At 63.5% G+C, this 56558-nt stretch carries 54 protein-coding genes (1 of these 54 running past the window's edge); 38 read left to right on the forward strand and 16 right to left on the reverse strand.

Annotated features, from left to right (window positions below; translation table 11 throughout):
* The 16 genes from tsf to ACIPHN_RS00080 form a co-directional block, all read left to right on the forward strand.
* A partial coding sequence (gene tsf, locus ACIPHN_RS00005; RefSeq protein WP_400430917.1) for a translation elongation factor Ts occupies positions 1-325 on the forward strand: 325 nt, incomplete at its 5' end.
* Positions 326-622: 297 nt separating this feature from the next.
* Positions 623-1339, forward strand: a complete 717-nt coding sequence (gene pyrH, locus ACIPHN_RS00010; protein ID WP_400430920.1) for a UMP kinase — start codon at positions 623-625, stop codon at positions 1337-1339.
* A gap of 115 nt (positions 1340-1454) precedes the next feature.
* Positions 1455-2015, forward strand: a complete 561-nt coding sequence (frr, locus tag ACIPHN_RS00015) for a ribosome recycling factor (protein WP_400430923.1) — start codon at positions 1455-1457, stop codon at positions 2013-2015.
* A 223-nt stretch (positions 2016-2238) separates the two neighbouring features.
* Positions 2239-2997 (forward strand): polyprenyl diphosphate synthase, encoded by a 759-nt coding sequence (gene uppS / locus ACIPHN_RS00020; RefSeq protein ID WP_400430926.1) that lies wholly within the window; start codon positions 2239-2241, stop codon positions 2995-2997.
* On the forward strand, positions 2997-3824 hold the full coding sequence (locus ACIPHN_RS00025) for a phosphatidate cytidylyltransferase (RefSeq protein ID WP_400430929.1): 828 nt from the start codon (positions 2997-2999) through the stop codon (positions 3822-3824). Before uppS ends, ACIPHN_RS00025 begins: the two co-directional genes overlap by 1 nt.
* 26 nt (positions 3825-3850) lie before the next feature.
* Complete coding sequence (ispC, locus tag ACIPHN_RS00030; RefSeq protein WP_400430932.1) at positions 3851-5023, forward strand: 1-deoxy-D-xylulose-5-phosphate reductoisomerase; 1173 nt, start codon at positions 3851-3853, stop codon at positions 5021-5023.
* Positions 5020-6399 carry an RIP metalloprotease RseP gene (rseP, locus tag ACIPHN_RS00035; protein WP_400430935.1) on the forward strand — a complete coding sequence of 460 codons (1380 nt, stop codon included), beginning with the start codon at positions 5020-5022 and terminating at the stop codon, positions 6397-6399. The genes ispC and rseP overlap by 4 nt, the downstream gene beginning before the upstream one ends.
* A gap of 189 nt (positions 6400-6588) precedes the next feature.
* On the forward strand, positions 6589-8970 hold the full coding sequence (gene bamA, locus ACIPHN_RS00040) for an outer membrane protein assembly factor BamA (RefSeq protein WP_400430938.1): 2382 nt from the start codon (positions 6589-6591) through the stop codon (positions 8968-8970).
* 45 nt (positions 8971-9015) lie between these two features.
* Positions 9016-9525, forward strand: coding sequence for an OmpH family outer membrane protein (locus tag ACIPHN_RS00045; protein WP_400430941.1), 510 nt, complete (start codon positions 9016-9018; stop codon positions 9523-9525).
* Between the two features lie 134 nt (positions 9526-9659).
* Complete coding sequence (gene lpxD / locus ACIPHN_RS00050) at positions 9660-10748, forward strand: UDP-3-O-(3-hydroxymyristoyl)glucosamine N-acyltransferase (RefSeq protein ID WP_400430944.1); 1089 nt, start codon at positions 9660-9662, stop codon at positions 10746-10748.
* The gene (gene fabZ / locus ACIPHN_RS00055; RefSeq protein WP_198982114.1) at positions 10741-11205 is read left to right on the forward strand and encodes a 3-hydroxyacyl-ACP dehydratase FabZ; all 465 of its coding nucleotides are present in this window, start codon (positions 10741-10743) and stop codon (positions 11203-11205) included. Before lpxD ends, fabZ begins: the two co-directional genes overlap by 8 nt.
* Positions 11206-11337: 132 nt before the next feature.
* Entirely contained in the window at positions 11338-12126 is a 789-nt protein-coding gene (lpxA, locus tag ACIPHN_RS00060) for an acyl-ACP--UDP-N-acetylglucosamine O-acyltransferase (protein ID WP_400430948.1), read from the forward strand.
* The gene (lpxB, locus tag ACIPHN_RS00065; protein WP_400430951.1) at positions 12110-13285 is read left to right on the forward strand and encodes a lipid-A-disaccharide synthase; all 1176 of its coding nucleotides are present in this window, start codon (positions 12110-12112) and stop codon (positions 13283-13285) included. Before lpxA ends, lpxB begins: the two co-directional genes overlap by 17 nt.
* Positions 13286-13334: 49 nt before the next feature.
* A complete protein-coding gene (gene rnhB, locus ACIPHN_RS00070) occupies positions 13335-13967 on the forward strand; it encodes a ribonuclease HII (RefSeq protein ID WP_400430954.1) in 633 nt (210 codons plus the stop codon).
* A 16-nt stretch (positions 13968-13983) separates the two neighbouring features.
* Positions 13984-14775 carry a TrmH family RNA methyltransferase gene (locus ACIPHN_RS00075; protein ID WP_400430958.1) on the forward strand — a complete coding sequence of 264 codons (792 nt, stop codon included), beginning with the start codon at positions 13984-13986 and terminating at the stop codon, positions 14773-14775.
* 9 nt (positions 14776-14784) lie between these two features.
* Positions 14785-15291: a DUF6314 family protein gene (locus tag ACIPHN_RS00080; protein WP_400430961.1), complete on the forward strand. Its 507-nt coding sequence runs from the start codon at positions 14785-14787 to the stop codon at positions 15289-15291.
* On the opposite strand, the gene ACIPHN_RS00085 is transcribed toward ACIPHN_RS00080, so the two are convergent.
* The gene (locus ACIPHN_RS00085) at positions 15272-16126 is read right to left on the reverse strand and encodes a pyruvate, water dikinase regulatory protein (protein WP_198982120.1); all 855 of its coding nucleotides are present in this window, start codon (positions 16124-16126) and stop codon (positions 15272-15274) included. The two genes, ACIPHN_RS00080 and ACIPHN_RS00085, sit on opposite strands and share 20 nt — an antisense overlap.
* Positions 16127-16490: 364 nt before the next feature.
* On the opposite strand from ACIPHN_RS00085, the gene ppsA reads away from it, so the two are divergent.
* The 4 genes from ppsA to ACIPHN_RS00105 all read left to right on the forward strand — a co-directional run bounded on the left by ppsA (position 16491) and on the right by ACIPHN_RS00105 (position 21699).
* A complete protein-coding gene (gene ppsA, locus ACIPHN_RS00090) occupies positions 16491-18845 on the forward strand; it encodes a phosphoenolpyruvate synthase (RefSeq protein WP_400430965.1) in 2355 nt (784 codons plus the stop codon).
* A gap of 161 nt (positions 18846-19006) precedes the next feature.
* Positions 19007-19441 carry an NfeD family protein gene (locus tag ACIPHN_RS00095; RefSeq protein ID WP_400430968.1) on the forward strand — a complete coding sequence of 145 codons (435 nt, stop codon included), beginning with the start codon at positions 19007-19009 and terminating at the stop codon, positions 19439-19441.
* 50 nt (positions 19442-19491) lie between these two features.
* Positions 19492-20403, forward strand: coding sequence for an SPFH domain-containing protein (locus ACIPHN_RS00100; protein WP_198982123.1), 912 nt, complete (start codon positions 19492-19494; stop codon positions 20401-20403).
* A gap of 9 nt (positions 20404-20412) precedes the next feature.
* Positions 20413-21699 carry a serine hydrolase domain-containing protein gene (locus ACIPHN_RS00105; RefSeq protein ID WP_400430972.1) on the forward strand — a complete coding sequence of 429 codons (1287 nt, stop codon included), beginning with the start codon at positions 20413-20415 and terminating at the stop codon, positions 21697-21699.
* A 123-nt stretch (positions 21700-21822) separates the two neighbouring features.
* On the opposite strand, the gene ACIPHN_RS00110 is transcribed toward ACIPHN_RS00105, so the two are convergent.
* Entirely contained in the window at positions 21823-23250 is a 1428-nt protein-coding gene (locus ACIPHN_RS00110; RefSeq protein WP_400430975.1) for an ATP-binding protein, read from the reverse strand.
* A 1-nt stretch (position 23251) separates the two neighbouring features.
* Positions 23252-23941, reverse strand: coding sequence for a response regulator (locus ACIPHN_RS00115; protein WP_400430978.1), 690 nt, complete (start codon positions 23939-23941; stop codon positions 23252-23254).
* Positions 23942-24306: 365 nt separating this feature from the next.
* Between ACIPHN_RS00115 and ACIPHN_RS00120 the strand changes: the two genes are divergently transcribed.
* Together ACIPHN_RS00120 and ACIPHN_RS00125 are read left to right on the forward strand one after the other, a co-directional pair.
* Complete coding sequence (locus ACIPHN_RS00120) at positions 24307-25056, forward strand: hypothetical protein (protein WP_400430981.1); 750 nt, start codon at positions 24307-24309, stop codon at positions 25054-25056.
* Positions 25057-25118: 62 nt separating this feature from the next.
* On the forward strand, positions 25119-26708 hold the full coding sequence (locus ACIPHN_RS00125) for a tetratricopeptide repeat protein (RefSeq protein ID WP_400430984.1): 1590 nt from the start codon (positions 25119-25121) through the stop codon (positions 26706-26708).
* A gap of 51 nt (positions 26709-26759) precedes the next feature.
* Here ACIPHN_RS00125 and smpB read toward each other — a convergent pair whose 3' ends face one another.
* Positions 26760-27209: an SsrA-binding protein SmpB gene (gene smpB, locus ACIPHN_RS00130; RefSeq protein WP_400430987.1), complete on the reverse strand. Its 450-nt coding sequence runs from the start codon at positions 27207-27209 to the stop codon at positions 26760-26762.
* 67 nt (positions 27210-27276) lie between these two features.
* Between smpB and ACIPHN_RS00135 the strand changes: the two genes are divergently transcribed.
* The 4 genes from ACIPHN_RS00135 to guaA all read left to right on the forward strand — a co-directional run bounded on the left by ACIPHN_RS00135 (position 27277) and on the right by guaA (position 31301).
* A complete protein-coding gene (locus tag ACIPHN_RS00135; RefSeq protein ID WP_400430990.1) occupies positions 27277-27708 on the forward strand; it encodes a type II toxin-antitoxin system RatA family toxin in 432 nt (143 codons plus the stop codon).
* The gene (locus tag ACIPHN_RS00140; RefSeq protein ID WP_400430993.1) at positions 27701-28003 is read left to right on the forward strand and encodes an RnfH family protein; all 303 of its coding nucleotides are present in this window, start codon (positions 27701-27703) and stop codon (positions 28001-28003) included. The genes ACIPHN_RS00135 and ACIPHN_RS00140 overlap by 8 nt, the downstream gene beginning before the upstream one ends.
* 130 nt (positions 28004-28133) lie before the next feature.
* Complete coding sequence (gene guaB, locus ACIPHN_RS00145) at positions 28134-29603, forward strand: IMP dehydrogenase (RefSeq protein ID WP_400430996.1); 1470 nt, start codon at positions 28134-28136, stop codon at positions 29601-29603.
* Between the two features lie 105 nt (positions 29604-29708).
* Positions 29709-31301, forward strand: coding sequence for a glutamine-hydrolyzing GMP synthase (guaA, locus tag ACIPHN_RS00150; RefSeq protein WP_400430999.1), 1593 nt, complete (start codon positions 29709-29711; stop codon positions 31299-31301).
* 110 nt (positions 31302-31411) lie between these two features.
* On the opposite strand, the gene ACIPHN_RS00155 is transcribed toward guaA, so the two are convergent.
* A complete protein-coding gene (locus tag ACIPHN_RS00155; RefSeq protein ID WP_400431002.1) occupies positions 31412-32764 on the reverse strand; it encodes a hypothetical protein in 1353 nt (450 codons plus the stop codon).
* Positions 32765-32998: 234 nt separating this feature from the next.
* On the opposite strand from ACIPHN_RS00155, the gene ACIPHN_RS00160 reads away from it, so the two are divergent.
* Positions 32999-33706: a hypothetical protein gene (locus ACIPHN_RS00160; protein ID WP_400431005.1), complete on the forward strand. Its 708-nt coding sequence runs from the start codon at positions 32999-33001 to the stop codon at positions 33704-33706.
* A 17-nt stretch (positions 33707-33723) separates the two neighbouring features.
* On the opposite strand, the gene ACIPHN_RS00165 is transcribed toward ACIPHN_RS00160, so the two are convergent.
* Positions 33724-34548, reverse strand: coding sequence for a tetratricopeptide repeat protein (locus tag ACIPHN_RS00165; RefSeq protein ID WP_400431008.1), 825 nt, complete (start codon positions 34546-34548; stop codon positions 33724-33726).
* 160 nt (positions 34549-34708) lie between these two features.
* Between ACIPHN_RS00165 and ACIPHN_RS00170 the strand changes: the two genes are divergently transcribed.
* Positions 34709-36496 (forward strand): oleate hydratase, encoded by a 1788-nt coding sequence (locus ACIPHN_RS00170; RefSeq protein WP_400431011.1) that lies wholly within the window; start codon positions 34709-34711, stop codon positions 36494-36496.
* A 2-nt stretch (positions 36497-36498) separates the two neighbouring features.
* Here the strand turns inward: ACIPHN_RS00170 and ACIPHN_RS00175 are convergent, their stop codons facing one another.
* The 3 genes from ACIPHN_RS00175 to ACIPHN_RS00185 all read right to left on the reverse strand — a co-directional run bounded on the left by ACIPHN_RS00175 (position 36499) and on the right by ACIPHN_RS00185 (position 38960).
* Entirely contained in the window at positions 36499-36864 is a 366-nt protein-coding gene (locus ACIPHN_RS00175) for a cupin domain-containing protein (protein ID WP_400431014.1), read from the reverse strand.
* A gap of 121 nt (positions 36865-36985) precedes the next feature.
* Positions 36986-38209, reverse strand: coding sequence for an MFS transporter (locus ACIPHN_RS00180; protein WP_400431017.1), 1224 nt, complete (start codon positions 38207-38209; stop codon positions 36986-36988).
* A 175-nt stretch (positions 38210-38384) separates the two neighbouring features.
* The gene (locus ACIPHN_RS00185) at positions 38385-38960 is read right to left on the reverse strand and encodes a TetR family transcriptional regulator C-terminal domain-containing protein (protein WP_400431020.1); all 576 of its coding nucleotides are present in this window, start codon (positions 38958-38960) and stop codon (positions 38385-38387) included.
* A gap of 11 nt (positions 38961-38971) precedes the next feature.
* Here ACIPHN_RS00185 and ACIPHN_RS00190 point away from each other — a divergent pair, with 11 nt between their 5' ends.
* From ACIPHN_RS00190 to ldcA, 5 genes are all read left to right on the forward strand, one after another.
* Entirely contained in the window at positions 38972-39181 is a 210-nt protein-coding gene (locus ACIPHN_RS00190; RefSeq protein ID WP_400431023.1) for a hypothetical protein, read from the forward strand.
* Positions 39182-39236: 55 nt separating this feature from the next.
* The gene (gene queE, locus ACIPHN_RS00195; RefSeq protein ID WP_400431026.1) at positions 39237-39872 is read left to right on the forward strand and encodes a 7-carboxy-7-deazaguanine synthase; all 636 of its coding nucleotides are present in this window, start codon (positions 39237-39239) and stop codon (positions 39870-39872) included.
* Positions 39873-39978: 106 nt separating this feature from the next.
* Entirely contained in the window at positions 39979-40425 is a 447-nt protein-coding gene (queD, locus tag ACIPHN_RS00200; RefSeq protein ID WP_198980665.1) for a 6-carboxytetrahydropterin synthase QueD, read from the forward strand.
* An 11-nt stretch (positions 40426-40436) separates the two neighbouring features.
* Positions 40437-41009 (forward strand): tRNA adenosine(34) deaminase TadA, encoded by a 573-nt coding sequence (gene tadA, locus ACIPHN_RS00205; RefSeq protein ID WP_400431029.1) that lies wholly within the window; start codon positions 40437-40439, stop codon positions 41007-41009.
* Positions 41006-42010, forward strand: coding sequence for a muramoyltetrapeptide carboxypeptidase (ldcA, locus tag ACIPHN_RS00210; protein WP_400431032.1), 1005 nt, complete (start codon positions 41006-41008; stop codon positions 42008-42010). The genes tadA and ldcA overlap by 4 nt, the downstream gene beginning before the upstream one ends.
* A 16-nt stretch (positions 42011-42026) precedes the next feature.
* On the opposite strand, the gene ACIPHN_RS00215 is transcribed toward ldcA, so the two are convergent.
* Complete coding sequence (locus tag ACIPHN_RS00215) at positions 42027-42629, reverse strand: DUF1439 domain-containing protein (protein ID WP_400431035.1); 603 nt, start codon at positions 42627-42629, stop codon at positions 42027-42029.
* A gap of 252 nt (positions 42630-42881) precedes the next feature.
* Between ACIPHN_RS00215 and ACIPHN_RS00220 the strand changes: the two genes are divergently transcribed.
* The 4 genes from ACIPHN_RS00220 (at position 42882) to ACIPHN_RS00235 (ending at position 47925) form a co-directional block, all read left to right on the forward strand.
* The gene (locus ACIPHN_RS00220; RefSeq protein ID WP_400431037.1) at positions 42882-44480 is read left to right on the forward strand and encodes an ABC-F family ATPase; all 1599 of its coding nucleotides are present in this window, start codon (positions 42882-42884) and stop codon (positions 44478-44480) included.
* A gap of 28 nt (positions 44481-44508) precedes the next feature.
* On the forward strand, positions 44509-45648 hold the full coding sequence (gene nadA / locus ACIPHN_RS00225) for a quinolinate synthase NadA (RefSeq protein WP_400431039.1): 1140 nt from the start codon (positions 44509-44511) through the stop codon (positions 45646-45648).
* On the forward strand, positions 45645-46550 hold the full coding sequence (gene nadC / locus ACIPHN_RS00230; protein ID WP_400431042.1) for a carboxylating nicotinate-nucleotide diphosphorylase: 906 nt from the start codon (positions 45645-45647) through the stop codon (positions 46548-46550). The genes nadA and nadC overlap by 4 nt, the downstream gene beginning before the upstream one ends.
* A 124-nt stretch (positions 46551-46674) precedes the next feature.
* The gene (locus ACIPHN_RS00235; RefSeq protein ID WP_400431045.1) at positions 46675-47925 is read left to right on the forward strand and encodes an MASE1 domain-containing protein; all 1251 of its coding nucleotides are present in this window, start codon (positions 46675-46677) and stop codon (positions 47923-47925) included.
* 12 nt (positions 47926-47937) lie between these two features.
* On the opposite strand, the gene ACIPHN_RS00240 is transcribed toward ACIPHN_RS00235, so the two are convergent.
* From ACIPHN_RS00240 to purT, 3 genes are all read right to left on the reverse strand, one after another.
* Positions 47938-50181: a patatin-like phospholipase family protein gene (locus ACIPHN_RS00240; RefSeq protein ID WP_400433106.1), complete on the reverse strand. Its 2244-nt coding sequence runs from the start codon at positions 50179-50181 to the stop codon at positions 47938-47940.
* Between the two features lie 76 nt (positions 50182-50257).
* Entirely contained in the window at positions 50258-51862 is a 1605-nt protein-coding gene (gene nadB / locus ACIPHN_RS00245; protein ID WP_400431048.1) for an L-aspartate oxidase, read from the reverse strand.
* Positions 51863-52043: 181 nt separating this feature from the next.
* The gene (gene purT, locus ACIPHN_RS00250) at positions 52044-53255 is read right to left on the reverse strand and encodes a formate-dependent phosphoribosylglycinamide formyltransferase (RefSeq protein WP_400431051.1); all 1212 of its coding nucleotides are present in this window, start codon (positions 53253-53255) and stop codon (positions 52044-52046) included.
* Between the two features lie 316 nt (positions 53256-53571).
* On the opposite strand from purT, the gene ACIPHN_RS00255 reads away from it, so the two are divergent.
* The gene (locus ACIPHN_RS00255) at positions 53572-53835 is read left to right on the forward strand and encodes a hypothetical protein (RefSeq protein ID WP_400431054.1); all 264 of its coding nucleotides are present in this window, start codon (positions 53572-53574) and stop codon (positions 53833-53835) included.
* Positions 53836-53844: 9 nt separating this feature from the next.
* Here the strand turns inward: ACIPHN_RS00255 and ACIPHN_RS00260 are convergent, their stop codons facing one another.
* The 3 genes in view from ACIPHN_RS00260 to ACIPHN_RS00270 are tightly spaced (at most 43 nt apart) and all read right to left on the reverse strand, a layout consistent with a single transcriptional unit that may run on beyond the window.
* Positions 53845-54150: a hypothetical protein gene (locus ACIPHN_RS00260; protein ID WP_400431056.1), complete on the reverse strand. Its 306-nt coding sequence runs from the start codon at positions 54148-54150 to the stop codon at positions 53845-53847.
* A 1-nt stretch (position 54151) separates the two neighbouring features.
* Positions 54152-55513, reverse strand: coding sequence for an acyclic terpene utilization AtuA family protein (locus ACIPHN_RS00265; protein ID WP_400431059.1), 1362 nt, complete (start codon positions 55511-55513; stop codon positions 54152-54154).
* A gap of 43 nt (positions 55514-55556) precedes the next feature.
* On the reverse strand, positions 55557-56558 hold the 3' portion of the coding sequence (locus ACIPHN_RS00270) for a CitMHS family transporter (RefSeq protein WP_400431062.1). 300 nt of this gene lie beyond the right edge of the window; the window shows 1002 of its 1302 coding nt (coding positions 301-1302); the start codon falls outside the window, past its right edge; the stop codon is at positions 55557-55559.

Genomic DNA, 56558 nt, shown 5'->3' on the forward strand with positions numbered 1-56558 from the left:
CCTGTCGTCCGAGCAAGTGCCGGCCGACCTGATCGAGAAGGAACGCTCGGTCGCCTCCCTGAAGGCTGCTGAATCCGGCAAGCCGGCTGACATCGTCGCCAAGATGGTGGACGGTTCGGTGCAGAAGTACCTGAAGGAAGTCTCCCTGTTCAACCAGGCTTTCGTGAAGAACGACAAGCAAAGCGTCGAACAGATGCTCAAGGCTGCCAACAGCACCGTCAAGTCGTTCGCCATGTACGTGGTGGGCGAGGGCATCGAGAAGAAGCAGGACGACTTCGCCGCCGAAGTGGCAGCGCAAGTGGCTGCAGCGAAACAAGCTCAGTAAGCGTTGTAAGAAAAAACGGGCCGAGAGGCCCGTTTTTTTAAGCTGGTCCCGGAACTTTCGGGGTTGGTCGCATCTACAGTCATGGTCTTGCTTCGCAGAGGCGGATCAAGGCGAGGCGTGCCGGGATGCGGTCGCGGCAGGATGGCACGATCAGCAGCAACAGCAAGGCGCAGCAGTACCCCATTTCAGTGTCCAGGCATCACCCTCGCGACGAAAGCGCGCCGTTTCGTCAGGGCGGGAGCGAGTGCGGACACGCCAACACGTAATTCAATATCGGAAAGAACACGGAGCCCTGCAATGACAACACCTGCTTATAAGCGCGTACTCCTCAAACTCTCCGGCGAAGCACTGATGGGCGATGACGCCTACGGTATCAATCGCGCGACCATCGAACGCATGGTCGCGGATGTAGCAGAAATCAGCAAACTGGGCGTGGAACTGGCCATCGTCATCGGCGGTGGCAACATCTTCCGCGGCGTGGCGCCGGGCGCCCAGGGCATGGATCGTGCGACCGCCGACTACATGGGCATGCTGGCCACCGTCATGAACTCGCTGGCCCTGGCCGACGCCATGCGCCAGGCTGGCCTGACCGCCCGCGTGATGTCGGCCATCGGCATCGAACAGGTGGTGGAACCCTATGTCCGCCCCAAGGCTCTGCAATACCTGGAAGAAGGCAAGATCGTCGTCTTCGCCGCCGGTACCGGCAATCCCTTCTTCACCACCGATACCGCCGCCGCCCTGCGCGGCTCGGAAATCGGCGCCGAGATCGTGCTCAAGGCCACCAAGGTGGACGGCGTCTATACTGCGGATCCCAAGAAGGATCCGGCGGCCACCCGTTATGCCTCGATTTCCTTCGATGAAGCCATCGCCAAGCACCTGCAGGTGATGGACGCCACCGCCTTTGCGCTGTGTCGTGATCAGAAGCTGCCGATCAAGGTGTTTTCCATCGTCAAGCCGGGCGCGCTGAAGAGCGTGGTCATGGGCGCTGACGAAGGTACCCTGGTCCACGTCTGAGGATAATTGCGGCGCAGAAACCGGCCGCTGGCCGGGATTCCCGCGTACAATGCCCCTCTTTCAGGCATTTGCCACCAAGACAAGTCAAGTAATTGCACCAAGTTAGGAGAGCAGCATGAGTGTCGCTGACGTCAAGAAGAACAGTGAACAAAAGATGGTCAAGTCCATCGAGACCCTGAAGGCCAATCTGGCCAAGGTTCGTACCGGCCGTGCCCACACGGGCTTGCTGGACCAGGTCATGGTCGATTACTACGGTTCGCCGACCGGCCTGTCGCAGGTCGCCAACCTGACCCTGATCGATGCCCGCACCATCGGTGTGCAGCCCTACGAGAAGAAGATGGTTGCCGTGATCGAAAAGGCCATCCGTGAAGCCGATCTGGGCCTCAATCCCGCTACCCACGGCGAACTGATCCGCGTGCCGATGCCGCCGCTGACCGAAGAGCGCCGCAAGGAAATGGTCAAGCTGGTCAAGGGCGAAGCCGAAGATGCGAAGATTGCCGTGCGCAACATCCGTCGCGACGGCAACGAAGGCCTCAAGAAGCTGGTCAAGGACAAGGTCGCCTCGGAAGACGACGAGCGTCGCGGCCAGGATGACATCCAGAAGCTGACCGACAAGTTCGTCGCTGAAATCGACAAGCTGGTCGGCGACAAGGAAAAGGAAGTGATGACGGTGTGACCCGTCTGTAGCAATACCAGCAACACTCGCGCGCGGCGGCCATGGCCACCGCGCGGCACAAACAAGGCAACAACAAGAAAACGTGCGGCGAGGGGGCGAGGGCGTGATGTCAGGGAGGGGCTGTTGGCGCGGGCGGTTTGCCAATGTTTGTCAAAGCCGGCCCAGGCAGCTACCATGTGCCGGCCCGGTTCCTCAATGCACTGAAATGCATTAAATTATTTTCATGAAGCATCAAAGCTCAACTCTGGCGGTTCCGGATATTTCCGCGGTTCCGCGTCATGTTGCCATCATCATGGACGGCAACGGTCGTTGGGCGACCAAGCGCTTCCTGCCCCGCGTGGCAGGGCATGCCAAGGGCGTGGATGCCGTGCGCTCCATCGTCGAGGCCTGCGCCGAGCGCGGTATCGAATTCCTGACCCTGTTTGCCTTCAGTTCCGAGAACTGGCGTCGCCCGGCCGATGAGGTCTCGGTGCTGATGCGCCTGTTCATGACGGTGCTGGAGCGCGAAGTGGGCAAGATGGCCAACAATGGCATCCGCCTGAAGATCGTCGGCGACATGAGTCGCTTCGATCCCAAATTGCAAGAGATGGCCGCCAAGGCCGAAGCCCAGACTGCGGCCAACAGCCGCCTGACGCTGACCGTCTGCGCCAACTACGGCGGGCGCTGGGATGTCATGCAGGCCGTCTCGAAGATGGTCAAGGACAAGCCGGGCGCCACCGACTACACCGAAGAGGAACTGGCCCCTTACCTGGCCATGGCCTACGCGCCCGAGCCCGACCTGTTCATCCGCACCGGCGGCGAGCAGCGCATCTCCAATTTCCTGTTGTGGCAGCTGGCATATAGCGAACTGTATTTCACCGAGACCTTCTGGCCCGATTTCGACGGCAAGGCGCTCGATACAGCCATTGCTTCCTACCAACAACGCGAGCGCCGTTTCGGGCGCACCAGTGCTCAGGTGCTGGACCAGAAAAAGGCTTCCTGATGCTCAAGACGCGTGTCATCACGGCGTTGATCCTGCTGGCAATCCTGTTGCCCATCCTGTATTTCGATTACTTCCCGGCCTTTGCCATGGCGGCACTGGTGTTCTTCGCCGCTGGTGCCTGGGAATGCTTCCGTCTCTTCAAGAGCCCGCGTCCGACGCTGTGGGCGGTGCTGTGGACGCTGGTCTTCAGCGTGATCCTGTTCTTCAGCGGCCTGCCCAGTGTGCGCCCCCTGTACGTGCTGTGCGTGCTGCTCTGGGTGGTGCGCTTCGTGCCGGCCCTGGGCCTGGGCCTGCCCAAGCTGGAAGCCTTCAGCAACCGCCTGCTCAATGCCACCTACATGCTGGCCATCCTGGGCTGCTTCGTGGCCATCGTCGACTTGTTCCAGCGTGCTCCGCTGTACCTGCTGTCGGTCATGGCCGTGGTCTGGGTGGCCGATATCGGCGCCTATTTTGCCGGCAAGGGTTTTGGCCGCCACAAGCTGGCGCCGACGATTTCGCCGGGCAAGTCCTGGGAAGGCGCCATCGGCGGCTGGCTGGCAGTGCTGGTGATTTCTGCGGCGGTGGTCATGTCCATCGGCATTGGCGAGACCTTCGAGTTCCGGCTCTACAGCCGTTGGGGCTGGGCCGGTTTCGTGGGCGTCCTCAGCGTGATGGTGGTGGCCAGTGTCGTGGGTGACCTGTTCGAGTCGCAACTCAAGCGTCGCGCCGGCATGAAGGACAGCAGCAACCTGCTGCCAGGCCATGGCGGCGTGCTCGACCGCATCGATGCGCTCATTCCCGTGCTGCCGCTGGCAGCGCTGGTCGATCTGTGGCTGGCGGCTGCCTGAGCCGCCACTTTCCTCCTGGAAATTCCATGCAGTCCATCAGTATCCTCGGTTCCACCGGTTCCATCGGCGTATCCACGCTCGATGTGGTGGCCCGCCATCCCGATCGTTACCGTGTCTACGCCCTGAGCGCCCATTCCCGGGTGGCGGAGCTGGCGCAGCAGTGCGCGCGCTTCCGTCCGCAGGTGGCCGTGGTCGGCTCGGCCGAAGCCGCCGCCGAGTTGCAGGCCTTGCTGCGGGAGGGCGATATCGGCACGGCAGTGGCCTACGGCCCGCAAGCCCTGTGCGACATCGCCGCCGCCGACGGCTGCGACATGGTCATGGCGGCCATCGTCGGCGCCGCCGGCCTGGCCTCGACGCTGGCGGCTGCGCGTGCCGGCAAGAAGATCCTGCTGGCCAACAAGGAAGCACTGGTCATCTCCGGTCAGCTGCTCATGGATACGGTGGCCGCCCATGGCGCCAGCCTGCTGCCCATCGACAGCGAGCACAACGCCATCTTCCAGTGCCTGCCAGCCGCTTATAGCCGGTCGATGGCGGCCCATGGCGTCGAAAAGATTCTCCTGACCGCTTCCGGCGGTCCCTTCCTGACCCGCGACGTCAGCACCCTGGACCGCGTCACGGTCGAGGAGGCGGTGGCACATCCCAAGTGGGTCATGGGACGCAAGATCTCGGTGGATTCGGCCACCATGATGAACAAGGGACTGGAAGTGATCGAGGCGCATTGGCTCTTCGGTGCGCCGGCCGACAAGATCGAGGTGGTGATCCATCCGCAGAGCGTGATCCACTCCATGGTTTCCTATGCCGACGGCTCGGTGCTGGCGCAGCTGGGCAACCCCGACATGCGCACGCCCATCGCCAATGCACTGGCCTATCCCGAGCGCATCGCCTCGGGCGTGGCGCCACTGGACCTGGCGCAGATCGCCCAGTTGTCCTTCAGCCAGCCGGACTACCAGCGCTTTCCCTGCCTGAAACTGGCGTATGATGCCTTGCGTGCCGGTGGCACGCTGGCGGCCATCCTCAACGCCGCCAATGAAGTCGCCGTGCAAGCCTTCCTGGACCGCCGGATCGGGTTTGGAAGGATCGCTCCCCTGATTGACCAGGTCATGTCTGCCATCCCCAACCGCCAAGCCGACGATATCGACGCGCTGCTGGAGCAGGACAGGCAAGCCCGGGCCTGCGCCGAGACCCTGATTTCACCATGACGCTGCTGCATACCCTTCTCGCATTCTTCGTTGCACTCGGCACCCTGGTCGTGGTGCACGAGCTGGGCCACTACCTGGTGGCGCGTTGGTGCGGGGTCAAGGTATTGCGCTTTTCGGTGGGCATGGGCCGGGTGATCTGGTCGCGCCGCTTCGGTCGCGACCAGACCGAGTGGGCCCTGTCGATCTTGCCGCTGGGCGGCTATGTGAAGATGCTGGATGCGCGCGAACAGCCCGTGGAGGATATCCCGGCCGCCGATCTTGCACGCGAATTCACCCGCCAGTCGGTGTGGCGCCGCATCGCCATCGTGGCGGCCGGCCCGATCGCCAATTTCCTGCTGGCCATTCTGCTGTTTGCCGGACTGTACATGCACGGTGTGCCTGAGCCGGTGCCTCTGCTGCGCGCCGGCGCAGAGCAGAGCGCCGCCTATCAGGCCGGCCTGCGTGCGGGTGACCGCGTCACTGCGGTCAATGGTGCGCCGGTGCAGGTGTGGTCAGAGCTGCGCTGGAAGCTGATGCAGCTGGTCCTGGAAAAGGCCGATGCGCGCCTGGACGTGGAGCGCCCCAATCCCAATGGCAGCGGCAAGCTGCTCAATACCGTGACGCTGCGCCTGGCCGGCATCGACGGCAATGACCTGGAAGGCGATTTCCTGGGCAAGCTGGGTCTGGCGCTGGCGCGTCCGCCCGCCGTGCTGGGTCGTATCATGGAGGGGCCTGCCAAGGCGGCCGGCCTGCAGACCGGGGACCGCATCCTGGCCATCGATGGTCAGCCGGTGCAGGATGGCCTGGCCTTTGTGGAAAAGGTCCGTGAATCGGCCGGTCGTGCGCTGACGCTGCAGGTTGCGCGTGGTGCGACTGGCTTCGATGTGCGCGTCACCCCGGAAGTGGTGGATGAAGGGCAGGGCGAGGGCGCCAAGCGTATCGGTCGCATCAAGGTCGAAGTGCCGCTGGCACCGGAGATGGCCACCGTCAGCGACGCGCCGCTGGAGGCCTTGGCCAAGGGTGCGCAGCGTACCTGGGATACCAGCGCGATGACCATCAAGATGATCGGCCGCATGATCATCGGCCAGGTCTCCCTGAAGAACATCACCGGCCCCATCACCATCGCCGACTATGCCGGACAGACCGCCCGGGTAGGCCTGGTCAGCTATCTGAGCTTCATGGCCTTCATCAGTATCAGCCTTGGTGTGATGAATCTATTGCCTATCCCGGTGTTAGATGGCGGTCATTTGTTGTATTATGCGCTGGAGATTTTGACAGGGCGGCCCGTTTCCGAGCGGTTTGGGGAAATCGCGCAGCGCGCCGGCCTGGGAATACTGATGGCGCTGATGCTCGTTGCGGCTTTCAACGATATCGTGCGACTGATGTTCCAAGGATGAATCCGGCCTGATGCCGTCGCCGTCGATGAAAATCGGCGGTACGGCGAGAAAGACCGGATTTTTTACATTTGCCGGCCAACCCCGATGGCAGTTGTTAAGCAATTGGCAATGGATCGCGGATCCGTTTTCAATTCCTTACCATCCTCTTGTCAGGCAGTGCTGCGGCGAAAAACTGTTGATGAACGATAGATGAAATTACACCCTGCGCAACATCCCATCCCGACATTCTCCCGTCGCCTGATCGCCGCAGCCGCCTTTGCCCTGTGCTCCAGCCAGGCCATGGCGGTCACGCCCTTCGTGGTCAAGGATATCCGCGTCGAAGGCATCCAGCGTACCGAAGCCGGTACGGTCTTCAGCTACCTGCCGGTGCGCGTGGGCGATACCTTCAACGATGAAAAGGGCACCGCCGCCATCAAGGCCCTGTATGCCACCGGTTTCTTCCGCGATGTGCGCATCGAGACCGAAGGCGACGTGCTGGTGGTGCAGGTGGTCGAGCGTCCGGCCATTGCCAGCGTCGACTTCTCCGGCATCAAGGAATTCGACAAGGAACAGCTGGGCAAGGCGCTGAAGGAAATCGGCGTGGCCGAATCGCGCATCTTCGACCGTTCCCAGGTCGATCGTGCCGAGCAGGAATTGAAGCGCCAGTACCTCTCGCGCGGCCTGTATGGCGCCAAGGTGTCCACCACGGTGACGCCGGTCGAGCGCAACCGTGTGGCCATTACCTTCTCCGTGGATGAAGGTGACGTCTCGCGCATCAAGCAGATCAACTTCGTGGGCAACAAGGTGTTCTCCGACAGCACCCTGCGTGACCAGATCAAGCTGACCACGCCGGGCTGGTTCACCTGGTACACCAAGGCCGACCAGTATTCCAAGGAAAAGCTGCAGGGCGACATCGAGACCCTGCGCTCCTACTATCTGGATCGCGGCTATCTGGAAATGCAGGTCGAATCGACCCAGGTGTCGATCACGCCCGACAAGAAGGACATCTACATCACCGTCAACATCAAGGAAGGCGAGAAGTACACCGTCTCCGACATCAAGCTGGAAGGCGAGATGTTTGGCATGGAGCCGGAACTGGCCAAGCTGGTGCAGTTGAAGAAGGGTGATGTCTATTCCGGTTCCAAGCTCACCGACAGCACCAAGAAGATCGGCGAGCGCCTGGGCAACTTCGGTTACGCCTTCGCCAACGTGAACGCCAACCCGAACGTGGACCGCGAGAAGAAGGAAGTCGCCTTCACCATCATGGTCGACCCGGGCAAGCGCGTCTATGTGCGTCATGTGAACATCGCCGGCAATACCAAGACCCGCGATGAAGTCATCCGTCGCGAATTCCGCCAGTTCGAGGATTCCTGGTACGACGGCGAGAAGATCAAGCTCTCGCGCGACCGCGTGGACCGCCTGGGCTACTTCAAGGAAGTCACCATCGATACGCCGGAAGTGGCCGGCAGCAGCGACCAGGTCGACGTGAACATGAAGGTCGAGGAAAAGCCGACCGGCAACATCATGATCGGTGCCGGCTTCTCGCAATCCGACAAGCTCAGCCTGACCGGCTCGATCTCGCAGGAAAACGCCTTCGGCAGCGGCAACACCGTGAGCCTGGACGTCAACACCAGCTCGCGCTATCGCACCATCTCGCTGTCGACCACCAATCCGTACTTCACGGATGACGGCATCAGCCGTACCTACGAAATCTACCTGCGTACCCTGCGTCCGTCGGTCTATGCCACCGGTGACTACAAGGTCAAGACGCTGGGCGGCAGCATCAAGTTCGGCGTGCCGTTCTCGGAACTGGATCGCGTCTTCTTCGGCGTCGGTATCGAAAACACCAACGTCACCACCGACTCCACCAGCCCTTCGCTGTATCGTCAGTATGTGCGTGACTTCGGTGGCGCCGGCGCGGCAGGTTGCGATGTGACCGATACCACTTCCGGTACGAATTGCGGTGTGGGCAGCGCCCGTACCACCAGCTTCCCGCTGACGGTGGCCTGGCAGCGCGACGGTCGCGACAGCGCCCTGGTGCCGACGATGGGCCGCTACCAGCGCGCCAACCTGGAAGTCTCGGCCGTCGGTACGCTGCAGTACTACCGCGCCAGCTACCAGCACCAGTACTTCCAGCCCTTCTTCAGCAAGGCCGTGACCCTGGCCCTGAACGGCGAGCTGGACTACGGTCGTGGCATCGGCAGCAAGCCTTACCCGGTGTTCAAGAACTACTACGCCGGTGGTATCGGTACCGTGCGTGGCTATGAAGCGTCCTCGCTGGGTAGCCTGAAGGACCAGTATGGCGATTCCATGGGTGGCGCCTCTCGTTTCTATGCCAACGCGGAGTTACAATTCCCGTTCCCGGGTTCGGGCCAGGATCGTACGCTGCGCTGGTTCACCTTCTTCGACGGCGGCAACGTCTTCGCCGATGGCCAGAACATCAAGTTCAACGACCTGCGCTATTCCACCGGTGTGGGTATCAGCTGGGTGTCGCCGATCGGTCCTCTGAAGCTCAGCTTCGGCAAGCCGTTGAACCTCAAGGACGGCGACAAGTCTCAATCCTTCCAGTTCCAACTGGGTACCGGCTTCTAAAGCGGGCATCATTGATTAGTAATACGGAGAGTAATCTTGAAGTTCATGACCAAATCGTTCCTGTCCCTGCAGACCGTCGTGATGGCTGCCTGCCTGATGAGCTTTGCCCCTGCCCACGCGCAGGAAAGCTCCAAAATCGCATTCGTCAGCACCGAGCGCATCTTCCGCGAAGCGGCGCCGGCCAAGGCTGCGCAATCGAAGCTGGAAGCCGAGTTCGCCAAGCGCGATCGCGACCTGCAGGACATGGCTGCACGCCTGAAGGCCCAGTCCGAAAAGCTGGACAAGGATTCGGCCGTGCTGTCCGACTCCGACCGTGCCAAGCGCCAGCGCGACCTGTCCGATCTGGACAAGGAATTCCAGCGCAAGCAGCGTGAATTCCGCGAAGACCTGAACCAGCGCCGCAACGAGGAACTGGCTGTGGTTCTGGAGCGCACCAACAAGGTGATCCGCCAGATCGCCGAAGCTGAAAAGTACGACATCGTCTTCCAGGAGGCCGTGTACGCCAGCAAGCGCATCGACATTACCGACAAGGTCCTGAAGGAACTGGCGAAGTAATCCCTTCCTGACCGTGCGGGCGCGGGGCGCAAGCCCTTGGCGCCCGCATGTCGCTTCAGGGGCCGCCACATCGCCCGGACGGGTGGTGAGCGGCCCCGGTATCCTACGCAACGCATATCATTCGGAAAGCCAAGATGAGTATTCGGCTGGAGCAATTGGTCGAGCGCTTGGGCGGGCAGTTGAAGGGTGATGCGAACATCGCAGTCCAGGGCATCGCGCCGCTGGATGCCGCAGGTTCCACCCAGATCACCTTCCTCTCCAATCCCAAATTCCGCGCGCAAGCCGACCAGACACAGGCAGCAGCGCTGATCCTGTCCGAGGCGGATGATGCCCAGGTGCAGGCCTATGGCGGCGCCCGTATCGTCACGCGCAATCCCTACGCCTATTTCGCCCGCGCCGCGCAACTGTTCCAGGCCATGGCCGAGGTGGTGCCGGCCGCCGGCATCCACGCCAGCGCCGTGGTCGATCCATCGGCCAGCGTGGCGGCAGATGCCGTCATCGGCCCGCAGGTGGTGATCGAAGCCGGTGCCGTCATTGGTGCCCGGGCCCGTATCGATGCCGGCAGTTTCATCGGCCGCAATGCCCGCGTGGGCGAGGATACCCGTTTCCACGCCCGCGTGACCCTGCATCACGCCTGCGAGATCGGCGCGCGCGGTATCGTCCACTCCGGTGCGGTGATTGGCGCGGATGGCTTCGGATTCGCCAACGAGGCAGGGCAGTGGATCAAGATCCCGCAAGTTGGACGCGTGATGATCGGTGATGACGTGGAGATCGGTGCCAATACCACCATTGACCGTGGTGCGCTGGCCGACACCGTGATCGAGGAGGGCGTCAAGCTCGACAACCAGATCCAGATCGCCCACAACTGCCACATCGGCGCGCATACTGCGATCGCAGCCTGCGCCGGCATTGCCGGCAGCGCCAGGATCGGCAAGTATTGCTCCATCGGTGGCGCGGCCATGATCCATGGCCACATCACCATCGTGGACAAGGTGCACGTCTCGGCCGGCACGCTGGCCTTGCGTTCCATCCTGGAACCCGGGCAGTACACCGGCTTCTATCCGATCACGGAACACCGCGATTGGGAAAAATCCGCTGCATTGGTGCGCAATCTGGGCACGATGCGTGAGAAAATCCGGGCGTTGGAAAAAACGCTCAAAACGTTGACACAAGAACAAGCGGGCCAAGCACCGCATTCAGAGAATCAAGAAGAGAATGAATAGCCTCGACATCAATCAAATCAAACAGTACCTGCCGCACCGTTACCCGCTGCTGCTGGTGGACCGCGTGCTGGACTGGGAGAGCGGCAAGACCATCACCGCGATCAAGAACGTGACCGTCAATGAAGAATTCTTCAACGGCCACTTCCCGCACAAGCCGGTCATGCCCGGCGTGCTGATGATCGAGGCGCTGGCCCAGACGGCCGCACTGCTGTCCTTCCTGACCGAAGGCCGCAAGCCCGACGAGAACACCGTGGTCTACTTCGTGGGGATCGACAACGCCCGCTTCAAGCGTCCGGTGGAACCGGGCGACCAGCTGAAGATGGAAGTCGAGATCACCCGCCGTGCGCGCGGCATCTGGAAGTATCGTGCGGTCGCGACCGTGGATGGCCAGGTGGCGGTGGAAGCCGACCTGATGTGCACCATGCGCAGCGCGGCCGACGCCAGCCAGAGCGCCTGATCCCCGGATCCGGCGACCCACAGGCTGCAAGGCAGGCCCGGCAGGCGATCGGCAAGATCGGGCCGGGCCTGATTCTTTGAATGATTGCCTTGTTGCAATTGATTCAAGTGAACCTCAATCGAAGCACAGGATATGTCCAAGATCCATCCAAGCGCAGTGATTGCCCCCGGCGCGCAGATCGACGAGAGCGTCGAGGTCGGCGCCTATGCCGTCATCGGCCCTGACGTGCGCATCGCGGCCGGCACCCGCATCGGCCCCCATGTGGTCATCGAAGGCCACACCACGATCGGGCGCGACAACGAGATTTTCCAGTTCGCCTCCATCGGTGCGGCGCCGCAGGACAAGAAATACGCCGGCGAGCCCACCACCGTGGAAATCGGTGACCGCAACACCATCCGCGAATTCGTCACATTCAACCGTGGCACCGTCCAGGATGCCGGCGCCACCCGCATCGGCAACGACAACTGGATCATGGCCTACGTCCACCTGGCCCATGATTGCCAGCTGGGCAACGACATCATCCTGGCCAACAATGCCACGCTGGCCGGCCACGTCCATCTGGGGGACCATGTGTTCCTGGGCGGTTTCACCACCGTGCACCAGTTCTGCCGTATCGGCGCCCATGCGATGACGGCCTTTACCGCTGCTGTCAGCCAGGACGTGCCGCCCTTCGTGACCGCCGCCGGCAACCGTGCGGTGCCGGCCGGCATCAATAGCGAAGGCTTGCGTCGTCGTGGTTTCACCAGCGAGCAGATCATGGAGATCAAGCGCGCCTACAAGCTGATCTACCGTGCCAACCTGCCGCTGGAAGAAGCCAAGCAGGAGCTGCAGCAGATGGAAGCACAATCGGCGCATTCGGCCGAGCATATCCGCCTGCTGCGCGAATTCATCGAGGCTTCGGCCCGTGGCATCATCCGCTGACCTGACGCGCCGCCAGAGCATCGCACTGGTGGCGGGGGAGAGTTCGGGCGACCTGCTGGGCAGCCGTCTCCTGTCGGGACTGCGCGAGCGCTTGCCGCAGGCACGCCTGCATGGCATCGGCGGCGAGCACATGGCCGGGCAGGGCTTCACCAGTCACTGGCCGATGGACAAGCTGACCGTGCGCGGCCTGTTCGAGGTGATTCCGCGCTATCGCGAGATCAAGGGGATCCAGGAAGACCTGCGTGACAGGCTCCTGGCTGACCGACCGGACGTCTTCGTCGGTGTCGACTACCCGGGCTTCAACCTGGGCCTGGAAGAGCAGCTCAAGCAGGCCGGCATCCCGACCATCCATTTCATCGGCCCGCAGATCTGGGCCTGGCGTGGCTGGCGCATCAAGAAGATCCAGCGCGCCGTGTCGCATATGCTGGTGATCTTCCCCTTCGAGGAAAACATCTACCGCCAGGCCGGCGTGCCGGTCACCTATGTCGGCCATCCGCTGGCCGAGGTGATCCCGCTGCAACCCGATACGCCCGCAGCGCGGCAGCGCCTGGGCCTGGGTGGAGCGGGGCGGGTGGTGGCCATCCTGCCGGGCAGCCGCATGAGCGAGCTCAAGCAGAATGGCGAAGGCTTCCTGGCCGCCGCGCGCTTGCTGCGCCAGCGTGATCCGCAGCTGCAATTCGTGGCGCCCATGGCGGGTGACCGCCAGATGGCCTTCTTCCAGGAACAGATCCGCGCGGGTCGCTACGAAGACCTGGCGTTGAATGTCATCCGTGGCCAGTCGCATAGCGCCATGGAAGCGGCCGATGCCGTGCTGGTGGCGTCCGGTACGGCCTCGCTGGAAGTGGCCCTGTACAAGAAGCCCATGGTGATCTCCTACAAGATCAACTGGGCCTCGTACCAGATCATGCGCCACATGGCTTACCAGCCCTGGGTGGGCTTGCCCAATATCCTGGCGCGTGAATTCCTGGTCCCGGAACTGCTGCAGCACGCCGCCACGCCACAGGCGCTGGCCGATGCCATGTGGCATCAGCTGGAAGACCATGCGCACCAGCAGCGCCTGGTGCGGCGCTTTGCCGACATGCACCAGTCCCTGCTGCGCGATACCAGTCGCGAAAGCGCCAATGCCGTATGTGAAGTCATCGGTGCGCGCCGCCGCTAGGCGGCTGTGCGCAGCGATGTTGGTTTGAAGATTGAAGAAGGAAATTCCCATGCCCAAGGCGGCGCCCCAGACATTGGCCCTGTTCGACGACTATTCCGGCGAGATCATCTGCGGAGTCGATGAGGCCGGCCGCGGCCCGTTGGCCGGCCCCGTGTTCGCGGCGGCGGTGATCCTGGATCCGGCGCGTCCGGTCAGCGGACTGCGCGACTCCAAGAAGCTCTCCGAAGCCGCCCGCGACAGCCTGGCGCTGGAGATCAAGGAAAACGCGCTGGCCTGGGCCATCGCCTCCTGCAACGAGCAGGAAATCGACGAGCTCAATATCCTGCATGCCAGCATGCTGGCCATGCGACGTGCCGTCGAGGCACTTTCCACCCTGCCTACGCTGGCCCTGATCGATGGCAACCGCTGCCCGGTCATGAGCATCCGCTCGGAAGCCATCGTCAAGGGCGACGACAAGGTGCCGGCCATCTCGGCCGCCTCCATCCTGGCCAAGACCGCGCGCGACGCGGCGCTGATGGTCTTGCACGAGACCTATCCGCAATACGGCTTCGACCGTCACAAGGGTTATCCGACCGCTTTGCACCTGGACATGCTGCGCCAGTATGGCGTCTCGCCGGTGCATCGCCGTTCGTATGCACCGGTCAAGGCGCTGCTGTCGGCGTCGGCCGGTGGGCGAGGCTGAATCGGGGAGCCATGCGATGAAACTGATTACCTCCAAGGACAATGCGCTCTTCAAGGACCTGAAGCAGCTGGCCTCCAGCAGCCAGGCGCGTCGTCGCGCCGGCCAGAGCCTGCTCGATGGCGTGCATCTGGCCCAGGCCTGGCTGCAGCATCGCGGCGCGCCACAGGTGTGCGTGGTGGCCGAAAGTGCCCAGGTTCACCCTGAAGTCGCCGCTATCCTGATGCGCTGTGAAGAAGGACGGGCGCAATGCCTGGTGCTGGCCGACAAGCTGTATGACGCCGTCAGTACGGTCGAGAACGGTGTCGGCCTGTTCTTCCTGGTGGCAACGCCCGATCCGGTGGCGCCCAAGGCCCTGAAAGAGTCGGCTGTGCTGCTCGACGGCTTGCAGGATCCTGGCAATCTGGGCTCCATCCTGCGCAGTGCCGCCGCGGCCGGCGTGAGGCAGGTATTCTGCGCGCCTGGCACGGCCGCCGCGTGGTCGCCCAAGGTGCTGCGCGCCGGCATGGGCGCGCATTTCGTGCTGGATATCTTCGAGAATGTCGATCTGGTCGCCCTGTGCGCCAGCAGTCGCATCCCATTGCTGGCCACCAGCTCGCACGCGGCACAGACCCTGTATGAGTGCGACCTCTCCGGGCCTGTAGCCTGGCTGCTGGGGCATGAAGGGCAGGGCGTCTCTCCGGCCCTGCAGGACGCCGCGACCCAGGAAGTGGTCATCCCGCACCTGGGTGAGATGGAGTCGCTCAATGTGGCCGCCGCCGCCGCCGTCTGCCTGTTCGAACAGGTGCGCCAGCGCACTGCCGGTCGCTGAGGCGCGTCGATGGCTGGCTTTCCGCCCCTGGACATGCCGGATCTGGCCGCCTACTTCCGGGGGCAGTGGCAATTCACCCGCACCATCTGGGAAGGTGGCGAGGATGCCCAGGCCGAAGCGGCGGGCGAAGCGGTGTTTCGCGATGGTGAGCTGACCGGTCAGCTGATCTACCAGGAGCGTGGTCACTTGCGCATGCTGACGGCGCCGGGCATGCGTCCCATAGCCTTCAGCCGCCTGTTCGACTATCGTTTCGGCACGGATGTGCCGGCGCGCCTGCAGGTTTTGTTTGCCGATGGTGAGCGCACCGGTCAGCCCTATCAGGACTACCTGCTACGCGGCAACATGGTGGCGCCCGCCGCCGATCACCTGTGCGGACCGGATTGCTACAACGCCGCCTATACCCTCGATGGTGATGAAGGTTTCACCATGGAAACCTTCATCAATGGCCCCAAGAAGCGTACCCGGGTGCTGACCCGCTACCAGCGGCAGACGGACCTCAGCGCGTCTCCGGCTTGATCTCCTGCAGGATGGTGGCGGCGATTTCCTCGATCGACTTGGCGGTGGAGGACATCCAGCGTATGCCTTCCCGACGCATCATCTTTTCCGCCTCGTTGATTTCATAGCGGCAATTTTCCAGCGACGCATACTTGCTGCCCGGACGGCGCTCGTTGCGCACCTCCGAGAGCCGCTCGGCGGCGATGGTCAGGCCGAAGATCTTCTTCTTGTGCATCACCAGCCCGCTGGGCAGCTTGTCGCGCTCGAAATCCTCGGGGATGAGCGGGTAGTTGGCCGCCTTGATGCCGAACTGCATGGCCAGGTAGAGGCTGGTCGGGGTCTTGCCCGAGCGCGAGACGCCCACCAGGATCACGTCGGCTTCCGAGAGGTTCTTGTTGGACTGGCCGTCATCATGTGCCAGCGAGAAATTGATGGCCTCGATGCGGTTGCGGTATTCCTCCGAATCGGCGGTATTGTGGCTGCGACCGATGGTGTGAGTGGATTTCATCTCCAGCTCCTGCTCCAGCGGCTCCACGAAGGTCTGGAACAGGTCCATGTGCATGGCCTTGGACTGGCGGATCACCGCCGACAGCTCCGACTTGACCAGGGTGGAAAAGACGATGGGCAGCTTGCCGTCCACCTGGTAGGCCTCGTTGATCTTGCGGGTGGCATCGTAGGCCTTGTCGAGCGTATCGATGAAGGGCAGGCGCACTTGCTTGAAACGCAGTTCGAACTGGCTCAGTACGGAATGCCCGAAGGTCTCGGCAGTGATCCCGGTGCCGTCGGAGACGAAGAAGACGGTACGGTTGGCGGCCATCAGTGGCGCCGGGTGCGGGAGGGGGATGGGGTCGAGCATGGGCTGGTCTTTGGAGGAAGAGAAAAAAAGTTTGGTGCGACGAACAAAAATGATTTCACGCGGTACAATGCCTAGCAACAATTCGAGAAGTCCATCCTGATGACCGTCTTTCGTCCGCATATCCTGACCGAGTTCCTGACGATGTTTGCACTGGCAAACGTCCTCGGTGCCTGCGTGCGTCTGATGCTGTCTCTGGGCTTGCCCTCGAAGCCGCTACTGCTGCCGCAACCGTCGCAGAATAACAAAAATAAACCGACCCATGCCGCGCCCGCGAAGATTTCTTATCATCAAGCTAGGGGTTGTCATGTCCAACGCAGTAAACACCCAGGGGGCAGTATACGTAGCCTCCTTTGAAACTCTTCGCATGACGGACGTCGAGTCCGTCGGTGGCAAAAACGCATCGCTGGGTGAAATGATTTCCCAGTTGGCCGGCGCCGGTGTCCGCGTGCCGGGCGGTTTCGCCACGACTGCGCAAGCTTTCCGCGACTTCCTGGAGCACAGTGCCGACGGTGGCCCGACCCTGGCCGCCCGCATCGCCACGCGCCTGGAAGGTCTGGATATCGATGACGTGCGTTCGCTGGCCCAGGCCGGCGCCGAGATCCGTCAATGGATCATCGACACGCCATTCCAGCCGCGCCTGGATCAGGAGATCCGTGCCTTCTACGACAAGCTGGTGGCCGATTCGACCGCCGAGATGTCGTTTGCCGTGCGTTCGTCCGCGACCGCCGAAGACCTGCCCGACGCATCCTTTGCCGGTCAGCAGGAGACCTTCCTGAACGTGGTCGGCATCGACAACGTGCTCGAAGCGATGAAGCACGTCTTCGCTTCGCTCTACAACGACCGCGCCATCTCGTATCGCGTCCACAAGGGCTTCACCCACGCTGAAGTGGCGCTGTCGGCCGGCGTGCAACGCATGGTCCGCTCCGACGTCGGTGCGGCCGGCGTGATGTTCACCATCGATACCGAATCGGGCTTCAAGGATGTGGTCTTCATCACTTCCAGCTATGGCCTGGGCGAGACCGTGGTGCAGGGCGCCGTCAACCCGGACGAATACTACGTCCACAAGCCCATGCTGGAACTGGGCAAGCAGCCGGTGATCCGCCGCAACCTGGGTTCCAAGCTGATCAAGATGGAATTCACCGGTGAAGCCAAGGCTGGCCGCTCGGTCAAGACCGTGGATGTGCCGGTGGAACTGCGCAACCGTTATTCCCTGACCGACGCCGAAGTGGTGGAACTGGCCAAGTACGCCACCATCATCGAGAAGCACTACCAGCGTCCGATGGATATCGAATGGGGTAAGGACGGTCGTGACGGCAAGCTGTACATCCTGCAGGCCCGTCCGGAAACCGTGAAGTCGCAGCAGAAGGCCACCGACGCCCAGCAGCGCTTCAAGCTGAAGAGCTCCGGCACCGTGCTGGCCACTGGCCGTGCGATCGGCCAGAAGATCGGCGCCGGTCCGGTGCGCGTCATCAGCGACCCGGCCGAAATGGAACGCGTGCAGCCCGGCGACGTGCTGGTGGCCGACATGACCGACCCCAACTGGGAACCGGTGATGAAGCGTGCCTCGGCCATCGTCACCAACCGTGGCGGTCGTACCTGCCACGCGGCCATCATCGCCCGTGAACTGGGTGTGCCGGCCGTGGTCGGTTGCGGCGACGCCACCGACGTGTTGAAGGATGGCACCCTGGTGACGGTCTCCTGCGCCGAAGGCGACGAAGGCAAGATCTACGACGGCCTGCTGGAAACCGAAGTGACCGAAGTGGCCCGTGGCGAACTGCCGCCGATCCCGCTGAAGGTGATGATGAACGTGGGCAACCCGCAGCTGGCCTTCGACTTCCAGTCGATCCCCAATGGCGGTGTGGGCCTGGCGCGTCTGGAATTCATCATCAACAACAACATCGGTGTGCACCCCAAGGCGATCCTGGAATACCCGAACATCGACGCCGACCTGAAGAAGGCCGTGGAATCGGTGGCCCGTGGTCACGCCTCGCCCAAGGCCTTCTACGTCGACAAGCTGGCCGAAGGCATCGCCACCATCGCTGCGGCCTTCTGGCCCAAGCCGGTGATCGTGCGCCTGTCGGACTTCAAGTCCAACGAGTACAAGAAGCTGATCGGCGGTTCGCGCTACGAGCCGGACGAAGAAAACCCGATGCTGGGCTTCCGTGGCGCCGCGCGCTACCTGGCCCACGACTTCGCCGAAGCCTTCCAGATGGAATGCCAGGCCATGAAGCGTGTGCGTGAAGACATGGGCCTGACCAACGTCGAGGTGATGGTGCCCTTCGTGCGTACCCTGGGCCAGGCCGAGAAGGTCATCGGCCTGCTGGGCAAGTATGGTCTGAAGCGTGGCGAGAACGGCCTGCGCGTCATCATGATGTGCGAAGTGCCGTCCAACGCCATCCTGGCCGAGCAGTTCCTGGAGCACTTCGATGGCTTCTCCATCGGTTCCAACGACCTGACCCAGCTGACCCTGGGCCTGGACCGCGATTCCGGCATGGAACTGCTGGCTGCCGACTTCGACGAACGCGATCCGGCGCTGCAGGCATTGCTGTCCAAGGTCATCGCTACCTGCCGTGAAAAGGGCAAGTACGTCGGCATCTGCGGTCAGGGTCCTTCGGACCACCCGGACTTCGCCGAATGGCTGATGGAGCAGGGCATCGAATCCATCTCGCTGAACCCGGACACGGTGATCGATACCTGGCAGCACCTGGCCAAGAAGTAATTCATCGCGGCAGCAAGTACTAGCCGCTGGACTGGCTGGATGACGAGGGCGCGGGCAGAAATGTCCGCGCCCTTGTTTTTGCGCCGGCAAGCTGGGTTAGACTTATGGGCGCCTGTCATCGATACTGAAGACGATGCAGGCATTTTTTTTGGGGATCACTCATGACGGATTGGGCCATCTGGCTGGTACTGGCCGGCGTATTGCTGGCGGCCGAACTGTTCACCGGCACCTTCTACCTGCTCATGATCGCGCTGGGCCTGGTGGCCGGTGGCGCGGCGGCATGGAGCGGTGCGCTGCTGGAATGGCAGCTGCTGGTGGCTGCCGTGGTCGGCGTGGCGGCGGTACTGGGCTTGCGGCGCAGCCGCTTCGGCCGGCTGCGCCAGGGCAGTGCCAATGACGATCCCAATCTCATCCTCGATATCGGCCACACCGTCGATGTAGCGGCCTGGCAGGAACAGGGCGAGCGCCATACCGCGCGCGTGCCTTACCGTGGCGCGCAGTGGGACGTGGAGCTGCTGCCTGGCCATCACCCCTTGCCGGGCAGCCATGTCATCCGCGAGATACGCGGCAGTCGCCTGTTCGTGGCGCCGCGCTGAATCACTATCCCTCTGTCACTATCCCTCTTCATCGTTCCAAGGAGAATCCCATGCTGGGCAGCGTTACCCTGGTCATTTTCTTCCTCGCCATCGTCTTCGTCGTGCAGACGGTCAAGGTGGTCCCGCAGCAGCACGCCTGGGTAGTGGAGCGCCTGGGCAAGTACCACGCCACGCTGGCGCCGGGCCTGAACATCGTGGTGCCCTTCATCGATCGCGTGGCCTACAAGCACATCCTCAAGGAAATCCCGCTGGATGTGCCACCCCAGGTCTGCATCACCAAGGACAACACGCAGCTGCAGGTCGACGGCATCCTGTATTTCCAGATCACCGATCCCATGCGCGCCTCCTACGGCTCGTCGAACTACATCGCGGCCATCACCCAGCTGGCGCAGACCACGCTGCGCTCGGTGATCGGCAAGATGGAGCTGGACAAGACCTTCGAGGAACGCGATCACATCAACACCGCCATCGTCAGCGCCATCGATGAATCGGCCGAGAACTGGGGCGTGAAGGTGTTGCGCTATGAAATCAAGGATCTGACACCCCCCAAGGAAATCCTGCATGCCATGCAGGCGCAGATCACCGCCGAGCGCGAGAAGCGCGCCCTGATCGCCGCCTCCGAAGGCCGCAAGCAGGAGCAGATCAACATCGCCACCGGCGAACGTGAAGCCGCCATTGCCCGCTCCGAAGGTGAGAAGCAGGCCTCGATCAATCGTGCCCAGGGCCAGGCAGCCGCCATCCTGGCGATTGCCGAAGCCAGTGCCGAGGCGATCCGCAAGACCGCCGCTGCCATCCAGCAGCCGGGTGGTACCGATGCCGTCAACCTGAAGGTAGCCGAGCAGTACGTGGACGCCTTCGGCAAGCTGGCCAAGACCAATAATTCCATCATTGTGCCGGCCAACCTGTCGGACATGGGGGGACTGATCGCCACGGCCCTGCAAGTGGTCAAGCAACAGAAATAGGGGATGCACTTGTCTTTTTCCCGTCGTTTTTTCCTTTCCACGCTCGCACGTACCACGGCGCTGCTGGCCACGACCGGCCTGCTGGTCACCAGACCCGCCAGCGCCCAGGAGATGCCCGATGCGGCGGCGCTGGCCGCACGGGTGGATGCCCGGATGGCGCAGTTGCTGGGCCAGTACCCGATCCCCGGCGCCAGCATCGCCATCGCCTACCAGGGCAAGCTGCTGTACCAGCGTGGTTACGGCATGGCCGTGACCGAATCGAACACGCCGGTCACGCCCGCCACGCGCATGCGTATCGGCAGCGTCTCCAAGGTCGTGACGGCCGTGGCCGTGCTGAAGCTGTTCGAGGACGAATTGCCGCAGGCGCTGGATCGCAAGGTCTTCGGCCCCGAGGGCCTGTTGCCTGACGCGGCCTATCCCGAGCTTGCCCAGCCGCTCGACCAGCGCGTACTCAGGATCAGCCTGCGCGACCTGCTGCAGCACACCAGTGGCTGGGGCGGTGACGACTACGATCCGCAATACGACCTGGTCAATATCGCCAAGGTACAGAAGGTGGCGGCCCCGGCCTCGGCGCGCGACGTGATCGCCTACATGGTGAAGCAGCGTATGCTGGATGCCGCGCCCGGCACCGAGTTCTTCTACAGCAATGTCGCCTACAACGTGCTGGGACGCATCATCGAGCACAAGTCCGGCGAGCCCTACGCGCAAGCAGTGCAGGAGCTGGTGCTGCAGCCCGCAGGCATCGAGGACGCGCTCATCGCCGGCGATGCCCGCCTGCAGCGCGCCGCCAATGAAACGGTCTACTACGACGATCCGCGCTGGCCGGCCGTGACCAGCCAGGATGGCAGCGGCAGCAAGGGCCCCGAATCCTACGCCGGGCTGCATTTTGCCAGCATGGATGCGACGGCTGGCTGGATCAGCACGGCCGCAGACCTGGTACGCCTGGCCGATGCCGCCCAGGGCCGCGGCGCGCCCGCCTTGCTCAAGCCCGCCACGGTGGCCTTGATGAAGGAGCACAAGCTGGCCATGACGGGTAACAACTACGGCCTGGGCTGGGTGGTCACCCGCGTGGGTGGCGTGGAGATCCTGTCGCACAGCGGTGCCCTGACCACCGGCACCTATGCCTACCTGCAGTCGCGCGCTGATGGCTGGTCGTGGGCGGTGTTGTTCAATCGCTTGCCGATTCCCTATCCGCCGGAGCAAGGCGTGAGCGAATTGCAGGCCTTCCAGGTGGCCGTGCAGCGCGGCCTGATGGGGGCCATCATCGCGACCGGAGAGAGCGCGGGCGAGCAGTAATCCTGCTCTTGCCGCCATGACCTCTGGGTGGCTGGGAAAATCAAAAGCCCCGTGCAGCGCAATGCTGCACGGGGCTTTTGTCTGGAAGGAGCCAGCCCGGAGGTGACGTCCTGCCGCGTGGGGTCAGCTTTCCAGCGTGGCACCCTTGGCCGGTTCATCGGCCATGAAGGGCAGGGTGATGTCCACCCGCAAGCCCCCATCCTTGCGATTGGCCGCCCGGATGAAGCCCTGGTGGGCTTCCACGATGCGCCTGGCGATCGACAGGCCCAGGCCATGACCGGCACTGTTGCTCTTGGTGCGACTGCTGCGGAAGAACAGTTCGAAGATGCTGTTCATCTCCTCCTCCGGGACGCCCGGCCCGCGATCGAGGATGGACAGGTGCAGCATCTTGTTGATCTCGTCGATCTGGGCCACGATCTGCACCGTGGTATCAGGCGCGGTGTGCTTGATGGCATTGCGCAGCACGTTCTCGATGGCACGGTAGAGCAGCTCAGGATTGCCCTTGATCTGGACCCGGCAATCGATATGGCTTTCGATGCGTTTGCCCAGGGTCTCGGCCTCGAAGCTGGCGTCGCTGGTCATCTCCCCCAGCATGGGCTGGATGGCGATGGGTTCTTCCATCGAGCCGGGGACATTGGCTTCCAGGCGCGAGAGCGTCAGCAGCTCGCCCACCAGCTTGTCCATGCGCACGCTTTCGCGTTCGATGCGTTCCAGGGTCAGGTCCAGCTTGTCCTTGTCCTGCACCCGCGCCAGGCCGATGGCCATCTGCAGGCGGGCGATCGGCGAGCGCAGCTCGTGCGACACGTCGTGCAGCAGGCGGCGCTGGCTCTCCATGAGCGTGCGCAGCTTGGTGGTCATGGCATCGAAGTCGCGGCCGAGGTCGGCCAGCTCGTCGCTGCGTGAGCTCATCACCGGTTCCAGTTCCAGGTCCAGGTTGCCGTTGGCGGCCTGGTTGAAGGCGTTCTTGAGGTGACGGATAGGATAGGAAAAATACCAGGCCAGCAGCAAGGCGAACACCAGACTGGCGACCATGGCCACGACAATGGGCATGGTCGGGAAGAACAGGGGCTGCGGACCACGCTCACGCATGTGGCGGGGTTCCCGTCCCCCCGGTCCGCCTGGACCCGGGGGCGGCCCGAATTCGTCGTTGGGGGCGGGGATGAACATCAGGTAACTGTGGCCATTGGCGGCCTTGACCAGTTCGACCACCCGGCGCTCGCTCTCGGTGGCCAGCACGTGACGGGCTTCCTCCACCAGCTTGGGCGGAACGTCGCGCCCCATGAGGTCCTTGTTTTCTTCATCGACCGCATACAATTGCAGGCGATGCGGACGGCCCTCGTTGATGAGGCTGCGCAAGGCCTCGGTGCCGCCGAATTGCAGGGTGGCAGCGGCCGAGCGGATCATGAACGAGGCCGGCGGGCTCAGGTCGATTTCCGAGGAGCGGTTGGTCCGCTCCAGGTTCTCGATCCAGAACAGCACGCCCACACCGAAGGTGGCGGTGATCTGGGCGATGGCGATGAAGAAGAAGAACTTCCAGAATAACCGACCCACTTTATTCCTTGATGAACTGATAGCCCAGTCGGTAGACGGTCTGGATGCAACTCTTGTCGCTGCCCAGTGCGGCGATCTTCTGGCGGATGCTGGAGAGGTGGACGTCGATATTGCGGTCGAAGCGCGCCAGCGGACGACCCAGGCCCTGTTCGGACAAGTGCTGCTTGCTGACCGGCTTGCCGGCATTGCGTGCCAGCACTTCGAGCAGGTTGAATTCGCTGCTGGTCAGTTCCAGCGGCTTGTTGTTCCAGGTGGCGCGGCGTTGTTCCGGCCACATCGACAGGGCGCCCACCGCCAGCGGCGAATAGGGCGATTGTTCGCTGTTCTCGGCCGAGGCGCGGCGCAGGATGGCGCGGATGCGGGCGGCGATCTCGCGCGGCGTGCAGGGCTTGGGGACGTAATCGTCGGCACCCAGCTCCAGGCCGATGATGCGGTCGGTGTCGTCGCCCTTGGCCGTCAGCATCACCACCGGCATGCTGCTCTTGGCACGGATGCGGCGCAGGGTGTCGACCCCGTTGAGGCGCGGCATCATCACGTCCAGCACGGCAATCGCGTACTGGCCGGTGAGCGCCTCGGTGGCACCTGCCTCACCATCGTAGGCGACATTGACTTCGAATTTTTCCTGCTCCAGGTATTCCTTGAGCATATCGACGAGTTCGACATCATCGTCGATCAAAAGCACTTTAGACATTGCTGCATTCCATTCTCGGGTTGCCCTGCATTCATGCCGCCGGGCGTCGGCAGTCGGTAATATGCCGTAAAAGGTTTTGCAGAAGTGTTTCAGACCATCTTTACATTTGCATCTTTACATTCATTTACCCACGTCGGGGCGAACATTTCAAGCCAAAGTTGTCCTTCGTTGCGCAGCACATCCGAAGATTTCTGGCAAGTAATTATTTTCTGTGTTGCTCCCCGCAAACCCGCGCCAGTAGCCGACTCCAACAAAAATTTACCAAGATTTACCACGCTGGAGCGAACTTAACATGCTGCGATATCCGATACTTGAAAAAGCAGGAGCCCGACTACGCCGCGCCATTCACAACAAGGGGGTCTATCATGTCCATCAGCAGCATTTCTTCCAGCAATTTCACGCTGGCCGACCTCTCGGGCCTGTCCGGCCTGAGCAGCACGACCAGCGCCAATTCCCAGTTTGACTTCCCGCCACCGCCACCGCCGCCACGCGGTGGTGGCGATGGCGGTGGCGGCCTGATCGGCGCCCTCAAGGATGTGCTGTCCTCGCTGGGCGTGTCGCTGGATTCGGTGTCCACCAGCGCCACCAGCACGACCTCGCTGACGTCGTCCGATTCCAGCACGACCAGCAACGTCGACTCGAAGCTGGATGCCTTCCTGCAGCAGTTGATGGCGACCCTGCAAGCGCAGGGCGCACAGGCGGCAACGTCGACAACGGCGACCAGTTCGTCGTCCTCGAGCTCGTCGTCCACCGCCAGCAACGACAATGACAGCGACGATACCAGCTCGACCTCGGCAGCCTCGTCCACCACGCCAAGCTCCTATACCCATGCCGGACATCCGCATCACCACGGTGGACGACTGGAGGCAGACCTGAAGAGCCTGATCTCGGAACTCTCCAGCAGCTCCAGCAGTACGGATTCCAGCGGCACCAGCAGTTCCACGTCGAGCTCCACCGACAGCTCGGTCAGCGCACTGCAATCGTCCTTCAGCAGCCTGCTCAGCTCGCTGGGTGCGTCGTCGAGCACGACCTCCCTGAGCAGCTTCCTGCAAGCCCTGCAAAGCAAGCTGGCCGATGGCAACACGACCGGCAACCTGGTCAATACGACTGCCTGATCTGGTGATCCGGTATTGACCCTGCGTGGGAGATGGCCGGTCAGCATGCTAAGCTGCCGGCCATGACTATTTCCGACCCCGCCATCCTGGCGCGATTGATGGGCCTGATGTGCGAGGCCATCGCCTTGCGCGGTGCCGGCCAGCCTGATGCGGCGCTCGCGGCGCTGGACCAGGCGCTGGCGCTGGACGAGCAATTCCTTCCGGTGCAGATGCAGCGCGCCGACCTGTTCGAGCAGGAAGGGCGCTGGGAAGCCGCTGTCGCGGCCTACGAAGCTTGCCTGGACATCGCCCCCGATTTCGACGACGCCCGCCGCGCGCATCGTCTTGCCTTGGCCAGCCTGGCCGATCACTGTCGCAGGCAGCTGGACGACGTCGGCCCGGGTTCGCAACAACAAGCCGATATCGCCCACACCCTGGCGCTGACCCTCTTCAAGCTGGATCAACCCGAGCAAGCGCTGGCACCGGCCGACCTGGCCTTGTCGCTGGCGCCCACGGCGCTGGCTGCGCAGGCCTTGCGCGCCGACATCCTGTTGCGGCTGAACCGGCACGAAGAGGCGCTGGATTGCTATCCAGCCGTGGAGCCGGCCGACGGCGACGCAGCCGCGCTGCACGCCTTCAACCGCGGCGACATCCTCTGGCGCATGGGCCAGGTCGAGGCGGCCCAGGCCAGCTTCGAGCGCGCCTTGCAGCTGCAACCCGATTTTGCCCAGGCGCGTGTTGGCCGCGCGCATTTGCTGTTGATGCAAGGCGAGTTCGGCCAGGGCTGGGTCGAGCATGAATCCCGCTTCCAGATCGCCGACCTGGCGCGCCGGTCGATACAGGCCGACAGCCCGCCCTGGCGGCCCGGCGATGCCTTGCAGGGCAAGCATGTCCTGCTCTGGGCGGAGCAGGGGCAGGGCGACACCCTGCAGTTCGCGCGTTACATCGCCGTGGTGGTGCAGCACGCTGCACGGGTGACGCTGTGTGCCCCGGCGGCGCTGCTGCCGTTGCTGGCGCAGTCCTTTCCCACGATCCATGGCGTGACCACAGCCGCCCAGGCCGGGCCGCATGATCTGCATGCCTCACTGATGAGTCTGCCCTGGCTGCTGGACCTGCCGGATCCCGGTCAAGGCCCGCAGCCACCTTACCTGCGCACGGACGCGTCGCGGGTGCAGGCCTGGCGCGCGCAACTGGATGCCATGCTGCCCGCACGCCGGCCCCGCATCGGCATCGCCTGGGCAGGGCGGCAATACGCCACCATCCACCATAGTCGCGACCTGCCGCTGGCCGAGCTGGCGCCGTTGCTGGACTTGCCGGCCGACTTCGTGAGCCTGCAGAAGGAAATTCCGGCATCCGACCTGGCCAGCCATGCGGCCCTCGGCCAGCGGCTGCATGCCGTGGAACTGGCCGACTGGGCCGATACCGCCGCCCTGATATGTGCGCTGGACCTGGTCATCAGTGTCGATACTGCCGTGGTACACCTGGCCGGCGCACTCGGCGGGCCCGCCTGGCTGCCACTGCGGCTGGAGGGCGAGTGGCGCTGGGGCCGGCAAGACAGCCGCAGCGACTGGTATCGGTCCCTGCAGTTGTTCCGCCAGCCGGTGCGGGGCCAGTGGGCGCCGGTGGTGCAGGCCATGGCGGCGGCCTGCCGCGCGCGGTTCACGCAGATGTGAGAACGGCTGCACGCGGCAGCCGTCGGGGTGGAACGTGTCGGGAAATGCCGGTCAGCGGCGGTGCTGCTTCATGGCCGCCTGGATCTCGCGCTGGCTGTCGCGCTGCTTTTCGGTCTCGCGCTTGTCGTGCTGCTTCTTGCCCTTGGCCAGGCCGATGTCGCATTTGACGCGGCCTTTGCTGTAGTGCAGGTTCAGCGGCACCAGCGTATAGCCGGAACGCTCCACCTTGCCGATCAGCTTGCTGATCTCGGCGGCATTGAGCAGCAGCTTGCGGGTACGCAAGGTTTCCGGATGGACGTGCGTGGAGGTGCTGGTCAGCGCACTGATGTGGCAGCCGAACAGGAACACCTCGCCGTTGCGCACGATCACATAGGCTTCCTTGAGCTGCACGCGGCCGGCCCGGATCGACTTGACTTCCCAACCTTGCAAGACGAGGCCTGCTTCGAAACGCTCTTCGATGAAATAATCGAAAAAGGCCTTTTTGTTATCAATAATGCTCATCTAATTAAAAATTCGTCTCGTCGGTTAAAATTGTGCCTTTGCGATTTTATCAAACGGATCACCCTCGATGGCAGTCGTACACAAAACCGTCCTGATCAACTATAGCGCGGAGCAGATGTTCAACCTGGTCGATCGGGTCGAGGATTATCCTGAATTCCTGCCCTGGTGCGGCGGCGTCGAGGTCGCCGAGCGCAGCGAGCATAGCCTGACAGCCAAGATCAAGATCAGCTATCACGGCCTGAGGCAATCCTTCAGTACCCAGAACAGCAATGAGCGTCCCACCAGCATGACCATGCGCCTGGTGGAAGGGCCGTTCAAGCATTTCGAGGGCCGCTGGCACTTCAAGGCCCTGCGCGAGGATGCCTGCAAGATCGAGTTCGACATGGAATACGAATTTTCCAGCCGCATCCTGGAGGGCGTCATCGGCCCGGTCTTCAGCATGATCGCCAACAGCTTCGTCGATTCCTTCTGCAAGCGCGCCGAGCAGATATATGGTTGAAGTAGCGCATTTGCAAGTGCAGATCTGCTACGCCGCGCCCGGTCTGCAGATCCTGAAAGACCTGGATGTCGCTCCCGGCTGCACCCTCCAGCAAGCCATCATCGCCAGCGGGCTGGCGCGCGAGCAGCCGGCCATCGACTTGTCGGTGTGCAAGGTCGGCATCTTCGGCAAGGTCAAGCCGCTGGAGACCGTCCTGCGTGACCGCGATCGCATCGAGATCTATCGGCCACTGATCGCCGATCCCAAGCAGTCGCGCCGTCGCCGCGCCATCCACAAGGAACAGTCGGCGGCCTGAGAGGCCGTCCCCTTGGCGGAGTTTCAATGAATCCAGCGTCTTTGCCACGCCTGGAGGGATAAACGCAACTAGAGCAAGACGCAAGCTGGGCTTTTCTGTATAATTCGCTTTTGCGCCTATAGGAAACACTATGCGTCTTCTCCAGAAAGCACTCACATTCGATGACGTGCTGCTCGTCCCGGCCTTCTCGGACATCCTCCCCAAAGATACCACCCTGTCTACGCGTCTGACGCGCAACATCTCGTTGAACATTCCGCTGGTCTCGGCGGCGATGGACACCGTGACCGAGGCACGCCTGGCTATTGCCATGGCGCAAGAGGGCGGCATCGGCATCATCCACAAGAACCTGACGCCCAAGGAACAGGCGCGCGAGGTTTCCAAGGTCAAGCGCTTCGAGTCCGGCGTGGTCCGTGACCCGATCACCATTCCCCCCACCATGAAGATCCGTGACGTGATCGCGCTGTCCAAGCAGCACGGCATTTCCGGCTTCCCGGTGGTCGAAGGCAAGGCACTGGTAGGTATCATCACCAACCGCGACCTGCGCTTCGAAGAAGAGCTGGACGCCGAAGTCCGCGCCAAGATGACCCCGCGCGACAAGCTGGTCTACGTCAAGGAAAACGGCTCCGGTGCCGACCCTGAAGAAGCCAAGCGCCTGATGAACAAGCACCGCCTGGAGCGCGTGATGGTCGTCAACGACGCCTTCGAGCTGCGTGGCCTGATCACCGTCAAGGACATCGAGAAGTCGACCGAACACCCCTTCGCCTGCAAGGACGAGCACGGCAAGCTGCGCGTGGGCGCGGCCGTCGGCGTGGGTCCGGACAATGACGAACGCATCGAGCTGCTGGTCGCCGCCGGCGTGGACGTGATCGTGGTCGACACCGCCCACGGCCACTCCGCTGGCGTGCTCAACCGCGTCAAGTGGGTCAAGACCAAGTTCCCGCACGTCGAAGTGATCGGTGGCAACATCGCTACCGCCGCCGCTGCCAAGGCACTGGTCGAGCATGGCGCTGACGCCGTCAAGGTCGGTATCGGCCCTGGCTCCATCTGCACCACCCGTATCGTTGCCGGCGTGGGCGTGCCGCAGATCTCCGCCATCGCCAACGTGGCCGAAGCCCTGAAGGGTACTGGCGTGCCGGTGATCGCCGATGGCGGTATCCGCTTCTCGGGCGACGTCGCCAAGGCGCTGGCCGCCGGCGCCTCGGCCGTGATGATGGGCAGCATGTTCGCCGGCACCGAAGAAGCGCCGGGCGAAGTGATCCTGTACCAGGGCCGCAGCTACAAGTCCTACCGTGGCATGGGTTCCCTGGGCGCGATGGCCGATGGTTCGGCTGACCGCTACTTCCAGGACGGCGACAACACCGCCGACAAGTTCGTGCCGGAAGGCATCGAAGGCCGCGTCGCCTACAAGGGCTCGGTGGTCGCCATCCTGTACCAGCTGGTGGGCGGCGTGCGCTCCTCCATGGGTTACTGCGGTTGCGGCACCATCGACGACTTCCGCGAACGCGCCGAATTTGTCGAGATCACCTCCGCCGGCATGCGTGAATCGCATGTCCACGACGTGCAGATCACCAAGGAAGCCCCGAACTACCGCGCCGAGTAATATCCGGTGCGGCCACAGCCCGACAGTCCACCGGCGTCACGCCAGGCTGTCGGGCTGTTGATCTTTTCAGAAGACCATTTTTCAACGTAGCCAGACCCATTGCCCATGTCCACGCATTCGCATTCGAAAATCCTGATCCTCGACTTCGGTTCCCAGGTGACCCAGCTCATCGCTCGCCGCGTGCGCGAAGCCGGTGTGTTTTCCGAGGTGTTCCCGCATGACGTGACCGACGAGTTCGTGCGCAACTACGGCGCAGCCGGCGTCATCCTCTCCGGCGGCCCCAACAGCGTCACCGAAGGCGACACCCCGCGCGCACCGCAAGCGGTGTTCGAACTGGGCGTACCGGTGCTGGGCATCTGCTACGGCATGCAGACCATGGCCGAGCAACTGGGCGGCAAGGTCGAGAACGGCCACCTGCGTGAATTCGGCTACGCCGAAGTGCGCGCCCACGGCCACACCAAGCTGCTGGACAACATCAGCGACTTCACCAACGCCCAAGGCCACGGCATGCTGAAGGTATGGATGAGCCACGGCGACAAGGTCAACGATATGCCCGCCGGCTTCAAGCTCATGGCCTCCACCGGCAACTGCCCCATCGCCGGCATGGCCGACGAGGAGCGTCGCTTCTACGGCGTGCAGTTCCACCCCGAAGTCACCCACACGGTGCAGGGCAAGGCCATGCTGGGCCGCTTCGTGCATGAGATCTGCGGCTGCCAGTCGGACTGGAACATGCCCGACTACATCGCCGAAGCCGTCGAATCGATCCGCCAGCAAGTGGGCAGCGACGAAGTCATCCTGGGCCTGTCGGGTGGTGTGGACAGCAGCGTGGCTGCCGCCCTGATCCACCGCGCCATCGGCGACCAGCTGACCTGCGTGTTCGTCGACCACGGCCTGCTGCGCCTGGACGAAGGCAAGATGGTCATGGAGATGTTCGCCAAGAACCTGGGCGTGAAGGTGATCCACGTGGACGCCACCGCACAGTTCATGGGCCACCTGGCTGGCGTCACCGATCCGGAAGCCAAGCGCAAGATCATCGGCCGCGAGTTCGTCGAAGTCTTCCAGGCCGAATCGGGCAAGCTGACCAGCGCCAAGTGGCTGGCCCAGGGCACGATCTACCCGGACGTGATCGAGAGTGCAGGCAAGGGCAAGAAGACCGCCCACACCATCAAGAGCCACCATAACGTCGGCGGCCTGCCGGAAACCCTGAACCTGAAGCTGCTGGAGCCGCTGCGCGAACTGTTCAAGGACGAAGTCCGCGAACTGGGCGTGGCCCTGGGCCTGCCACCGGAGATGGTCTACCGTCACCCGTTCCCGGGCCCTGGCCTGGGCGTGCGTATCCTGGGTGAAGTCAAGAAGGAATACGCCGACCTGCTGCGTCGTGCCGATGCGATCTTCATCGAGGAACTGCGCAATACCAAGGATGAAGATGGTCAAAGCTGGTACGACAAGACCAGCCAGGCGTTTGCCGTGTTCCTGCCGGTGAAGTCGGTCGGTGTGATGGGCGACGGCCGTACCTATGAGTACGTGGTGGCCCTGCGCGCGGTGCAGACCCAGGACTTCATGACGGCCCACTGGGCGCACCTGCCGCACGAGCTGCTGGGTCGCGTATCCAATCGCATCATCAATGAAGTGCGTGGCTTGAACCGGGTTGTCTATGACATCTCGGGTAAGCCGCCTGCGACCATTGAGTGGGAATGATTTCAGGTCTGGCAATACCAGGCAACTGAAAGCATCGCATCACCCGGAAGCCCGCGTCACTGCGGGCTTTTTTGCGTCTTGATTATCCACCAGGCTCTCAAACGCCAAGGTTATCCCGGCACGCCATATCGCCCCAGCAACCGCTCGAACGCAGCCACAATCCGGGTGACGAAGCGGTTCTTGTCACGCAGCGGCCCGTCTTCTCGTTCCAGGTGGATCAGCATCGTGGCATTGGCCTCGAAGACGAGTACGCGTCCGTCGGCCAGCACGCTGAAATCGATACCGGCGTAGTGCAGCCCAAGCTCCCGCCCGATGGCCGCAAGAGCCCACATGGCCGGCTCGCCGAGGCTGGTGGCCGGGTCTTGCAGGAAGCGCATTTCTTCGGCCTGCTTCTCGGGTTGCCCGACCATGTCGGCTGAAAAATAATGCACCATCCAGTGCGAGGAAATCGCCAAGTGGTAGGGGTAGGGCTCGCCGTCGATGAAAATCATCCGGTACTTGCGGAAATAGCCATCCGCCGAACGGAAATCGTGAAATGCCGTGATATAGCTGCCACCCGCCTGGCAGGCGGCGTTCCACAGGCTGTCCAGGTCGTCGCAGCGCACCATGTCCTTGCCGCCATGGCTGGCCCATGGTCGAAACAGCACCGGGAAAGCGATGCCCGATTGCTGTAAGCGCTGTCGAAGGGCTTCCTTGGTCGCAGGTGCTGCGACGAGACGAATGCAGGGGGGCATCACCACGCCCGGGATGCCATTCAGGCGCGGTGGCAGGTGCTGGCGTTGCGTCCGTTCGACCTCCTCCGGCCGATTCAATAGCGGTCGCTGGCACCTTGCTTCAAATCCCCTGAGACGCTGGTGCAGGGCCGGGCTGACGTCGGGGTCTCCGATGGCATTGAAGACGAGATCGTAGTCGGGCAGGGCCAGGTCTTCCGAGTCGTCCGCAAAATCCAGGACGTACTTGATGCGCGTATTGAGGCCCGTGCCCAGCAAGGTGTCGAGCGGCACGTTGCTGCTACCGGCGCCTTCGCACAGCAGCAGCAGGCGGCGTACCGGCGTGCCGGTCTGTTCGATGAAAACACGTTGCAGCCGGTAGGCCTGCTCCCTGCATTGCCGCGCCAGAAGGGGGTGATCGGCGCGCGTATGGATGGCGGCCAGGTTCAGATAGGCACTCGCGGCAACCTGGGGCGCGGGCTCCATCGCAAGGACCAACTGGTACCAGCGCAGTGCCAGCGGATGCTGGTCCAGCATGAAGTATCCGGTAGCGACGTCGCATACGGGTTGCGCAGAATATGCAGGATGCTTGCCGTGCCATGCGGCGAGCGACTGTGCCGCAATCATGTGGGCCAGCGCCGCGAATTCGTTACCTTGCGTGCGCATGGCTTGCGCCAGTTGCAGATGCGCCTGTGCGTCCAGGGGCCAGGGTTCAGTGTTCGACGATGCGCTTGCCAGGGGCGGGTTGTCCATCAATGCCTGGATGTTTTGATTCGAGGAGGCCTTATGGTAGCGGTCGGGCGGGACGGGCGCTCGGATTTTTGTTATCCATCAAAGATCCGGGGGCTTCATTCCTTGCCCATCCTTCTCTTCCTGTCGTGGAGGGGCGGCGTACTTGTCGTTGCAGAACAGGGCTTCCGGTTGATACCCTAGGCGAAATCATGTCGATCAACGCGCACGCCCGGTGGCGTAGCACAAGAACAAACCATGTCCGCCCAACACATCCGTTTTCGCTGCGATCCCGCCCTGGCCGACCTGCTGCCACGCCCCCGACTGGCCCGCGAAGTCATTCCCGACTGGATCCGCAGCATGCCTGCCAAGGCCTTCTCCGAACTGCATGACCGTGATATCCGCACCGTCAAGCAATGCCCGCCGTTCATCGATGCGATGGCACATGGCTTCATGATCCTGCTGCCCTGTGATGTGCAGGTGCAGCAGGGCGTGTTCCGCTGGGACTGGGAAGCCCCGGCGCCCAGCGTGGAGGGGCATCCGCGCGCACCGCTGAGTTTTCATCCGCCGGCCCAGGTGACGGGTACGCCTTTCCTGGCCGGTGATGCGTTGGTGTTGAAGTTCAACAGTTTCTGGACCATCGAGCTCGAACCCGGTTGGTCACTCTTTGCCACCCATCCCGTCAATCGCCACGATCTGCCGTTCCGTCTGCTGTCTGGGATGGTCGATGCGGATCAGTTCAATGATGCTGGCATCAACTTCCCGGCCGTCTGGACCGATGCCGGTTTCAGTGGTGTGCTGCCCAAGGGGACGCCGGTGGCGCAATGCTTCGTGGTGCCGCGCGAGCGTCCGGAACTGCACTTCGATACCCTCGACGGTGAGGCGGCTAGCCGCTATAGCGACACGGTGGCGCAGGTGCTGGCCAGACCCAACGTCTATCGCAAGAACTACCGGCAGCGCAAGTAAGGCGACCGGCTGGCTGCTCAGCCGCGCAGCGCCTGTTCCAGTTGCCGGGTATCCAGCCAGATCTGGCCGGTGCTGGCGGCGCTGAGCGCATGGGCGATGCGGCCATACCATTGCGGTTGCAGGCGTAGCGCCGTGCGATAGGCGTGCAGGGCGTCGTCCAGGCGGCGTGCTTCCTGCAGCGCCACCCCGAGATTGAGGGCGGCGTCCGCGTAGTCGGGGCGCAGGTGCAAGGCCTGCGCAAAGGCCTCTGCGGCGCCGTGGGCGTCGTGCAGATCCTGGCGCGCCAGTCCCAGATTGAACCAGGCCTCGGCCACGTCGGGGCGCAGTGCCACGGCGTTTTCGAAGGCAGCCCTGGCCGCCGGCAACTCTCCCTGCTCGCGCAGGGCGGTCCCGAGATTGAGCACGGCTTCCATGGCCTCCGGCGCCAGCGCGGCGGCTTGCTTCAGGGCCTGGATGGCTTCCTGATGGCGTCCCAGCGCCGAGAGGCTGTTCCCGCGATGGAAATGCGCCTGGCTCATGCCGGGCTGATGCCGGGCCGCGCTGTCGAAGTAGGCCAGGGCCGTGGTGTTGTCGCCCTCGGCCGTGGAGATCTTGCCGGCGATGAGGAGCGAAGGCACATGGTCAGGACGCGGGGCCAGGCTGTGCAGGATGTGCTGGCGCGCCTGCGCCAGCTGTTGGCGTTGCAGGGCCAGCACGGCCAGCAACTGATGGGCGGCGGGATGCTGGGGCTGCAGCATCAGCAGGTGCTGGCACGCCTGTTCAGCCTCGGCCAGGCGGCCGACATTGTAGCTGTGCAGCGCGACGGCCAGGATCTGCTCCGGCATGGGTGGGACATTGGTCATTTGTTGTCGGAGATCATGTTTCGGGCAGGGCTTCGGCGCTAATCTTTTCAGACAGATATGGATGCCTGGTAGTGAAGCTTGCTGCTTGCCGAGCAGATGTTAGTCACGGGCCTGCGCATTCGTCAAACAGATTGGCCATCTCGTCAAAGGAGTTCGCCCCATGCACTACAGTCGCGGAAATTATGAAGCCTTCGTACGTCCCCGCACGCCGGAAGGCGCTGATCGCAAGCATGCCTGGTTCGTCGGCTCGGGCCTGGCATCGCTGGCGGGTGCGGCTTTCCTGATCCGTGACGCCGGCGTGGCCGGGGAGCGCATCACCATCCTGGAGGAGCTGGCGCTTCCGGGTGGCGCGCTGGATGGCCTGAAAGTCCCCGACAAGGGCTTCGTCATCCGTGGTGGACGGGAGATGGAAGAGCACTTCGAATGCCTGTGGGACCTGTATCGCTCCATTCCCTCGCTGGAGCTCAAGGATGCCAGCGTGCTCGACGAATTCTATCGGCTCAACAAGGACGATCCCAACATCTCGCTGCAACGAGTGACGCAGGACCGTGGCCAGGATGTGCCCGACAAGGTCTTGCTGACCCTGAGCGAACGGGCCCAGAAGGATCTGGTGGCGGTGTTCCTGGCGGAGCCGCAGGAGATGGAGAACAAGCGCATCGACGAGGTCTTCGGGGAGGAATTCCTGAAGAGCAATTTCTGGCTGTACTGGCGCACCATGTTCGCCTTCGAGGAGTGGCATTCGGCGCTGGAGATGAAGCGTTATCTGCATCGCTTCATCCACCATGTGGCCCATCTGGCGGATTTCTCGTCGCTCAAGTTCAATCGCTACAACCAGTACGAGTCGATGGTGCTGCCGCTGGTCAAGTGGCTCAAGGAGCGGGGCGTGCATTTTCGCTATGGCATCGAGGTCATCGATGTGGATTTCGAGCTGCATCCGGGGCGCAAGCTGGCCACCCATCTCCACTGGCTTGAAAAGAGCGATGAAACGGCTGAGAGCAGGCCCGGCGGCGTGGCGCTCGGCCCGGACGACCTGCTCTTCATCACCATTGGCTCCCTCACCGAGAATTCCGACGAAGGCGATCATCACACGCCGGCCCGTCTCAACGACGGCCCGGCACCGGCATGGGATCTGTGGCGGCGCATTGCGGCCAAGGATGTCGCATTCGGCCAACCGGACGTCTTTGCCGGCAACATCGCCCAGAGCAAGTGGGCCTCTGCCACCATCACCACGCTGGACGAGCGGATCCCGGAATACATCCAGGCCATCGCCAAGCGCGACCCGTTCAGCGGCAAGGTGGTCACGGCCGGTATCGTCACTGCCAAGGATTCGAGCTGGCTGCTGAGCTGGACGGTGAGCCGTCAGCCCCATTTCAAGCAGCAGCCAAAGCACCAGGTGGTGGCCTGGTTCTATGCCCTGTTCGTGGACCGACCGGGCGACTTCGTGAACAAGCCGATGCAGGAATGCACTGGCGAAGAAATTACCCAGGAGTGGCTCTACCACCTCGGCGTGCCGATCGAGGAGATCGCCGAGCTGGCGGCCACGGGCGCCAGGACGGTGCCGGTGATGATGCCCTATATCACTGCCTTCTTCATGCCGCGCCAGGCGGGTGACCGGCCGGACGTGGTGCCGGAGGGCGCAGTCAATTTTGCCTTCATCGGCCAGTTTGCCGAATCGCAGCAGCAGGATTGCATCTTTACTACCGAGTATTCCGTGCGTACCCCGATGGAGGCGGTCTACACCCTGATGGACGTGGAGCGTGGCGTTCCGGAAGTGTTCAACTCGACCTATGACCTGCGCACGCTGCTGGCGGCCATTGCACCGTTGCGCGATGGCCGGAAGATCGATTTACCCTTGCCGGCCTTTGCCAGCAAGCTGGTGCTGGGGTGGTTGGACAAGACCCGCATCGGCGGCCTGTTGCGCGAAGCCGGCCTGATCAGGCCGGACTGAACTCAGCTGACGCCGCGCTCGACGATGACATAGTGCTTGCGCACCGGCTCCACCACCTCGAAGACGCCCTTGAAACCGGCCGGGATGACCATGGCGTCGCCCGGGCCGGCCTCGGCCGCGTGGCCTTGTTCATCGATGATGCGGCAGCGGCCTTCCAGTACATAGAAATACTCGTCCTTGTTGGGCGCGAAGGCGATGCGCCAGCTGCCTTTTTCGCAGGCCCATACACCGGCATTGACCTCGCCGCTGGCGCTGGTGAAATGATTCCAGGTGGTGCGCAGGGGATTGCCGTCCAGGCGACGGTCTTCGCGCGGGTGGTCGTATTCGGGAGCGGAGGAGGCGTGGCGGAATTCGGTGATGGCGGTCATGGCAAGGGCGCAATCGCTGGAAGTCGGAAAATGGCCCGCAGTGTAACAGCTGCGGGCCATCTCGTTCGGTCGCAATGCGTCCGTAGTTCGTGGTCGGTGGTCGGTGGTCCGTTGTCCGTGTTTAGGCCGTCACAGCCTGCGGCACTTCCTTGCGCAGGGCGCCGCGCAGCAGCCACAGGGCGCCCGCCACGAAAGCTGCCGCGACGAAGCCGACTTCACGCACCGAGCCGGTGGCGACCGTCAGTGCACCCACGGCGGCGCCCAGGGAGAAGCCCAGGTACATGAACGAGGCATTGAGCGAGAGCACGATGGAGGCCAGCTTGAGGCCGGCAATGTTCATTAGTCTTGCCTGCTGCGCCGGGTGGAAGGCCCAGGCCGACACACCCCAGACGATCATGGCCAGGTAGACCGGTGCGACCGCATGGGCCGGTGCCAGCGTGTAGGCCACCGCCGACAGCGCCACGAAAGACGCCATCATGAACCACAAGGCCGGCGCCGAGACGCGGGCAAAACCGAGCCGGTCGGACAGGCGGCCACCGGTCATGACACCCACTGCGGCCGAGACGCCCCACAACAGCAGGCCATAGCCCACATGCGCGCCATGGATGCCGGCGACCTCATTGAGATAGATGGCGAAGTAGGTGTACATGGTATAGGCGCCGGTGGCCCAGAGCAGGGTGGTCAGCAAGCCCTGCAGCACCCGGCCGTTGCGGGCGGCATGCAGGCGTTCGCGCAGGCTGGCCACTGGCAGGTGGGCGCCGATGCCCGGTGGCAGGCCGCGCATCAGGCCCAGGGTAGCCAGCGCTGCCAGCAACGCCACACCGGCGAAGGTCATGCGCCAGTCCAGCCGGTCGGCAATGAGCACGCCCAGCGGGGCGCCCAGCGCCACCGCCACCGTGAGTCCGCCACTGACGATGGCCAGCGCGCCACCGCGCCGTTCGGGCGCCACCAGCGCGCCGGCCAGGGCCATCGCATTGGGGACGTAGAGGCCGGCCGCCATGGCCAGCAGGATGCGCGCCAGCAGCAGCGCGGTATAGCCCGGTGCCTGCCAGGCCAGCAGGTTGGCCAGGGCGAACAGGCTCATGGTGCCGATCAGCAGGCGACGACGGTTGATGGCGCCGGTCAGGGCGGTCAGGATGGGTGAGCTGATGGCGTAGGCCGCCGTGAAGGCCACGACCAGTTGGCCGGCCACGGCGGCGCTGACGCCCAGGTCATGGGCCACGGTGGGCAGCATGCCGGCAATCATGAAGCCTTCGGTGCCGATGGCAAAGGTGCCCAGGGCCATCCAGTAGAGGGGCGCATTGCTGGGAGTGGCTGGGGGAGCGCTGATAGGGGTGCTGTCCATGGTGGAGTCCTTGTGATGGCGGTGGATTTAATATGACCGGTCGTCTTAAATGGTGTGAAAAAAATGCCGCACCTGGAGGGCGGCAACATGCAGCAGCCGGCGCATGGCTGGCACCGGTCTGCGGGTGACACGAAACGCAGGTATCGCCTCTGCTGGCTGCAGAGGCGACTTGCGTTCAGGTCAGGATCTTGTTGAAGGCCAGATCCACGAATTGCTCGAAAGGTACGCTGCTGCGTTCCACGCGTACCCGCAGGATGGTCCCCTCCCAGGCATTGAGCAGGAAGGAGGCCAGCACCTGTGCGCTGGTCTTGTCGGGAATGGTTCCTTCGCGCTGGCCGGCGGCAATCGCATATTCCAGCTTGGCAGTCCAGTTCTTGTAGACTTCGCCCAGCTGGCCACGGATGACCGGGCTTTGCTCGGCCAGTTCGGCGCTCATGTTGCCGACCATGCAGCCATGCTGGTAACCCCGTTCGGCCATGCGGCCATTGACGATGGTGAAATAACGCTTGAGCCGCTCCAGCGCCGGCACGGTATCGTCCAGCAGCATGTCGCGCCATTTGCCCAGTTCGCCGTAGTGGCTGACGATTTCGGCGGCCAGCGCTTCCTTGCTCTCGAAATGGTTGTAGAACGAGCCCTTGGGGACACCGGCCTCGGTGGTGATGTCCTGGACGCTGCAGGCATTGAAGGCGCGTTCGGACAGCAGCTTCATGGCAGCATCGAAGATCTGGTCGCGGGTGTTGGGTTTGCTCATGGAAGAATGATATGACCAGTCGTCTTAAAATTCAAGTGGAAGAAGAAAGCGTTGGGTTTTTGTGGCGTGGCGATCACGTGAGGGCTGCCTCCCGTTATAATTGCGGCACCGAAGTATGGCAAAAAACCTCTAAATATCAGCTATTTAGCTTTTTTGGACGGAAAAGGTCGATGAGCTTCGACCCAATCGACCCCATGATCCTGCGCCCGCCGTGGCCATGATCCTGCCATCGCGCCAGCATTGACAGTATTTTTGCGGCCAGCCCGCCCCAGACACGTGACCTACAGCATCAAAGAAATCTTTTATACCTTGCAGGGCGAGGGCGCCCATGCCGGTCGTCCCGCGGTGTTCTGCCGCTTTACCGGCTGCAACCTCTGGACCGGACGCGAGGAAGATCGCAGCCGCGCCATCTGCCAGTTCTGCGATACCGACTTCGTCGGCACCGATGGCGAGAATGGCGGCAAGTTCAAGTCGGCCGATGAACTGGCGGCCAAGGTGGCCAGTCTTTGGCCATCCACCTACGCACCCAGCAAGTACGTGGTCTTTACCGGCGGCGAGCCGCTGCTGCAACTGGATGCCGCGCTGATCGACGCCATGCATGCGCAGGGTTTCGAGATCGCCATCGAGACCAATGGCACCATTCCCGTACCGGACGGGGTGGACTGGATCTGCGTGAGCCCGAAGATGGGTTCCGAGCTGAAGGTGGCGCGTGGCAGCGAACTCAAGGTGGTGGTGCCGCAGCCGGGCCAGCCGCTGGCGGACTACGAGAAGCTGGATTTCCAGCACTTCCTGCTGCAACCCATGGATGGGCCGCAGGCTGCGGCCAACACCCGCCTGGCCATCGAGATGGTCAAGAACAACCCGAAGTGGAAGCTGAGCATCCAGACCCACAAGCTGCTCAATATCCCCTGAAACCCCTGATTTTTCTTCATGCGGCAGCATGCCGCATGATTACAATTGCCTGTCATTGCCCGCCACGCCACAAGGTGGCGCGGGCCATCTCCTGAAGAAACCTGTCATGCTGACCATCACCCGCAAACTCGAATTCGACGCCGGCCACCGTATTCCGGACCACAAGAGCCAGTGCCGCAACCTGCACGGCCACCGCTATACGCTGGAAATCACCCTGACCGGTGCGGTCATCGATATCGAAGGCAATTCCGACAACGGCATGATCATGGATTTCTCCGATATCAAGTCGCTGGCCAAGGAGCATCTGGTCGATGTCTGGGACCATGCCTTCCTGGTCTATGAAAAGGACACGCCGGTGCGCGACTTCCTGGCCAGCCTGCCGGGTCACAAGACGGTGGTCATCGGCAGCATCCCGACGGTCGAGAACCTGGCGCGCGAGGCCTTCCATATCCTCAAGGCCGCCTACAAGGACCGCTACGGCACCGGCCTGCACCTGCAGAAGCTGGTCCTGCACGAAACGCCCAATTGCTGGGCCGAGATCAGCGCCGATTGATGGTGGACGCCATGGACAGGCCTGCGGCGTCCCCGTCACCCGCCAGCGAAGCCGACCTGCTGCACATGCGTGCCGCGCTGGATCAGGCCAATAACGCCTGGGCGCTGGGCGAGGTGCCGGTGGGCGCGGTGGTGGTCAAGGATGGCGTGGTGATTGCCACCGGCTTCAACCAGCCCATCGGCAAGCACGATCCGACCGCGCATGCCGAGATCATGGCGCTGCGCCGCGCCGCCGAAAAGCTGGGCAATTACCGCCTGCCGGGCTGCGAGTTGTACGTGACGCTGGAACCCTGCGTGATGTGCTCCGGCGCCATGATGCACGCCCGCCTGGCGCGGGTGGTGTACGGCGCTGCTGATCCCAAGACCGGGGCTGGCGGTTCTGTCGTGAACTTGTTCGAGCAGGAGCAACTCAATCATCACACCGAACTGCTGGGCGGCGTGATGGCCGAGGAGTGCGGTCAATTGTTGAAAGAATTCTTCGCCATGCGGCGCGAGCAAGTAAAGCAAGGGCGACAAGTGAAGCAGCAACGCTTGCAGGACGCCGCCGCACAAGGTGACAGCCAACCCCAAGGTGGAACAGCATGACAGCAGCAGGGCGTGAACTTCTGGAAGGACTGGTGCCGGCCGGCACTGGCGTGGCCATCGTGGCGCCCTGCGGCCATGCAGGGCTTGAGCCCGAGCGCGTGCAGCGTGGCGTGGCCTTGCTGGAGTCACTGGGCTGCCGCGTGCGCAACTTCTACGATCACCAGCACCGTTACCAGCGTTTTGGCGCCACCGATGCGCAGCGCGCAGCGCAACTGATGGAAGCCGCCGCCGATCCCGACATCGATGTGATCCTGGGCTTGCGCGGCTCCTATGGCATGAGTCGCATCCTGCCGGCGCTGGATATCGCCGCGCTGGCGAACTGCGGCAAGTTGCTGGTGGGCTATAGTGATTTCACCGCCTTGCAGTGCCTGTTGCTGGACGAGTCGGGCTATGCCGGCTTCCAGGGGCCGATGCTGGCCGGCGATTTTGGCGCCGAGCAGCCGGACTGGCAGGCGTTGGCCACCTTCTGGCACACCCTGACTTCATCGCAGGTGGTGGTGCACAACTACACCGGCGCTGCCGGTGCCGAGCGCGCCCCCAATGGCGACCGCCGTACCGATCCGCACAGTCCGGTGGTGCGCTGCGCGGGCAAGCTGTGGGGCGGCAACCTGGCGATGATGGCGCATATGGCGGGCCATCCGCGCATGCCGCGCATCGAGGGTGGCATCCTGTTCCTGGAGGATGTCAACGAGCATCCCTTCCGCGTCGAGCGCATGATCCTGCAATTGGAGCAGGCTGGCGTGCTGGCGCGCCAGAAGGCCATCGTGCTGGGGGATTTCTCCGGCTACCGCCTGGCCGAGATCGACAATGGCTATGACTTCGGCGAGATGCTGGCCTTCCTGCGCGCACGCATCGCCACCCCCATCGTCACTGGCTTGCCGTTCGGCCATGTGCGCGACCTGGTCACCTTGCCGCTGGGCGCGCATGCCGAACTGGATGCCCATGGCGCCGAGGGCTTCACGCTGACACTGTCGGACTATCCGACGCTGCGCCGGGGCTGAGCCCGGGCAGCTTGCTTCACTGCTGCTTGATCTCGACCTTGACGGCGTTCTGCTCGACCGTGATCTTGCCGGGTTCGAAACGCTTGCCGTTCATCTGCAACTGCTCGGGTTTGAAGGTATAGAGCGGATAGTTGCGCAGCAACTGGTCGGCGGCGGTATTGCCCAGCGCGGTCAGCTGCTGGGCGTATTGCGGCGGTATGTCGCGGCTGTCGACCTTGTCCACCCTGGGGCCGTCCAGGCGCAGCGAGCGCGAGCCGGCATCGTAGCGGAAGCCGCTGCTCAGGGTCAGTACCGCATTGAAGGGGCGCGGCAGCAGCAGGGGATTGAAGATCTGGGCGTCCACCACCGTGTTCATGCGGTTCTGGCCCGGATCCATGCCCAGGCGCGGATTGCTCAGGGTGACGTCGAAGATGTCCATGTAGCGCAGCTTGCGCGGAAACTGCGGCGCAATGGCGGTTTCGATCTGTTGCCTGGAGACACTGTATTCGCTGGTCCAGACGTTGTAGCCGGTATTGGCGGTCTGCGGCTCGCTCGGCGGTTCGCTTTGGGCCAGGCCCAGGGCCGGCGCCAGCAGGGCGCTCAGCAGGACAGTGATGGCAGGAGTGATGGCTCGCTTCATGCTTGCATTTCTCATGGTGGCAAAACGGCTTGGAGCCGCACCAGGGTGGTAAAAATCCCGGAGATTGTAATCCAGGCAAGCTCGGGGAAGGCCATGGACATGGCCGTCTGACAAGTTTTGCGGGTCCGTGGCGGCGGCTAGTCAAGCCGCAGCGGGCTCGCAGTGGTAAAATCCGCCGTTTCGCGTGCCGCGGTTTGGCCTCGGTTGGCCCTGATGGTGCACGCAGGTTTCATTTTAGAAAAGGTTTTCGCAGTGCTATCCACCGCAAACATCACCATGCAGTTCGGCGCCAAGCCGTTGTTCGAGAACATTTCGGTCAAGTTCGGCGATGGCAATCGCTATGGCCTGATCGGCGCCAATGGCTGCGGCAAGTCCACCTTCATGAAGATCCTGGGCGGCGACCTCGAAGCGTCGGCCGGCAACGTCAGCCTGGACGTCAACGAACGCCTGGGTAAATTGCGGCAGGACCAGTTCGCCTATGAAGAAATGCGCGTGCTGGATGTGGTCATGATGGGTCACGTCGAGATGTGGGATGCCATGTCCGAGCGCGACGCCATCTATGCCAACCCGGAAGCCACCGACGACGACTACATGAAGGCTGCCGACCTGGAAGCCCGCTTCGCCGAATTCGACGGCTATACCGCCGAAGCCCGTGCCGGCGAGCTGCTGCTGGGCGTAGGCGTGCCCATCGAACAGCACAGTGGTCCCATGAGCAATGTCGCGCCCGGCTGGAAGCTGCGCGTGCTGCTGGCCCAGGCCCTGTTCTCCAACCCGGACATCCTGCTGCTGGACGAACCGACCAACAACCTGGACATCAACACCATCCGCTGGCTGGAAGACGTGCTCAACGAGCGCAATTCCACCATGATCATCATTTCCCACGATCGCCACTTCTTGAACCAGGTCTGCACCCACATGGCCGACATGGACTATGGCACCCTGAAGATCTACCCGGGCAACTACGACGAGTACATGCTGGCCTCGTCCCAGGCACGTGCCCAGCAACTGGCTGTGAACGCCAAGGCCAAGGAAAAGGTCGCCGAACTGCAGGACTTCGTGCGCCGCTTCTCGGCCAACAAGTCCAAGGCCCGCCAGGCCACCTCGCGCGCCAAGCAGATCGACAAGATCAAGGTCGAGGACATCAAGCCGTCGTCCCGCGTGAACCCCTTCGTCCGCTTCGAAGGCGAGAAGAAGCTGCACCGCCTGGCCGTGGAAACCCAGGGCATCACCAAGACCTACGACCGCGACATCTTCAAGAACTTCAGCATCATGGTCGAAGCCGGCGAGAAGATCGCCATCATCGGTGCCAACGGTGCCGGTAAGACCACGCTGCTGCGCAGCATCGGCGGTGACGTCACCGGCCTGCATCCCGATGCGGGCCAGGTGAAATGGGCCGAGAATGCCAACGTGGGCTACATGCCGCAGGATCCGACCGAGGAATTTGCCGGTGGCGAGACCCTGACCGACTGGATGGGCAAGTGGACCCAGGAAGGCGATGACGACCAGGCCGTGCGTGGCATCCTGGGCCGTCTGCTGTTCTCCGGCGACGACGTCAAGAAGTCCGTGAAGGTGCTCTCCGGTGGCGAAAAGGGCCGCATGATGTACGGCAAGCTGATGCTGGGCCGTCACAACGTGCTGCTGATGGATGAACCGACCAACCACATGGACATGGAGTCCATCGAGTCGCTCAACATCGCGCTGGAAAAATACGCCGGCACCCTGATCTTCGTGTCGCATGACCGTGAATTCGTCTCCTCGCTGGCCAACCGCATCCTCGAAGTCAAGGATGGCCAGGTGATCGACTTCCGCGGCAGCTACGAAGACTACCTGGCCAGCCAGGGCATCGAATAACCCTCATCGCAACGCATTGTTGACCGCCATGCAAGCAACCGCAACCAAGGTCGTCGAGTTCGAGCGACCGCAAATGGAGACCGGCGGTAGTTGTACCGCCAATGCGTGGGCCCGTGTACCGGCCACGCCCAGCCCCGAGGAGCGCGCCAGCCTGAAGGCGCGCATCCGTGACCTGCTCAAGCAAAAGCAGGCGGTGCTGGTGGCGCACTACTACGTCGATGGAGACCTGCAGGACCTCGCCGAGGAAACCGGCGGCTGCGTCTCCGATTCGCTGGAAATGGCCCGTTTCGGTCGTGATCACGCCGCCCAGACCCTGGTGGTCGCCGGCGTGCGTTTCATGGGCGAGACCGCCAAGATCCTGAGCCCCGAAAAACGCATCCTGATGCCCGACCTGGAGGCGACCTGTTCGCTGGACCTGGGTTGTGCGGCCGATGAATTCGCGGCCTTCTGCGACCAGCATCCCGACCGCACCGTGGTGGTCTACGCCAACACCAGCGCCGCCGTGAAGGCGCGCGCCGACTGGATGGTGACCTCGGGCATCGGCCTGGAGATCGTGCAGCACCTGCACGCCCAGGGCAAGAAGATCCTGTGGGCGCCCGACAAGCACCTGGGCGGCTACATCCAGAAGCAGACCGGCGCCGACATGTTGCTGTGGCAGGGTTCCTGCCTGGTCCATGACGAGTTCAAGGGCGTGGAACTGGAACTGATGCGCGCCGAAAACCCCGATGCGCTGGTGCTGGTGCATCCGGAGTCCCCCGAGGCGGTGGTGGCCCAGGCCGATGTGATCGGTTCGACCTCGCAACTGATCGCTGCCGTGCAGAACTCGGATGCGCCGGCCTTCATCGTCGCCACCGACAACGGTATCCTGCACAAGATGCGCGCCGCCGCACCGGGCAAACGCTTCATCGACGCCCCCACGGCCGGCAACAGCGCCACCTGCAAGAGCTGCGCGCATTGCCCGTGGATGGCCATGAACGGCTTGCAGAACCTGCTGCATGTGCTGGAGACCGGCGCCAACGAGATCCACGTCGATCCCGCCGTGGGCAAGAAGGCCGTGGTCTGTATCGACCGCATGCTGGATTTCGCCGCCCAGCGCAAGGCCAATGTGCGCCCCTCGGCGCGCCTGGAAGATGAACAGCAACTGTTTGCAGGGATCGGCCCAGCATGAGTCTCCACGCCATCAAACCCCAGTCCAGCATTGCCGGCAGCAGCCTGCGCAATCCTTTCGCTCCCTTCGACGTGGCCCTGCATGCGGCCTTCGATGCCAACGTCAACCTGGCCATCGCCGAAGACGTCGGGGACTGCGACTACACCGGCCTGCTGGTGCCGGAGAACGAGTTCGTCAAGGCCCGCGTGATCGTGCGCGAAGCCGCCGTGTTGTGTGGCGCGCCCTGGTTCGAGGCCGTCATGACCCGGCTCGACCCGCGCCTGCAGGTCGGCTGGCGCTATGCCGAAGGCGACCTGATGGCCGCCGACAGCGAAGTCTGCACCATCGAAGGCCCGGCACGTGCCTTGCTGACCGCCGAACGCGGCGCCCTGAACTTCCTGCAATTGCTCTCCGGCGTGGCCACCGCCACCCGGCGTTACGTGGAAGTGGTGACGGGCACCCGCGCGGCCATTCTCGATACCCGCAAGACCTTGCCCGGCCTGCGCCTGGCGCAGAAGTACGCGGTGCGTGTGGGCGGTGGCGTCAACCAGCGCCTGGCGCTGTATGACGGCATCCTCATCAAGGAAAACCACATCGCCGCCGCCGGTGGCATCACCGCCGCTGTCGCCGCGGCCCTGAAGCTCAATGCCGGCGTGAGCATCCAGGTCGAGGTGGAAGATATCGCCGAACTCAACGAGGCGCTGCAAGCCGGTGCGCAGTCGATCCTGCTGGACAACTTCTCGCTTGAGATGATGCGCGAGGCGGTGCAGCTCAATGCCGGTCGCGCCGTGCTGGAAGCCTCGGGCGGCATCAACATGCAGACCGTGCGTGCGATTGCCGAAACCGGTGTGGACCGTATCTCCATCGGCAGCCTGACCAAGGACATCCAGGCGACCGACTTCTCGTTGCGCGTCATCGGATAGACCGGCAACGCCATTGCCGTGGTACTGACAAGAAAGGCCCGCCGTGCATCACGGCGGGCCTTTCTTGTCTCGGCTGTTAGAATCGTTTGCACCGCCATCCTGGCGCCCCACGAGAGATCGCACCGTGCAATCCAATGAATTGTCAGCGCCACTGGCGTGGGCCCTTGCCTACTTCATGCTGGGGCTGCTGTCCCGTCAACTGGATGGCGCCCTCTATGGCAGCGGACATGTCTGGCTGCCCGCCGGCATCACCGTGGCCGCGCTGTGGCTGCTGCCCACGGCGCGCTGGTTTGCCTTGCTGGTGCTGCTCATTGCTGCGCAGGTGGTGCTAGGCGCCATCGCCCATCGCGAGCTGTGGCGGGTATTGCTGCTGGCCTTCAATGAAACCCTGATTGCCGCCATCGCCGTGGGCATGTTGCGCGGCCGCTCTCGCGCCATGTCCGGCCCTGCCTTCGTGCGCGACCTGCTGTCGGTGGCGGTGGCCGCCAGCCTGACCAGCGGCCTGCTGGCGGCCCTCTGGCTGCAGGCCACCCAGCGCGTGCCATTGGTGCCGGCATTGCGGATGTCGGCCTTGTCGGAGCTGGTCGGCATCCTGGTCATGACGCCGCCGCTGGTGTTCTGTACCCGGGCGGCCCGCGCCCATCCCGAGGGAATCGCCCGTACCGAGTTCGCGGTCGGGCTGGGCAGCCTGCTGGGCATGCTGGCCTCGGTCTACGTCGCCTTCAATGGCGATCTGGATCGCAAGGTACTGGATGTCAATTTCGGCACGACTTATGTTCCGCTGCTGTTCCTGGCGCTGGTGACGGTGGCCTGGGGTGCCCGCAGTGGCGCCTGGTCGGTGTTGCTGCTGAGCGTGATCGCCATGGCCTATGACATGCTGGGACGGGGACCTTTCGCCCAGCTGGTGCAGCTGCACGCCAGCAATGCCTTGCTGGAGCTGCAGGTCTACCTGGGAATGGCGGCCTTGCTGGCCCTGCTGATCGGGGCCTTCAAGACGCGTCGTGAGCGCATCCACGAAGAGGTCGGCGCCTGGAAGAGCCAGGTCGCACTGTCGCTGGCGGCCAGCCGCCAGGTGGCCTATATCTTCGATGTGGAGTCCTGCCGCTTTGCCTGGCACGGCGATGTGCTGGCCGTGCTGGGTGCGCCGGCGCACTGCCTGCAGGAGCTGGAACAGGTGCTGGCCCTGGTTTCGCCGCTGGACCAGGCGCGCCTGCGCCAACGCTGGATGCAGGAAGATGACGCACCCCATGCGACCCAGATGCTGGTGCGCCTGCAGGATGGCAGCACGGTACTGGATCGCAGCCGGCCCCTGCCCAGGGGGCGTGACGGGCGACCTCGCGTGGCCGGTGTCTGGCAGATGGAGCCGGCCGACTGAGCCCTCAGCGCATCAGAAGACGCGGCCCAGTTGCAGGTACAGGTTCCACACTCCTTGCTGGCCCAGGGCCACGCCGAAGTAAAGCGGGCCCACCGGGCTGGTTCCGCCCAGGAACAGACTCAGGCTCTTCTTGTAGGGGCCGTCGCCGAAGGCATCCCGGTTCTGCCACACATTGCCGGCTTCAAGACTGGTGCCCAGTACCGGCTTGCGCAGGCCGGGCAGGGCATCGTCGGCGAGGTCGCGCAGCCAGCTCAGGCGTCCGTACAGCAGGTAGTTGCCGAAGAACTGGTCGGGTGCATAGGCCGAGAGGTGCTGGAATCCGCCCAGCGTGAAGCCCAGGCCGGCACTGTTGGCCGACAGGCTGCTGGCGCCTTCGAGAGCCACGTTGATGGTGTTGTTGTCGCGGCTGAAGGCCCACAGGGTCTTGGCCTGCATGTCGGAGAAGCGTCGCTGCTCGCCGCCAAAGCCGCGATTGGCCTCGGCCGAGAGGTAATAGCCCCGGCGTGGGAAGAGCGCATCATCGAGCTGGTCGATGGTCAGGCGCAGGCGCGCCACCGGCTGGCTGCTCTGGTAGGACTGGAACTGGGCGCCGCTGTCAGGTGGCAAGTTGTAGGAGGGGGAGTAATCCACATGCTGGTAGCTCACCCCCATGCGCAATTCACCCAGGCGCGAGAGCGGCACGCCCAGGTCCAGACCGGCGATGGCCGAATCGATGCGGTACTCGTTGACCGGCGTGGCCTTCACGTCGCTGCCATCGAGATAGACATCGACGTAGCGCCGCCTGATCTGCACATAGGGCGCGAGATAGCTGCCACTGTCGCCCCAGATGGGCTGGCGCAGCTCGCTCTCCAGGCTGGCTCCCTTGGCGCCCAGCAGCAGGTCATTGCGCCATTCCAGGCCACTGTCATTGATCCAGGGGTAGCGGTGGCCGATCTGCAGGTTGAAGCCGCCATGGCCATTGAAGCTGTTCGACAGCCCCAGGCCGAACAGCAGGTATTGCGGTCCCCAGGACTTTTCCTCGGCCTCGATCACCAGGACGTTGCTGCCATCGTCACGTCGCACCAGTTCCTGCGTGACGGCATTGAAGTCACCGTGGGTGGCCAGCTGGGCGAGTTGCTGGTTGATCTGCTGGCCGTCGTAGAGGTCGCCCTCCCTGACGGCCAGCCGGCTGCGGACATAGCTGGCCGGGATATGGCTGCCACTATGGATCTCGATGGCGTCGATGCGGGTGCCGCCGGCCAGCGCCGGGCCGCCATGCTGGCGGGTCTCCAGATAGGCCTGCCATTGCGCCGGCGACAGCGACAGCTGCAGCAGCCTTGCCTGCTGCGCCTGGGCGGCTTCCCAGCCGGCGTTGATGCCATCCTTGCCGCGCGCGAAGTCGGTGAAGGACATGCCCTCCATGTGCGGTTCGATCAGCACGTCGCCACGCCCCAGCAAGGCTTTTTGCGCCTTCACGTTCTGCTGGATCAGGATCCCCACCATCTGCTGGGCGACGGCCGTGGGCGATTGCAGTTGCGCGGCATCCTGCAGGGGCGTGGCGATGTTGACTGCGATCACCACGTCGGCCCCCATGTCGCGTGCGGTCTGTACCGGCAGGTTGCTGACCAGGCCACCGTCGACCAGGGTGCGCGTGCCGATGACGAACGGCGCGAACAGCCCCGGCACGGCCATGCTGGCGCGCATGGCGCGCGGCAGGGAACCGTGGTCCAGTACCACTTCGCTGCCCAGGCTCAAGTCGGTCGCGACGGCACGGAAGGGAATGGGCAGACGCGCAAAGTCGATATTGGCCGGCAGCTGTGCGGTCCAGTTCTGCAGCAGCGTGAGCAGCTTGTTGCCCTGGACCAGGCCGGAGGCCAGCTTGAGCTTGCCCTCGTCCAGGCCGGCCGCCAGCGAGATCGGATACTGGAATTCGTCTTCGCGTTGCGACTGCGGCAGTCGCGGGCGTTCGTTGCGGTCGAAGGCAATGTCGGAGAGGTTGGTGGCGGCCAGGCGGTGCTCCAGCTCATCCGCGCTCAGTCCGCTGGCATAGAGTCCGCCGATGAGCGCACCCATGCTGGTGCCGGCGATGCAATCGATGGGGATGTGCAATTGCTCCAGGTATTGCAGCACGCCCAGGTGGGCATAGCCACGCGCACCACCGCCGGAGAGCACCAGGCAGATGCGTGGGCGCTGGGCGGGTGCGGCCTGGATGGGGGCTGGCTCGCCGGCATGGGCCGGCGTGGCCAGTGCTGCCAGCATGAGCAATACGGACAGCATGGACAGCACGGACAGCACGGTCGGCCGGATCAGCCGGAGAGGGCGCATCAGCGCACGCACGGACGCACCCACGGCGTCACTGGCGGCCGGGAAGGATGGTCGGTGTGGCGCGCGGCAGCGTGCGTGGATAGTCCTGGCTGAAATGCAGGCCGCGGCTTTCCTTGCGGGTCAGGGCGCTGGCCACGATCAGCTGGGCCACATCGACCAGGTTGCGCAACTCCAGCAGGTCGCGCGAGATGCGGAAGTTGGCGTAGTACTCGTCGATCTCTTCCTTGAGCAGGCGGATGCGGTGCTGGGCGCGTTCCAGACGCTTGTCGGTACGCACGATGCTGACGTAGTTCCACATGAAGCGGCGCAATTCATCCCAGTTGTGGGCGATCACCACTTCCTCGTCGGCGTCGGTGACGCGGCTCTCGTCCCACTGCGGTACCTCGGCCAGGCGCCAGGTGCCGGCGGCCAGGTCGCGTTCGATATCTTCGGCTGCCGAGCGGCCCAGCACCAGGCATTCCAGGAGCGAATTGCTGGCCAGGCGGTTGGCGCCATGCAGGCCGGTATAGGCGGTCTCGCCCACCGCATACAGGCCCGGCAGGTCGGTTCGCCCGGCCATGTCGGTGACCACGCCGCCACAGGTGTAGTGCGCCGCCGGCACCACCGGGATGGGCTGCTGCGTGATGTCGATGCCGAACTCCAGGCAGCGCGCCTGGATGGTCGGGAAGTGCTCGGCGATGAAGGCCGGGCTCTGGTGGCTGATATCCAGGTCCACATGATCCAGGCCGCGCTTCTTCATCTCGAAGTCGATGGCGCGCGCCACGATGTCGCGCGGCGCCAGCTCGGCCCGGTCGTCATGCTCGGGCATGAAGCGCTGGCCGGCGGCGCTACCGGCCGAAGCGGGCAGCTTGAGCAGGGCGCCTTCGCCGCGCAGGGCTTCGCTGATCAGGAAGGACTTGGCATAGGGGTGGTACAGGCAGGTCGGGTGGAACTGGATGAATTCCATGTTGGCCACGCGGCAACCGGCGCGCCAGGCCATGGCGATACCGTCGCCAGTGGCCGAATCGGGGTTGGAGGTGTACAGGTAGACCTTGCCGGCGCCGCCGGTGGCCAGCACCGTGCGCGCGGCGGCAATGGCCAGCACACGACCGCTGCTGGTGTCTTGCACGTGCACGCCCTGGCAGCGCGGCTCGGCCTTGGGATCCTGCTTGCGGGCGTGGATCAGGTCGATGGCGCAGTGATGCTCCAGCAGGGTGATATTGGGATGGGCGCGCACGCGCTGCTCCAGCGTGACCTGCACCGCATGGCCGGTGGCATCGGCGGCGTGGATGATGCGGCGCTGGCTGTGGCCGCCTTCGCGGGTGAGGTGATAGCCCAGCTCGGCGCTGTCGTCGCGGGTGAAGGGCACTCCCTGGGCGATGAGCCATTCGATGGCCTGGCGCCCGTGCTCGACGATGTAGCGGGTCGATGCTTCGTCGCACAGGCCGGCACCGGCGACCAGGGTGTCATCGATGTGCTGGGCGTGGCTGTCGCCCGAATCCAGCACGGCGGCGATGCCGCCCTGGGCCCAGTTGCTGGCCCCATCCAGCAGTTCGCCCTTGGAGACGACCACGACCTGATACTTTTCGGCAAGATGGAGAGCTACGGAGAGACCGGCCAGGCCGCTGCCGATGATGGCGACATCGCACTTCATGATCGTGAGCAAAGCTGCTGTTGTGGAGGGAGGCGACGATTATAACCAGTCGGGCGCCCAAAACTCTTTATATCGTTTGCAGACCGCTTGTTGCTGCCAGGCTATAAGGCAAGGCCACAAAGCAAGACGGGCCCCGATTTGCATCGGGGCCCGTCCGGGATGGCCTATGGCGTGCTAACGCTTATTCCGGGATGACCGGCTTGACCTTGGCGGCGGCCTGCTTGGCGCGGATGCGTGCGGTTTCGACGCTGTCGGCGCTGGCCAGGGCCACGCCCATACGGCGGCGGGCGAAGGATTCCGGCTTGCCGAACAGGCGGATATCGGCACCCGGGATGCGCAGGGCATCGGCCACGCCGTCGAAGGCGATGGCGCGGGCGTCGTGCTGGCCGTAGATGACGGCCGAGGCGCCAGGCGTCTTCAGGGCGGTATTGACCGGCAAGCCCAGGATGGCCTTGGCATGCAGTTCGAATTCGCTCTGCACCTGGCTGACCATGGTGACCATGCCGGTGTCATGCGGACGCGGGCTGACTTCGGAGAACCAGACCATGTCGCCCTTGACGAACAACTCCACGCCAAACAGGCCCAGGCCGCCGAGGTTCTCGGTGACCTTGCGGGCGATGTCGCGGGCCTTGTCCAGGGCGGCCGTGGGCATCGGGTGCGGCTGCCAGGATTCGACGTAGTCGCCCTTGACCTGCACGTGGCCGATGGGGTCGCAGAAGCTGGTGATGGTATCGCCGTTTTCGTTGAGCGAACGCACCGTCAGCAGGGTGATTTCGTAGTCGAAGTCGATGAAGCCTTCGACGATCACGCGACCGGCATCGACGCGGCCACCGGCGGCGGCGTAGTTCCAGGCGGTTTCGATCTCGCCGGGACCATCGATCTTGGACTGGCCCTTGCCGGAGGACGACATCACGGGCTTGATCACGCAGGGATAGCCGATCTGGTCGATGGCGGCCTTCAGTTCATCCAGGCTGTCGGCGAAGCGGTAGGGCGAGGTCGCCAGGGCCAGGGTTTCGCCGGCCAGGCGGCGGATGCCTTCGCGGTTCATCGTCAGCCAGGCCGCACGCGCGGTCGGGATGACGTTGACGCGGCCGGCTTCTTCCAGCTTGACCAGGGTTTCGGTGGCAATGGCCTCGATCTCGGGCACGATCAGGTCCGGCTTTTCCTGCTCGATCAGCGCGGTCAGGGCGGCGCCATCGGTCATGTTGATGACGTGGGCGCGATGCGCGACCTGGTGGCCGGGGGCGTTTTCATAACGGTCAACGGCGATCACTTCCACGCCCAGGCGTTGCAGGGCGATGATGACTTCCTTGCCCAGTTCGCCGGAGCCCAGCAGCATGACCTTGGTGGCGGAAGGAGAAAGCGGCGTGCCGAGTCGAGTTGGTTTTTTCATATTTGGGGAGAGTATCAGCAGCGTGCTGATGCAGTGCGAGAATGAATCACGGGCGGACGATACCAAATCTTGCGGGCTTTGGACAGTCGCAATGTACGCAGTTTTAAGCAAAGTAATCGGTGAAAATTTGCCTATTTTTCTCGTGGGAAACTGATTGTCACTAAGGAGTTAAGCGGATTCAATAACCTCGCTTTATCTATGCCTAACTAGCTACAACTTAGTACGAACCCCATGTTCCTGTATTTTGAGAATATCCCTGCTCACTATTAGGCGCGCTTTCTAATACATCTCATTCTCGGCCCAAGGAGAGACCGCAATGACCGACCATTCTTGCAGGCCACCAATCGAATCTATGCAGAAGCATAAAAAGGCAAGTCCTGAGCCCGACGTTAAGCGCTCACCAACAGAGGCGACAAAAACGAACCTGAAATCCGAGGCTGAACTCGATCTCACGGATCAACTTCCTCTAGGAGATGCAATGATGCAATTGAGCAAGAATATGGGCTTGCGCAATGAGGAGGTCGAGGCAATCCTTGCTACCAGGGATAGGCGGCCAGCGGAGCCAATGGAGTTTGACTAAGGGCACTATTCAAGCTCCCAGTTCAATGCCCAGCATCACCCCCGACAACGCCTTCCCATGCGCATCCAGCGCCAATGAGCGTGTCACGCCGCCACCCAGTGCACGCTGCATGACGAAATTGAGTGCCCCCAACTGCGGCAAGGCATGCCGCACCACCTCTCCCTGCACGACCCCCGCAAAATGCGCCCGCACGCGCTCGGCGGTCAGTTCGCGTTCCAGCAGGGCGTAGTCTTCGATACGGTAAGCAATCACCGAGATATTGGAAATGTCGCCCTTGTCCCCGGCGCGTGAATGGGCGATGTCTCTGAGCTGCATGTCAGACCTCCTCGATATGAACGGATGGATGCACCAGGTCGCGCGGCAGCAGCAGCGACAGCACGGCGATGACCTCGCGGGCAGCCTTGGTCGCGCCGCCGCCACCGGCCGGGCCGTTGGTGTAGAGGGTCTCGACTTCGTTACCGATGCGTACCGCTTCCCTCATGCTGGCCGTGCGTCCGGCCACGCGCAGGCGTACTTCCTGCGGCTCGGGTGCGTTGGCGGCCGACGCCATCTGCTTGCTGCTGATGGCGTTCACGCCGATCAGGTCCAGGCGCAGTTCCTCTACCTGCACCCCGGTCAGCGCCAGGCGCTCGCGCACGATGTCGGCGGCCAGTTGAGCGCGGGCTTGCGCACCCGGACCAGCGTACGAAATCTGGCCCTCGCCGATGAAGCTGTCGCGGTAGCCCAGTGTGGTCTTCAGCGTGTGCGGCCGCGCGCGGCCACGGCCACCGGTGACGGCGACGCGGTCATGGCCGATCTCGGTGATGCGCACCTGCGAGAAATCGGCGATCACGTCCGGCGTGTAGTAGGCAGCGGGATCATGGATTTCATAGAGCAGTTGTTCCTTGCAGGTCTGGGCCGTCACCTGGCCGCCGGAGCCGGCCACCTTGGTGATGATGGCACTGCCGTCGGCGCTGATCTCGCCAATGGGAAATCCCAGTCGCGCCAGCCCGGCCACGTCTTTCCTGCCAGGGTCGGCAAAGTAACCGCCAGTGATCTGGCCCGCGCATTCCAGCAGATGGCCGACCACGGTCCCCTGGCCCAGCCTGTCCCAGTCATCCTCGGCCCAGCCGAATTCGTGGACCAGCGGCGCCAGCACCAGCGCCGGATCGGCTACCCGGCCGGTCACGATCACGTCGGCGCCAGCTTGCAGGGCTTCCAGGATGGGGGCCACGCCCAGATAGGCATTGGCCGAGATCAGGCGATCTCCCAGGGATGTTACCTGCTGGCCATTGTCCTCGATGCGGAAGTTGCCGGCCTGCACCGCCTCCAGCACATCGTCACCGATGACGGCGGCGACCTTCAGCTGGGTCAGTCCCAGTTCGCGGGAGATCTCGCGGATACGTTGCGCCGCCGCCTGCGGATTGGCTGCGCCCATATTGGTGATGATGCGCACGCCCTTGTCGGCACAGGTCTTGAGTACCGCGTGCATGCGCTCGGCCAGCAGCGGATCGTAGCCCTTGGTCGGGTCGGCCAGTCGCGCCTGCTGGCCGATGGCGATGGTGCGCTCGGCCAGGCATTCGAAGATCAGGTAGTCGAGCTGGCCATGCTCGGCCAGTTCGGCCGCCGGCTCGATGCGGTCGCCCGAGTAGCCGGCGCCGGCGCCGATGCGCACTACGCGTTGCGGGTCGTGGGTCATGCGATTCTCCAAAACGGTGGGTTCCCGGTCGGTGCGGCAGCACTCAGAACAGCGGGAATAGGCCCAGCACCACGCAGGCAATGGTCATCACCACCGAGGCGCCAAAGAGGAAGGGGATGGTGTATTTCTGGTGGTCGGCCAGCTCGATGCCGGCCAGGCCGCAGACCAGGAAGGTGGCGGGCGTCAACGGGCTGACCGGGAAGCCGGTGGTCATCTGGCCCAGCAATGCCGCCTGTGCGACCTGGATGGTCGGCACGCCCAGCATATGGCTGACCTCGGCAATCACCGGCAGCACACCGAAGTAGAAGGAATCCGGATCGAACAGCAGCGACAGCGGCATCGACAGGAGGCCCAGCACCACCGGGATATGACCGGCCATCTCGGGCGGCACGAAGCCCACCGCCGTCTTGGCCATGGCCGTCAACATGCCCGACTTGGTCATGATGCCGGTGAACACGCCGGCGGCGAAGAGGATGCTGGCCATCAGCAGGGCTGCCTTGGCGTGGGCGTCGATGCGTTCGCGCTGCATGGTGACGTCGCGGTAGTTGATCATCAGGGCCAGTACCACGCCGATCATGAACATCACCACCGGATCGACCTTGCCGCTGATCATCACGCCCAGCACGAAGACGGTGAGTACGATGTTGATCCAGAAATTCTGCGGACGGCGGATCTTCTGCTGCGCCTCGCTGAGTTCGTGCTGCTGCACGAAGTCCACGGTGGAGCCCTTGCCCAAGCCGAGGCGGCGCTCTTCCTTCAGGCCCAGCAGGTATGAGGCGATGAAGACAAAGGCCAGGCCCACCAGTTGCACCGGCACCAGCGGCGTGAAGATCTCCGACACCGGGATATGCAGTGCCGCCGAGGCGCGGATCATCGGCCCGGTCCAGGGCAGGAAATTCACGCCCGCCGCTAGCGAGGCCACGCAGGCCAGGATGCGCTTGTCGATGCCCAGACGGTTGTACAGCGGCAACATGGCCGGGATGGTGATCAGGAAGGTCACCGCGCCCGAGCCATCCAGGTGGATCAGCAGTGCCAGCAGGGCCGT

It is taken from the genome of Herbaspirillum sp. NPDC087042 (assembly GCF_044745245.1).
GTDB lineage: Bacteria > Pseudomonadota > Gammaproteobacteria > Burkholderiales > Burkholderiaceae_D > Herbaspirillum.

Bases quoted from the DNA above. Each gene is read 5' to 3' on its own strand.
- ldcA (WP_400431032.1), top strand. From the start codon at position 41,006: ATGACAGCAGCAGGGCGTGAACTTCTGGAAGGACTGGTGCCGGCCGGC.
- smpB (WP_400430987.1), bottom strand. From the start codon at position 27,209: ATGAGCATTATTGATAACAAAAAGGCCTTTTTCGATTATTTCATCGAA.
- rseP (WP_400430935.1), top strand. From the start codon at position 5,020: ATGACGCTGCTGCATACCCTTCTCGCATTCTTCGTTGCACTCGGCACC.
- nadB (WP_400431048.1), bottom strand. From the start codon at position 51,862: ATGAAGTGCGATGTCGCCATCATCGGCAGCGGCCTGGCCGGTCTCTCC.
- bamA (WP_400430938.1), top strand. From the start codon at position 6,589: ATGAAATTACACCCTGCGCAACATCCCATCCCGACATTCTCCCGTCGC.
- ACIPHN_RS00185 (WP_400431020.1), bottom strand. From the start codon at position 38,960: ATGAGCAAACCCAACACCCGCGACCAGATCTTCGATGCTGCCATGAAG.
- ACIPHN_RS00075 (WP_400430958.1), top strand. From the start codon at position 13,984: ATGAAACTGATTACCTCCAAGGACAATGCGCTCTTCAAGGACCTGAAG.
- purT (WP_400431051.1), bottom strand. From the start codon at position 53,255: ATGAAAAAACCAACTCGACTCGGCACGCCGCTTTCTCCTTCCGCCACC.
- ACIPHN_RS00165 (WP_400431008.1), bottom strand. From the start codon at position 34,548: ATGACCAATGTCCCACCCATGCCGGAGCAGATCCTGGCCGTCGCGCTG.
- ACIPHN_RS00080 (WP_400430961.1), top strand. From the start codon at position 14,785: ATGGCTGGCTTTCCGCCCCTGGACATGCCGGATCTGGCCGCCTACTTC.
- ACIPHN_RS00215 (WP_400431035.1), bottom strand. From the start codon at position 42,629: ATGAAGCGAGCCATCACTCCTGCCATCACTGTCCTGCTGAGCGCCCTG.
- ACIPHN_RS00260 (WP_400431056.1), bottom strand. From the start codon at position 54,150: ATGCAGCTCAGAGACATCGCCCATTCACGCGCCGGGGACAAGGGCGAC.
- guaB (WP_400430996.1), top strand. From the start codon at position 28,134: ATGCGTCTTCTCCAGAAAGCACTCACATTCGATGACGTGCTGCTCGTC.
- nadA (WP_400431039.1), top strand. From the start codon at position 44,509: ATGCAAGCAACCGCAACCAAGGTCGTCGAGTTCGAGCGACCGCAAATG.
- ACIPHN_RS00120 (WP_400430981.1), top strand. From the start codon at position 24,307: ATGTCCATCAGCAGCATTTCTTCCAGCAATTTCACGCTGGCCGACCTC.
- pyrH (WP_400430920.1), top strand. From the start codon at position 623: ATGACAACACCTGCTTATAAGCGCGTACTCCTCAAACTCTCCGGCGAA.
- frr (WP_400430923.1), top strand. From the start codon at position 1,455: ATGAGTGTCGCTGACGTCAAGAAGAACAGTGAACAAAAGATGGTCAAG.
- fabZ (WP_198982114.1), top strand. From the start codon at position 10,741: ATGAATAGCCTCGACATCAATCAAATCAAACAGTACCTGCCGCACCGT.
- ACIPHN_RS00170 (WP_400431011.1), top strand. From the start codon at position 34,709: ATGCACTACAGTCGCGGAAATTATGAAGCCTTCGTACGTCCCCGCACG.
- ACIPHN_RS00085 (WP_198982120.1), bottom strand. From the start codon at position 16,126: ATGCTCGACCCCATCCCCCTCCCGCACCCGGCGCCACTGATGGCCGCC.
- ACIPHN_RS00175 (WP_400431014.1), bottom strand. From the start codon at position 36,864: ATGACCGCCATCACCGAATTCCGCCACGCCTCCTCCGCTCCCGAATAC.
- ACIPHN_RS00190 (WP_400431023.1), top strand. From the start codon at position 38,972: ATGACCAGTCGTCTTAAAATTCAAGTGGAAGAAGAAAGCGTTGGGTTT.
- rnhB (WP_400430954.1), top strand. From the start codon at position 13,335: ATGCCCAAGGCGGCGCCCCAGACATTGGCCCTGTTCGACGACTATTCC.
- ispC (WP_400430932.1), top strand. From the start codon at position 3,851: ATGCAGTCCATCAGTATCCTCGGTTCCACCGGTTCCATCGGCGTATCC.
- ACIPHN_RS00265 (WP_400431059.1), bottom strand. From the start codon at position 55,513: ATGACCCACGACCCGCAACGCGTAGTGCGCATCGGCGCCGGCGCCGGC.
- lpxD (WP_400430944.1), top strand. From the start codon at position 9,660: ATGAGTATTCGGCTGGAGCAATTGGTCGAGCGCTTGGGCGGGCAGTTG.
- uppS (WP_400430926.1), top strand. From the start codon at position 2,239: ATGAAGCATCAAAGCTCAACTCTGGCGGTTCCGGATATTTCCGCGGTT.
- ppsA (WP_400430965.1), top strand. From the start codon at position 16,491: ATGACGGACGTCGAGTCCGTCGGTGGCAAAAACGCATCGCTGGGTGAA.
- ACIPHN_RS00135 (WP_400430990.1), top strand. From the start codon at position 27,277: ATGGCAGTCGTACACAAAACCGTCCTGATCAACTATAGCGCGGAGCAG.
- tadA (WP_400431029.1), top strand. From the start codon at position 40,437: ATGGACAGGCCTGCGGCGTCCCCGTCACCCGCCAGCGAAGCCGACCTG.
- ACIPHN_RS00160 (WP_400431005.1), top strand. From the start codon at position 32,999: ATGTCCGCCCAACACATCCGTTTTCGCTGCGATCCCGCCCTGGCCGAC.
- nadC (WP_400431042.1), top strand. From the start codon at position 45,645: ATGAGTCTCCACGCCATCAAACCCCAGTCCAGCATTGCCGGCAGCAGC.
- ACIPHN_RS00255 (WP_400431054.1), top strand. From the start codon at position 53,572: ATGACCGACCATTCTTGCAGGCCACCAATCGAATCTATGCAGAAGCAT.
- ACIPHN_RS00140 (WP_400430993.1), top strand. From the start codon at position 27,701: ATGGTTGAAGTAGCGCATTTGCAAGTGCAGATCTGCTACGCCGCGCCC.
- lpxA (WP_400430948.1), top strand. From the start codon at position 11,338: ATGTCCAAGATCCATCCAAGCGCAGTGATTGCCCCCGGCGCGCAGATC.
- ACIPHN_RS00100 (WP_198982123.1), top strand. From the start codon at position 19,492: ATGCTGGGCAGCGTTACCCTGGTCATTTTCTTCCTCGCCATCGTCTTC.
- queD (WP_198980665.1), top strand. From the start codon at position 39,979: ATGCTGACCATCACCCGCAAACTCGAATTCGACGCCGGCCACCGTATT.
- ACIPHN_RS00095 (WP_400430968.1), top strand. From the start codon at position 19,007: ATGACGGATTGGGCCATCTGGCTGGTACTGGCCGGCGTATTGCTGGCG.
- ACIPHN_RS00115 (WP_400430978.1), bottom strand. From the start codon at position 23,941: ATGTCTAAAGTGCTTTTGATCGACGATGATGTCGAACTCGTCGATATG.
- ACIPHN_RS00125 (WP_400430984.1), top strand. From the start codon at position 25,119: ATGACTATTTCCGACCCCGCCATCCTGGCGCGATTGATGGGCCTGATG.
- ACIPHN_RS00240 (WP_400433106.1), bottom strand. From the start codon at position 50,181: ATGCTGTCCGTATTGCTCATGCTGGCAGCACTGGCCACGCCGGCCCAT.
- ACIPHN_RS00025 (WP_400430929.1), top strand. From the start codon at position 2,997: ATGCTCAAGACGCGTGTCATCACGGCGTTGATCCTGCTGGCAATCCTG.
- ACIPHN_RS00180 (WP_400431017.1), bottom strand. From the start codon at position 38,209: ATGGACAGCACCCCTATCAGCGCTCCCCCAGCCACTCCCAGCAATGCG.
- ACIPHN_RS00155 (WP_400431002.1), bottom strand. From the start codon at position 32,764: ATGGACAACCCGCCCCTGGCAAGCGCATCGTCGAACACTGAACCCTGG.
- guaA (WP_400430999.1), top strand. From the start codon at position 29,709: ATGTCCACGCATTCGCATTCGAAAATCCTGATCCTCGACTTCGGTTCC.
- ACIPHN_RS00045 (WP_400430941.1), top strand. From the start codon at position 9,016: ATGACCAAATCGTTCCTGTCCCTGCAGACCGTCGTGATGGCTGCCTGC.